General features: G+C 30.3%; 56 protein-coding genes and 4 pseudogenes (2 of these 60 running past the window's edge). 43 read left to right on the top strand and 17 right to left on the bottom strand.

Annotation, left to right across the window (positions count from 1 at the left end):
* The 4 genes from ACWJJ7_RS14135 to ACWJJ7_RS14150 all read left to right on the top strand — a co-directional run.
* Window positions 1-128, top strand: the 3' portion of a protein-coding gene (locus tag ACWJJ7_RS14135) for a hypothetical protein (protein WP_462962649.1). The gene continues 265 nt to the left of window position 1, outside the view; the window shows 128 of its 393 coding nt (coding positions 266-393); its start codon lies off the left edge, out of view; it ends in the stop codon at window positions 126-128.
* A 585-nt stretch (window positions 129-713) separates the two neighbouring features.
* Window positions 714-1,106 (top strand): Rpn family recombination-promoting nuclease/putative transposase, encoded by a 393-nt coding sequence (locus ACWJJ7_RS14140; protein ID WP_462962650.1) that lies wholly within the window; start codon window positions 714-716, stop codon window positions 1,104-1,106.
* Window positions 1,107-1,282: 176 nt separating this feature from the next.
* The gene (locus tag ACWJJ7_RS14145; protein WP_462962651.1) at window positions 1,283-1,468 is read left to right on the top strand and encodes a hypothetical protein; all 186 of its coding nucleotides are present in this window, start codon (window positions 1,283-1,285) and stop codon (window positions 1,466-1,468) included.
* Between the two features lie 122 nt (window positions 1,469-1,590).
* The gene (locus ACWJJ7_RS14150) at window positions 1,591-2,454 is read left to right on the top strand and encodes a sugar diacid recognition domain-containing protein (protein ID WP_462962652.1); all 864 of its coding nucleotides are present in this window, start codon (window positions 1,591-1,593) and stop codon (window positions 2,452-2,454) included.
* A 43-nt stretch (window positions 2,455-2,497) separates the two neighbouring features.
* On the opposite strand, the gene ACWJJ7_RS14155 is transcribed toward ACWJJ7_RS14150, so the two are convergent.
* Both ACWJJ7_RS14155 and ACWJJ7_RS14160 read right to left on the bottom strand, forming a co-directional pair.
* Window positions 2,498-2,917: a hypothetical protein gene (locus tag ACWJJ7_RS14155; protein ID WP_462962653.1), complete on the bottom strand. Its 420-nt coding sequence runs from the start codon at window positions 2,915-2,917 to the stop codon at window positions 2,498-2,500.
* A gap of 101 nt (window positions 2,918-3,018) precedes the next feature.
* Window positions 3,019-3,129 carry a DUF2922 family protein gene (locus tag ACWJJ7_RS14160; RefSeq protein WP_462962654.1) on the bottom strand — a complete coding sequence of 37 codons (111 nt, stop codon included), beginning with the start codon at window positions 3,127-3,129 and terminating at the stop codon, window positions 3,019-3,021.
* Window positions 3,130-3,411: 282 nt separating this feature from the next.
* Between ACWJJ7_RS14160 and ACWJJ7_RS14165 the strand changes: the two genes are divergently transcribed.
* Window positions 3,412-4,173 carry a dimethylarginine dimethylaminohydrolase family protein gene (locus ACWJJ7_RS14165; RefSeq protein ID WP_462962655.1) on the top strand — a complete coding sequence of 254 codons (762 nt, stop codon included), beginning with the start codon at window positions 3,412-3,414 and terminating at the stop codon, window positions 4,171-4,173.
* Window positions 4,174-4,254: 81 nt separating this feature from the next.
* Here ACWJJ7_RS14165 and ACWJJ7_RS14170 read toward each other — a convergent pair whose 3' ends face one another.
* Entirely contained in the window at window positions 4,255-4,779 is a 525-nt protein-coding gene (locus tag ACWJJ7_RS14170; RefSeq protein ID WP_462962656.1) for a hypothetical protein, read from the bottom strand.
* Between the two features lie 331 nt (window positions 4,780-5,110).
* On the opposite strand from ACWJJ7_RS14170, the gene ACWJJ7_RS14175 reads away from it, so the two are divergent.
* From ACWJJ7_RS14175 to ACWJJ7_RS14275, 21 genes and pseudogenes are all read left to right on the top strand, one after another.
* A complete protein-coding gene (locus tag ACWJJ7_RS14175) occupies window positions 5,111-5,269 on the top strand; it encodes a hypothetical protein (RefSeq protein WP_462962657.1) in 159 nt (52 codons plus the stop codon).
* A pseudogene (locus ACWJJ7_RS14180) lies at window positions 5,269-5,475 on the top strand (sigma factor); the annotation flags it as partial. The gene ACWJJ7_RS14175 and the pseudogene ACWJJ7_RS14180, both read left to right, overlap by 1 nt.
* Before the next feature lie 466 nt (window positions 5,476-5,941).
* Window positions 5,942-7,291: a hypothetical protein gene (locus ACWJJ7_RS14185; RefSeq protein ID WP_462962658.1), complete on the top strand. Its 1,350-nt coding sequence runs from the start codon at window positions 5,942-5,944 to the stop codon at window positions 7,289-7,291.
* A gap of 699 nt (window positions 7,292-7,990) precedes the next feature.
* Window positions 7,991-8,659 (top strand): sugar transferase, encoded by a 669-nt coding sequence (locus tag ACWJJ7_RS14190; RefSeq protein WP_462962659.1) that lies wholly within the window; start codon window positions 7,991-7,993, stop codon window positions 8,657-8,659.
* Window positions 8,660-8,745: 86 nt separating this feature from the next.
* Complete coding sequence (locus tag ACWJJ7_RS14195; protein ID WP_462962660.1) at window positions 8,746-9,792, top strand: mannose-1-phosphate guanylyltransferase; 1,047 nt, start codon at window positions 8,746-8,748, stop codon at window positions 9,790-9,792.
* Between the two features lie 14 nt (window positions 9,793-9,806).
* Window positions 9,807-10,694 carry a glucose-1-phosphate thymidylyltransferase RfbA gene (rfbA, locus tag ACWJJ7_RS14200; RefSeq protein ID WP_462962661.1) on the top strand — a complete coding sequence of 296 codons (888 nt, stop codon included), beginning with the start codon at window positions 9,807-9,809 and terminating at the stop codon, window positions 10,692-10,694.
* Window positions 10,695-10,764: 70 nt separating this feature from the next.
* A pseudogene (locus tag ACWJJ7_RS14205) lies at window positions 10,765-10,860 on the top strand (dTDP-4-dehydrorhamnose 3,5-epimerase); the annotation flags it as partial.
* Window positions 10,860-10,973: pseudogene (locus ACWJJ7_RS14210) on the top strand (dTDP-glucose 4,6-dehydratase); the annotation flags it as partial. The pseudogenes ACWJJ7_RS14205 and ACWJJ7_RS14210, both read left to right, overlap by 1 nt.
* An 84-nt stretch (window positions 10,974-11,057) precedes the next feature.
* Window positions 11,058-11,978: a glycosyltransferase gene (locus tag ACWJJ7_RS14215; protein ID WP_462962662.1), complete on the top strand. Its 921-nt coding sequence runs from the start codon at window positions 11,058-11,060 to the stop codon at window positions 11,976-11,978.
* Between the two features lie 119 nt (window positions 11,979-12,097).
* Window positions 12,098-13,198, top strand: coding sequence for a UDP-galactopyranose mutase (gene glf / locus ACWJJ7_RS14220; RefSeq protein WP_462962663.1), 1,101 nt, complete (start codon window positions 12,098-12,100; stop codon window positions 13,196-13,198).
* 2 nt (window positions 13,199-13,200) lie between these two features.
* Entirely contained in the window at window positions 13,201-14,646 is a 1,446-nt protein-coding gene (locus ACWJJ7_RS14225; protein ID WP_462962664.1) for a flippase, read from the top strand.
* Between the two features lie 71 nt (window positions 14,647-14,717).
* Window positions 14,718-15,668, top strand: a complete 951-nt coding sequence (locus ACWJJ7_RS14230) for a glycosyltransferase family 2 protein (protein ID WP_462962665.1) — start codon at window positions 14,718-14,720, stop codon at window positions 15,666-15,668.
* A complete protein-coding gene (locus ACWJJ7_RS14235; protein ID WP_462962666.1) occupies window positions 15,647-15,796 on the top strand; it encodes a hypothetical protein in 150 nt (49 codons plus the stop codon). Before ACWJJ7_RS14230 ends, ACWJJ7_RS14235 begins: the two co-directional genes overlap by 22 nt.
* Before the next feature lie 42 nt (window positions 15,797-15,838).
* Window positions 15,839-16,405 (top strand): dTDP-4-dehydrorhamnose 3,5-epimerase, encoded by a 567-nt coding sequence (rfbC, locus tag ACWJJ7_RS14240; protein ID WP_462962667.1) that lies wholly within the window; start codon window positions 15,839-15,841, stop codon window positions 16,403-16,405.
* 6 nt (window positions 16,406-16,411) lie between these two features.
* Window positions 16,412-17,464 carry a dTDP-glucose 4,6-dehydratase gene (rfbB, locus tag ACWJJ7_RS14245; RefSeq protein WP_462962668.1) on the top strand — a complete coding sequence of 351 codons (1,053 nt, stop codon included), beginning with the start codon at window positions 16,412-16,414 and terminating at the stop codon, window positions 17,462-17,464.
* Window positions 17,465-17,544: 80 nt separating this feature from the next.
* Window positions 17,545-18,378 (top strand): dTDP-4-dehydrorhamnose reductase, encoded by an 834-nt coding sequence (rfbD, locus tag ACWJJ7_RS14250; protein ID WP_462962669.1) that lies wholly within the window; start codon window positions 17,545-17,547, stop codon window positions 18,376-18,378.
* 253 nt (window positions 18,379-18,631) lie between these two features.
* Window positions 18,632-19,750 (top strand): glycosyltransferase family 4 protein, encoded by a 1,119-nt coding sequence (locus ACWJJ7_RS14255; RefSeq protein WP_462965000.1) that lies wholly within the window; start codon window positions 18,632-18,634, stop codon window positions 19,748-19,750.
* Window positions 19,751-19,772: 22 nt separating this feature from the next.
* A complete protein-coding gene (locus tag ACWJJ7_RS14260; protein WP_462962670.1) occupies window positions 19,773-20,897 on the top strand; it encodes a glycosyltransferase family 4 protein in 1,125 nt (374 codons plus the stop codon).
* 19 nt (window positions 20,898-20,916) lie between these two features.
* Window positions 20,917-22,389 (top strand): O-antigen ligase family protein, encoded by a 1,473-nt coding sequence (locus ACWJJ7_RS14265; protein WP_462962671.1) that lies wholly within the window; start codon window positions 20,917-20,919, stop codon window positions 22,387-22,389.
* A complete protein-coding gene (locus ACWJJ7_RS14270; RefSeq protein ID WP_462962672.1) occupies window positions 22,386-23,504 on the top strand; it encodes a glycosyltransferase family 4 protein in 1,119 nt (372 codons plus the stop codon). Before ACWJJ7_RS14265 ends, ACWJJ7_RS14270 begins: the two co-directional genes overlap by 4 nt.
* Window positions 23,505-23,609: 105 nt before the next feature.
* Window positions 23,610-24,998, top strand: a complete 1,389-nt coding sequence (locus ACWJJ7_RS14275) for an O-antigen ligase family protein (RefSeq protein WP_462962673.1) — start codon at window positions 23,610-23,612, stop codon at window positions 24,996-24,998.
* 53 nt (window positions 24,999-25,051) lie between these two features.
* On the opposite strand, the gene ACWJJ7_RS14280 is transcribed toward ACWJJ7_RS14275, so the two are convergent.
* Window positions 25,052-26,767, bottom strand: coding sequence for a DUF4214 domain-containing protein (locus ACWJJ7_RS14280; protein WP_462962674.1), 1,716 nt, complete (start codon window positions 26,765-26,767; stop codon window positions 25,052-25,054).
* Between the two features lie 62 nt (window positions 26,768-26,829).
* Window positions 26,830-27,546, bottom strand: a complete 717-nt coding sequence (locus ACWJJ7_RS14285; RefSeq protein ID WP_462962675.1) for a hypothetical protein — start codon at window positions 27,544-27,546, stop codon at window positions 26,830-26,832.
* A gap of 253 nt (window positions 27,547-27,799) precedes the next feature.
* Between ACWJJ7_RS14285 and ACWJJ7_RS14290 the strand changes: the two genes are divergently transcribed.
* From ACWJJ7_RS14290 to ACWJJ7_RS14330, 9 genes are all read left to right on the top strand, one after another.
* Window positions 27,800-28,927 (top strand): SGNH/GDSL hydrolase family protein, encoded by a 1,128-nt coding sequence (locus ACWJJ7_RS14290; RefSeq protein ID WP_462962676.1) that lies wholly within the window; start codon window positions 27,800-27,802, stop codon window positions 28,925-28,927.
* A 166-nt stretch (window positions 28,928-29,093) separates the two neighbouring features.
* Window positions 29,094-30,089 (top strand): LCP family protein, encoded by a 996-nt coding sequence (locus tag ACWJJ7_RS14295; protein ID WP_462962677.1) that lies wholly within the window; start codon window positions 29,094-29,096, stop codon window positions 30,087-30,089.
* A 116-nt stretch (window positions 30,090-30,205) separates the two neighbouring features.
* Window positions 30,206-30,622 carry a hypothetical protein gene (locus ACWJJ7_RS14300; protein ID WP_462962678.1) on the top strand — a complete coding sequence of 139 codons (417 nt, stop codon included), beginning with the start codon at window positions 30,206-30,208 and terminating at the stop codon, window positions 30,620-30,622.
* Between the two features lie 163 nt (window positions 30,623-30,785).
* Window positions 30,786-30,977 (top strand): hypothetical protein, encoded by a 192-nt coding sequence (locus ACWJJ7_RS14305; RefSeq protein ID WP_462962679.1) that lies wholly within the window; start codon window positions 30,786-30,788, stop codon window positions 30,975-30,977.
* A gap of 261 nt (window positions 30,978-31,238) precedes the next feature.
* Window positions 31,239-32,039, top strand: a complete 801-nt coding sequence (locus ACWJJ7_RS14310; protein ID WP_462962680.1) for an NlpC/P60 family protein — start codon at window positions 31,239-31,241, stop codon at window positions 32,037-32,039.
* Between the two features lie 363 nt (window positions 32,040-32,402).
* Window positions 32,403-32,639 carry a FeoA family protein gene (locus tag ACWJJ7_RS14315; RefSeq protein ID WP_462962681.1) on the top strand — a complete coding sequence of 79 codons (237 nt, stop codon included), beginning with the start codon at window positions 32,403-32,405 and terminating at the stop codon, window positions 32,637-32,639.
* A 29-nt stretch (window positions 32,640-32,668) separates the two neighbouring features.
* On the top strand, window positions 32,669-32,893 hold the full coding sequence (locus tag ACWJJ7_RS14320; protein WP_462962682.1) for a FeoA family protein: 225 nt from the start codon (window positions 32,669-32,671) through the stop codon (window positions 32,891-32,893).
* Window positions 32,894-32,942: 49 nt separating this feature from the next.
* The gene (feoB, locus tag ACWJJ7_RS14325; RefSeq protein ID WP_462962683.1) at window positions 32,943-35,009 is read left to right on the top strand and encodes a ferrous iron transport protein B; all 2,067 of its coding nucleotides are present in this window, start codon (window positions 32,943-32,945) and stop codon (window positions 35,007-35,009) included.
* Window positions 35,010-35,085: 76 nt separating this feature from the next.
* A complete protein-coding gene (locus ACWJJ7_RS14330; protein WP_462962684.1) occupies window positions 35,086-35,364 on the top strand; it encodes a FeoC-like transcriptional regulator in 279 nt (92 codons plus the stop codon).
* An 81-nt stretch (window positions 35,365-35,445) separates the two neighbouring features.
* On the opposite strand, the pseudogene ACWJJ7_RS14335 reads toward ACWJJ7_RS14330, so the two are convergent.
* A pseudogene (locus ACWJJ7_RS14335) lies at window positions 35,446-35,937 on the bottom strand (phosphodiester glycosidase family protein); the annotation flags it as partial.
* An 86-nt stretch (window positions 35,938-36,023) separates the two neighbouring features.
* Window positions 36,024-37,970: an ATP-binding protein gene (locus ACWJJ7_RS14340; protein ID WP_462962685.1), complete on the bottom strand. Its 1,947-nt coding sequence runs from the start codon at window positions 37,968-37,970 to the stop codon at window positions 36,024-36,026.
* A 419-nt stretch (window positions 37,971-38,389) separates the two neighbouring features.
* On the opposite strand from ACWJJ7_RS14340, the gene ACWJJ7_RS14345 reads away from it, so the two are divergent.
* Entirely contained in the window at window positions 38,390-38,920 is a 531-nt protein-coding gene (locus ACWJJ7_RS14345) for a DUF6241 domain-containing protein (protein WP_462962686.1), read from the top strand.
* A gap of 382 nt (window positions 38,921-39,302) precedes the next feature.
* Here the strand turns inward: ACWJJ7_RS14345 and ACWJJ7_RS14350 are convergent, their stop codons facing one another.
* The 4 genes from ACWJJ7_RS14350 to ACWJJ7_RS14365 form a co-directional block, all read right to left on the bottom strand.
* Window positions 39,303-40,880: an ABC transporter permease/substrate-binding protein gene (locus tag ACWJJ7_RS14350; protein ID WP_462962687.1), complete on the bottom strand. Its 1,578-nt coding sequence runs from the start codon at window positions 40,878-40,880 to the stop codon at window positions 39,303-39,305.
* The gene (locus tag ACWJJ7_RS14355) at window positions 40,873-42,018 is read right to left on the bottom strand and encodes an ABC transporter ATP-binding protein (RefSeq protein ID WP_462962688.1); all 1,146 of its coding nucleotides are present in this window, start codon (window positions 42,016-42,018) and stop codon (window positions 40,873-40,875) included. Before ACWJJ7_RS14355 ends, ACWJJ7_RS14350 begins: the two co-directional genes overlap by 8 nt.
* A 20-nt stretch (window positions 42,019-42,038) precedes the next feature.
* Window positions 42,039-43,619: an ABC transporter permease/substrate-binding protein gene (locus ACWJJ7_RS14360; RefSeq protein ID WP_462962689.1), complete on the bottom strand. Its 1,581-nt coding sequence runs from the start codon at window positions 43,617-43,619 to the stop codon at window positions 42,039-42,041.
* A 270-nt stretch (window positions 43,620-43,889) separates the two neighbouring features.
* Window positions 43,890-44,516, bottom strand: a complete 627-nt coding sequence (locus tag ACWJJ7_RS14365; RefSeq protein ID WP_462965001.1) for a TrkA C-terminal domain-containing protein — start codon at window positions 44,514-44,516, stop codon at window positions 43,890-43,892.
* A gap of 397 nt (window positions 44,517-44,913) precedes the next feature.
* On the opposite strand from ACWJJ7_RS14365, the gene ACWJJ7_RS14370 reads away from it, so the two are divergent.
* A complete protein-coding gene (locus ACWJJ7_RS14370; protein ID WP_462962690.1) occupies window positions 44,914-45,531 on the top strand; it encodes a LysE family translocator in 618 nt (205 codons plus the stop codon).
* 108 nt (window positions 45,532-45,639) lie between these two features.
* Here the strand turns inward: ACWJJ7_RS14370 and mgtE are convergent, their stop codons facing one another.
* Window positions 45,640-46,983: a magnesium transporter gene (gene mgtE / locus ACWJJ7_RS14375; RefSeq protein WP_462962691.1), complete on the bottom strand. Its 1,344-nt coding sequence runs from the start codon at window positions 46,981-46,983 to the stop codon at window positions 45,640-45,642.
* A 377-nt stretch (window positions 46,984-47,360) separates the two neighbouring features.
* Here mgtE and galE point away from each other — a divergent pair, with 377 nt between their 5' ends.
* Entirely contained in the window at window positions 47,361-48,347 is a 987-nt protein-coding gene (galE, locus tag ACWJJ7_RS14380; protein ID WP_462962692.1) for a UDP-glucose 4-epimerase GalE, read from the top strand.
* A 1,019-nt stretch (window positions 48,348-49,366) separates the two neighbouring features.
* On the opposite strand, the gene ACWJJ7_RS14385 is transcribed toward galE, so the two are convergent.
* Window positions 49,367-49,729: a hypothetical protein gene (locus tag ACWJJ7_RS14385; RefSeq protein ID WP_462962693.1), complete on the bottom strand. Its 363-nt coding sequence runs from the start codon at window positions 49,727-49,729 to the stop codon at window positions 49,367-49,369.
* A 576-nt stretch (window positions 49,730-50,305) separates the two neighbouring features.
* Window positions 50,306-52,129 (bottom strand): MutS family DNA mismatch repair protein, encoded by a 1,824-nt coding sequence (locus tag ACWJJ7_RS14390; protein ID WP_462962694.1) that lies wholly within the window; start codon window positions 52,127-52,129, stop codon window positions 50,306-50,308.
* A gap of 198 nt (window positions 52,130-52,327) precedes the next feature.
* Between ACWJJ7_RS14390 and ACWJJ7_RS14395 the strand changes: the two genes are divergently transcribed.
* From ACWJJ7_RS14395 to ACWJJ7_RS14410, 4 genes are all read left to right on the top strand, one after another.
* On the top strand, window positions 52,328-53,257 hold the full coding sequence (locus ACWJJ7_RS14395) for a hypothetical protein (protein WP_462962695.1): 930 nt from the start codon (window positions 52,328-52,330) through the stop codon (window positions 53,255-53,257).
* Between the two features lie 74 nt (window positions 53,258-53,331).
* Window positions 53,332-53,514, top strand: a complete 183-nt coding sequence (locus tag ACWJJ7_RS14400; RefSeq protein WP_462962696.1) for a hypothetical protein — start codon at window positions 53,332-53,334, stop codon at window positions 53,512-53,514.
* A gap of 209 nt (window positions 53,515-53,723) precedes the next feature.
* Window positions 53,724-54,536, top strand: a complete 813-nt coding sequence (locus ACWJJ7_RS14405; RefSeq protein WP_462962697.1) for a hypothetical protein — start codon at window positions 53,724-53,726, stop codon at window positions 54,534-54,536.
* Between the two features lie 136 nt (window positions 54,537-54,672).
* Window positions 54,673-55,554 carry a DMT family transporter gene (locus ACWJJ7_RS14410; RefSeq protein WP_462962698.1) on the top strand — a complete coding sequence of 294 codons (882 nt, stop codon included), beginning with the start codon at window positions 54,673-54,675 and terminating at the stop codon, window positions 55,552-55,554.
* A gap of 5 nt (window positions 55,555-55,559) precedes the next feature.
* Here ACWJJ7_RS14410 and ACWJJ7_RS14415 read toward each other — a convergent pair whose 3' ends face one another.
* Window positions 55,560-56,015 (bottom strand): ferritin-like domain-containing protein, encoded by a 456-nt coding sequence (locus ACWJJ7_RS14415; RefSeq protein ID WP_462962699.1) that lies wholly within the window; start codon window positions 56,013-56,015, stop codon window positions 55,560-55,562.
* A 197-nt stretch (window positions 56,016-56,212) separates the two neighbouring features.
* Between ACWJJ7_RS14415 and ACWJJ7_RS14420 the strand changes: the two genes are divergently transcribed.
* Window positions 56,213-56,338, top strand: coding sequence for a hypothetical protein (locus ACWJJ7_RS14420; protein ID WP_462962700.1), 126 nt, complete (start codon window positions 56,213-56,215; stop codon window positions 56,336-56,338).
* A 5-nt stretch (window positions 56,339-56,343) separates the two neighbouring features.
* Here ACWJJ7_RS14420 and ACWJJ7_RS14425 read toward each other — a convergent pair whose 3' ends face one another.
* Complete coding sequence (locus tag ACWJJ7_RS14425) at window positions 56,344-57,315, bottom strand: alpha/beta hydrolase (protein WP_462962701.1); 972 nt, start codon at window positions 57,313-57,315, stop codon at window positions 56,344-56,346.
* A 220-nt stretch (window positions 57,316-57,535) separates the two neighbouring features.
* On the bottom strand, window positions 57,536-57,671 hold the 3' portion of the coding sequence (locus ACWJJ7_RS14430) for a diguanylate cyclase (protein WP_462962702.1). The gene runs 2,162 nt beyond the window's last position; 136 of the gene's 2,298 nt are visible here — the last part of the coding sequence; the start codon falls outside the window, past its right edge — the gene reads right to left on this strand; its stop codon occupies window positions 57,536-57,538.

Here is a 57,671-nt window from a genome sequence, read left to right on the forward strand (position 1 = left end):
ACAATGAGGTGACAAAATCGCAAGATGAGTTATACAAAGATATGGTTATGGCAATGAGATGTGATTTATATGGGTCTAAGGTTAATAAAAATTATCCTGACAAATTATCATTAGTTATTTTTAAATAGCAGACAGAAATTGTTCGCTAAATTTTCAATCCTTTTAATGTGATCTGGACAGTAGCCTAAGAAATGAATAAAACAGTAGCAACAAAGTTAAGAATGAATTAGGCATGAAGTCTAAATATTAGCAAGTCGACCTGAAGGTCCGCCAAGTACCCCCGGGCGAAGTGAACAAACTACGCGTAGTCTAGGCGAAAATGGAACATTTGATGCAAGTGCGACCTTAATTACAGCATAATACCCTCGTAGTAGAGTGGACACTGCTGTAAACCTGTAATTGTTATTTGCAGGTAACTAATATTTTCAAGACCAGCATGAGAGCCTAATATCTTATGGATACTGAGTCTGACTAAGACTCCTGCCAGCTTTGCAGTAATGTAATGTTGCGAAGCATAGGTGAAGACGGAGACACTGGCAGTAATGCCACACTTCGGGTTCAGTCATATATGGTTATAATTTCCTTGTATTTAAATTTCGTAACAAATAAGCCCTATCCCTAGTTCAGATGGGAGGGTATAAAAAAATTTTTTACCTCAATGTATTTTCGTGTGTGCAGAAGGGGAACAACCTTATGGTGGTTGGAGAATACGTGTGAGACGTATCCAGGTAAGAACTGAAAAGAACGGAATGGTAAGATTAAAAGATAAAGGAAGCAAAATATTATTCATACATGTAGAAGTACAAAGCTATAGTAGTGAACGTGAAGTTTTTGGAGAAAGAATGTTTAGGTATTTTTATAGGATATGGGATAAATTTAGGTATAAAAATAACGATGAGTTAGAAATAGTGGCTGCAGCAATATATACTTACAAAGGTGAGCGAGGAAAAGATAAAAGATATGTTTATAACTTACCTGAGATAAAAAGTGAAATATTAATATATAACTTTAAAACTATTGATGTAGGAAAAATTAATGACAATAACCCATTGAAATTGGTTTTTAAAATGGCAAAAAGTTTATTAAAAACAGGTGTAAGAGATTAAGACATATATGAGGCAAAAATAAAATTAGCAGAAGAATTAAAAAGTTATGATAAAGTTAAAAATAATGATCAAATTAAGCATTAGTAGATTTTTTAGAATACTTATTTTTAATTAAAGATCCGGAGTTAGAAAAGAAATATGAAGAATATAAAAAGGAAAATGGAAGTGCATTTAAATTGAGTATAGATGAGATTAGAAAGTTACACTACAAGGAAGAGGGAAGAGAAGAAGTAGAAATGAAAAAAGCTATAGAAATAGCTAAGAAGCTTTTACGTAAAGGTGTATCTATCAATATAATTGTAGAGAGTACTGACTTAACAATAGAAGAAGTAGAAAATATTAAGAAAGAAGTAGATAATTAGCCTACTTATAGTAACAAGGCGTCTCCATAGCCATCTTGATGGTATAATATTAAGTATATTACAGATATAAGTATTTGAAATTTAAGATTAGGTTATACAAGATATAATTAGGAGGATAAAAAATGAGTGCATATGATAAGGATTTTGAAAAAGAATTTCCACTGGAAATAGCTAATAAGATTGTGTTAATGTTAAATAACGTTACAGGTGAAAATGTTAATTTTATGAGTGATGGTGGTGTAATTATAGCAACCATGCAACTTAATAGACTAGGTACAATTCATGAAGGTGCAAAGAAAATAATGGCAGGAGAAGTAGGCGAATTAGCAATTACTAGTGAAGATGCACAAAAGCTTAAGGGTGTATTGCCAGGCTATAATGGGGTTGTAATGTATAATGAAAAGAGATTGGGATGTATCGGCTTATCTGGGGATCCTTATAGTATGAAACCACTTCAAAAATTAGCAGAGATTATAACTAGAGAAGAGTATTTAAAATATTTAGATTCTATAACTAAAGAAAAAACTATTATAAAAATCACAGAAGAGATAGCTCAAATGACATCTACTATTGAAGCAATTTCCTCAAGTAGTATAGAAAGTTTAAATCATTCGAAAACTATTGAAAACATGGCTAATGAATCAGAAAAGTATTTAGAAGATATTAATAATGTTTTGAAAACTATTAATGATATTACAAAGCAAGTAAAACTTTTAGGGCTAAATGCTTCAATTGAATCAGCTAGAGTTGGGGAAGCTGGGAGAGGTTTTGGGGTTGTTGCTAAAGAGATGGGAAAATTGTCTGTGAGTTCATCTAATTCATTAAAAGATATGAACATTATTTTAAATGATGTTAAGAGTTCTATTATCAATATTGCAGAGGGAATAAGAAATAACACAAAAATTATAAATGAACAATCTACCGCTCTGCAGCATATTAGTAGTGGGATTTTAGGAATACAAGAAGAAATGGAAAGGCTATCTTAAACCAATATAAAAGCTTAGATCCATGCTAACTTGAATCTAAAAACTAATAATAGCTTAAATGTATAAGATCCTCAAAGTCCTTTCCATATAGAAAAACAAAAGTTTTAGGGACATATATGAACACTAATTTTCTATCATCTTTTACTTCGGGTGTAACAACTACGGACCACTTTGAAGCATCACCATGTTCTGAAACATTTGTATTAACTCCACTATCGGCATAAGGTGTAAAATGGGTAGCACTTTTAGGGACCCAAAAGAATACACGGTAATGGGGCCAGTGATCCTTTCCTATAATATAATCATAATGTTGTGTTCCTCGGTTCTCATTTGACGTTTCATTATCTAGTGTTATATTTGTAGCAATAGCATTTTGGATATTAGTTAGAGGTAGAAAACTATAAAATAACAATGTTATCAACGACAACATTATTATTAGTAATGAATTTTTTTTATAAGCCAATAGTAACATCTCCATAATTTCTCATAATCTATCTTTAGTATTCTACAAAAGTCATTCTTATATTCAGAAAAAAATATAGTGCCCTCACAGGCACTATATTTTTAAGCCACATCAAGTGTACTAGTATCAGTAGTAATTACTTTAGCATCTTTCTTGCCAGTTAAGCTACCACTCGCTGATGCAAAATTGTTCTTTGTAATAACTAAATCCATAATCAAAACATAATCTAGTCATTAACATAATCATCCTTATTTAACAACATTTCATTTTGTTTTCATTGAATATATATGCTTCTACTATACTTTGTGCGGAGTTATTAGATATAAAGCTTGAGAGAGAGTTATACATAGTAGTAGCGAGCATCTCGGGGTGTGAAATTTTCCAGCTGGAGGCTGCTGATATTCATATAACTACGAATATAAAGCATATAATTTTAATAGGTTATATAGAAAGGATTTCAATTCATTGTATAGATACAGAAGGGGGTTATAAAAATGTTTAAGAATGTAATAGTTAAGAAACCTTGCAGTAGTATAATCGATGGTATTTCTGGTGCTGATTTAGGTAGGCCTAATTTTAAAGTAGCTATGAAGCAACATGAAGTGTACATTGAAACATTAAAAAAATGTGGAGTAGAAGTTACAGTGCTTGAGGCTGATGAAAAGTATCCTGATTCTTGTTTTATAGAAGATGTGGCACTTTTAACAAAAAAATGCGCCATAATAACAAGACCTGGCGCACGTTCAAGAAGAGGTGAGATAGTAGGGTTAAGAGAAACACTAGAGAAATTTTATGAAAACATAGAAAAGATTGAAGAACCTGGAACTATAGAGGCTGGGGACATTATGATGGTGGGGAATCATTTTTATATTGGGTTATCTGCAAGGACTAATGAAGATGGAGCAAATCAAATGATTAATATACTAAAAAAATATGATTTAGAAGGATCTGTGGTGACCCTTGAAAAGGTATTACATTTAAAAACTGGACTTTCTTACCTCGAAAACAACAATTTATTAGTTGCAGGAGAGTTTGCTAATAGTCCAATTTTCAGTTCCTTTAATAAAATTAAAATAGATGAAAAGGAAAGTTATTCTGCAAATTGTATTTGGGTTAACGGCCATGTTCTTGTACCAGCAGGTTATGAAAATACAAGAAAAGCTATTGAAAATTTAGGTTACAATGTGCACGTAGTTGATACATCTGAGTTTAGAAAAATAGATGGTGGGCTTAGCTGTTTGTCTCTAAGATTTTAACAACATTTCAGAAGGAAGGTACTCTGCTTGGGGGATAAAGAATTCTAAATATAAAAAAACTCTCCGAATAGGAGAGTTTTTTTATATAATAAATTTATTTATAAAATCATCAACTACAAGAATAGTATCAAATTTATTAATATTCTTTATATTTATTTTAACTTTTTCATTGCTGAAAATTAAAGTTTTGTTTGTTTTGGAGTTTGTTTCTTCTTTAATTAAATAGCCTGTAATATAGTGGCTGTTTTTAATATAGCTATGGAGATATATGCTTTCTTCATATAAATCGATTACAATAATGTCGTGATTAATCACATCAATTGCTTTTTTTATTTCTCCATCAATAATAGTATATTTTCGTAAAGAGGTTAAACTTCCATTCGGCGTATATCCCTTATATAAGAAATAACTATTTTCTACCTCATTGGTAAATCCATCAGAGATTATTAAGCTTAATTTACTGTCAAGTTTTTTTAAATAATCATTGCTAAGTAAATATGATTCAATGTTTTTGCAATCTTTAAGTTGTTTGTTAACTTTAGAAGTAAAAAGAAATTTTTTTAAAAAATCAAATTTTGCATACTGATATACAGTTTGTTCACTCACATTAATTCGCCCCTATCATTCATATTATGCAAAATTATAAAAAAATTTTACTTTAAAATTGCATAAAATTCTATATATATTTATATATCAACTTATTTCTCATATAAAGATATATTTTCCAAGTATTATTATTATACAATTGACATAATTTTATGTCAATCAATTTTGCGACCCTTAAGGAGATAATTCGAATTTAATTACTTTCCATAACCTAAAAAAACTAGATTCATGTGTTTCGAGCTAAAAGGAGTCTAAAAGAACTACCTAAGAGCCGAACAATTGCTTTAACAAAGCTTTTGTACGGCTCTTATTTTTTTATTCAAAGTGCCGGATGATTGCTAAGGCTATAACAGGAATTGGAAGTGGAACTTATAACAATGAACGTAGAGAAACACATAGACACAATTCATTAGAGAAGAAGAAGGACAAGGGTTTCAATTTGAAGATAAGAGTGCTAAAAATAAAGAGAGTGGAGCAACAGAGGAAGTAATGGAAAAATTCAAATACCTTATATTCAAGGAAGCTTCAAGGTATCACGTTCCAGGTTACGAACTAGAAGATTTAGTACAGCATGGTTACCTTTCTGTTATAAAAGCCATAGCTATGTATAAGCTAGGCAGCAACAGTTTTAATGGTTATTGCATAAATGCTATAAAATTGAACTTCAAAGCCCTTCTAAAAGGGCAGATAAAACATCCCATATATATATAATAATCAAAATATTGTAGAAATTTTACAATATTTTATTGTTTTATATTAAAAAAATTATCCAACCAATGCCTAGTAGCAACTAGCAAGTAGGCCAATGGGCAACCCACCGAAGCAACTATGGCTACGTCAAGATGAGGAACAAATGAAAAACAGATTAGGTAATAGAGGTGATAACACTGCAGTATTTGTCGATATTTGCAATGCGAAAATTAAAGGATTACGACAAGTAGTAGGGAAGTAGATAAAATTGGTATATTAATAAGGGATAATTGTATATGAGTAATATGACAGTAGCGGTTACACATTATTAATAATTTCCTGCGGAGCTGTAGTCATTTCCAGCAGAACTGTCATCATCTCTTGCAGAGCTGTAACAAAAATAAGAATTACATAATTAGTCTTACAAGAGTACGAATTCGAATAAATTAACAAATTTAGGGGGATATGACAAGTGAAACAAAAAACTAGAACTGAAATGAGAAAGAAAACGAAAATGAGAACGAGAATAGTAGTAATAACAGCATTAACAGCGGTGTTAGGGTTAAGTACTAGTGCATGGGCAATTGCAAGTAAAGCGAAAGAACCAGTTAAAAGCGAGGTTTCTCTTTCAAGCCAAAAGAAAGTAAGCGAAGTAAAGCTTACAGCATCAGTTGCTAAGCCAACTAGTACAAAGGCAACAATTAGTAAGAAACAGTTGATATCTAAAGAGAAAATCGATGAACTAGTTATTGAAAAGGCTAAAAAGGACAAATTAGCCAAGGAAGCAGAGGTGCTAGCAGAGCAAGCAGAGATTGCTAGACTGGAAAAAATAGCAGTAGATAAAGCTGAAAAAGGAGAAGCAGATAAATCAAAAGCTAGCAAATTGGCGCAAGTAGCTGCAAATAAAGCTAAACAAGAAGAAATTGATAGGGTAGCCGCTGAGATGGCAGATCCGTCTAAACAAGCTAGAATAGCAGAAAATTACAAAATAGCGAAAGCATCATTTGATAGAGCAGAAAAAGTAAAGGCTGATAACTTAGCTAAAATAGAATTGGACAGGCTTGCTAAGGTAGAGACAGATAGAATAGCTAAAGTGAAAACCGATAGCATAGCCAAAGCAGAAACCGATAGGATAGCCAAAGTAAAGATAGATGAAATAGCTAAAAAAGCAGAAGGTAATATAACTAATGGAGGTAGTACAACTAAAGAAAAAGCGGATAAGATTGCTAAAATAGAGGCAGATAGAATAGCTAAAATAAAAGCAGATAAATTAACTAGAATAGAAGTAGATAGATTAAATAAAATAGAAGCAGACAGGTTGGCTAAAAAAGAAGCAGAAAGACTTGCTAAAATAGAAGCGGATAGAATTGAGGCAGCGAAAGGAACAAATCAAACAGCGCTTGAAGCTAGGTTTGCAAACTATTTAAACTCTTCAGCTAATGTTACTAATGTACTAAACAGGGCTGTGGCATTACATGGTGGAAATACTTTGAATAATTGCGTTTATTTCTCAAGCGAAGTAATGAGAAGAATGGGGATATCGGTTCCACTAGGAACATGTAATACAAGGCAGTATTTAAGTTACCTAAATGCAAATGGATGGGAGTCTAATTGGAATATTAAAAAGCTTAGACCGGGAAGTATTTGTTTTACAACTAATGACGGCACCGGATATCCAACACATACATTTGTATTTATGGGATGGGCTGATAGTAATTATACTTTGGCGTATGTTGCAGATAACCAAGGCAACCAGGTTCATGTACGAAATATGGGTGCAACTTATTCCACAGATAAGTTTGCCTACTTTATGCATAATTAATGAAATAATTTGAATAAGTAAAAGAGGAGAGAATAATTATAATTATTCTCTTCTCTTTTATTTAATTTTTAACGACATTTCAGAAGGAAAGTCTCCCACTTCTATAAGTAGAGGCACATACTATAACAAAATAAAAATCCAATAAAAGTGTAAACCTCCTTTTGAAGCCGTTAATATTGCAGCACTGCAGGTGATGATTTAAGAGCAATTATAGAAGAGCCACTATAGTATTTAGGTATTTAGTGCAAAAGCTAAGAAAAGAGGATATAATAGGGGGGTGATACAGCTTGGATATGATATAGAAAATGATGTAAATGTTATTGAATTTGTTATATAATAAAAAAAGGAAACATTTTGTAAATAATATGATATACTGAATTATAAATAAAAATAAATTAAAATGTATTAAATTGTATTAAATTGTATGTTGAATAAATTATTTAATTACATATGGAAAGTTAGAAAAAACAAACATATTCCACTACATATAGGCAATAAAGTTGTAAAAAATGTCGTATTTGCTTGACGAATGTACTGAATTATTAAATTTTAAATTTGATGTAAAAATTTTGAAATTATTTAATGAAATTGTGTAACTTTGTAGAAATTAGTAAAATAGAAATTTTAGATATTGTTATAAATTTGCGGAGGTAGTAAGTAATATGATTTTGCATGCTATAAAAAGGGGGGGCAATGTTAATGCAGCAATTAGAAAGAGATTCAACAGTTAAACAGGTTGAAATAGCTCGGGAGTATGAAAAAAATGCAGGATATTTTATAGTTAAAAGAATAATTGATATCATAGGTGCTTTATGTGGAATTTTATTGCTGAGTCCGGTGATGATTGTTGTTGCCATTTGGATTAAATTAGATTCTAAAGGACCTGTTTTTTTTGCGCAGAATAGAGTCGGACAAGATGGTAAGGGATTTAAGATGTATAAGTTTAGGTCTATGTGTTCAGATGCAGAAGGTCTTCTTGACAAGCTTCGCGAAAAAAATGAAATGTCAGGACCTATGTTTAAGATAAAAGAAGACCCAAGAATAACTAAAATAGGGAAATTCATAAGAAATACAAGTATAGATGAGTTACCCCAGCTTTTTAATATATTAAATGGCCAAATGTCAATCGTAGGACCAAGACCAAGTCTGCCTAAGGAAGTAGCACAGTTTAACTCATTTCAAAAACAACGATTAATTGCAAAACCAGGTTTAACTTGCTATTGGCAGGTTAGGGGTAGAAGTAATGTTAGTTTTCAAGAATGGATGGAAATGGATATTGAGTACTTAGAGAATAGGAATACATTAGTAGATATAGGTCTTATCTTCAAAACGGTGGGAGTGCTGTTTGGGGATGAGGGCGCGAGGTAGGATTGACTCTTAATTAAAAGTTGAGAGTTTTAGTGATATAACAAGGGGATTTTACTTTAATAAATTAGTAGGGAGAGGGAATAAATATGTTATGTGCGTTAATAATGGCAGGCGGGAAAGGAACTAGATTTTGGCCCTTGTCTACTGAAGAAAAACCAAAACAGTTTTTGAAACTTGTTGGTGAAGATACAATGATTCAAATGAGTGTGAAAAGATTAGAAAATCTTATTCCTATAGAAAGAATATTTGTAGTAACAGGCATTCGGTATATGGACTTAATTAAGGAGCAACTACCTAATTTGCCAAATAGAAACATTATAATTGAACCAGTAGGGAAAAACACAGCACCGTGTATAGCGCTTTCAGCTTTTCATATTAATAAAATATATGAAGATGCTACAATAGCTGTATTACCATCAGATCATATTATAAAAGATGAAGAAAGATTTTTGAAAATTTTAAATTCTGCTGATAAATTTGTGGATGAAAATAACGAAGCAATAGTTACAATAGGTATGAAACCAGATAGACCTGAAACGGGATATGGATATATAAATTACAGCCATATGCATTGTGAGATAAATGGATATGAAGTGCGATATGTAAAAAGATTTGTAGAAAAACCAGACTTGAATAAGGCTGTAGAGTATTTAAAAGATGGAAATTATCTTTGGAATGGTGGAATGTTTATTTGGAAGGCTGCCAATATTTTAAGACTTACAAGACAGTATTTGAAATATACTTTTGAAGTGCTAAGTGAAATAGCAGCTACCAGTGAAGAGGATTATAACAGAGTATTAGAAGAAAAATACAATGATGTAGAAAGTATATCTGTAGATTTTGGTATTATGGAGAAAGCAAAAGGTATATATGTTATTCCAGGAGATTTTGGATGGGATGATGTGGGAAGTTGGGAAGCTGTTGAAAGATATAGGGAGAAAGATTGCGATAATAATGTTTGCATGGGTAATGTACATAAATTTGATTGTAGCAATAACATTATTATAAGCAATGGTAAACCTATAGTTATATCAGGACTTCAAGACATATTTGTGGTTGAAAGTGATGATATGATATTTGTTGGTAAAAAAGATGGGATGGAGAGTATAAGAGAGTTAAAAGCGAGGATTTAATAAGGAGGAACATTATGAAAGGTATTATTTTGGCTGGGGGATCTGGAACAAGACTGTATCCAGTAACTAAATCGGTGTCGAAACAAATATTACCTGTATATGATAAACCGATGATATACTATCCATTATCGGTTTTAATGCTTGCGGGGATAAGAGATATATTAATAATATCAACTCTAAGAGACATTGGATGTTTTAAGGAATTATTGGGCAATGGAAGTGAAATAGGAATTAATATACAATATGCAATTCAAAAAGAACCAAGAGGACTTGCAGAAGCGTTTATAATTGGTGAAGAGTTTATTGGACAAGACAAAGTAGCTTTGGTACTTGGCGATAATATATTTTATGGATATGGCTTTTCAGAAAGACTTAAGAAAGCTGTTGAAAGAGAAGAAGCTACTATATTTGGATACCACGTTAGTAATCCGAAAGAATTTGGAGTAGTAGAATTTGATGAAAACAATAATGTTATGTCTATAGAGGAAAAACCAAAGAATCCAAAGTCAAATTATGCTGTGCCAGGGCTTTATTTTTATGATAATGATGTAGTAGAAATAGCTAAGAATGTTAAGCCATCTGGTAGAGGAGAAATTGAAATAACAGCTGTAAATAATGAATATTTAAAAAGAGGAAAATTAAAAGTGGAATTATTCGGAAGAGGAATGGCTTGGCTTGACACGGGAACGCATAGAGGATTACTAGATGCATCAAATTTTGTTGAAGCTATTCAAACAAGGCAAGGATTATATGTAGCTTGTATTGAAGAAATAGCCTACAGAAAAGGGTATATCAATGGAGAGCAATTAGAGAAGCTAGCGGAACCTCTTTTAAAAACAGAGTATGGACAATATCTACACAATACAATTCAGTTAGAAAAAAATATTATGCTACCTAAATAACTAGCAGCAACATTAGAGTAGGCATATGCTCTTTTATTTGTATAACTTGTTTAAAGTGGAGAAAATTATTATGTCTAAATTCAAATTTATAGAAACTAAAGTAAAAGATTTATATATAATTGAACCTCAGGTTTTTGGAGATCATAGAGGGTATTTTATGGAAAGTTTGAAGTAGGAATAAAGAAGACAATAAAATGGAATTTAGATAATAAGCAGTAGATGGATAATATCACTACAGGTGAGTACCAAAATTATTACAACAATATGTATGAAAAATAATTAATAAAAATAATACGCTTAGGATTCAATTCTAGGAGGTTTATACCTTATACAGATATATATATAAAGGAGAAAGTTGAGTATATGAAAATAAAAATAGCAGTTGTAGTAGTTACATATAATAGAAAAGAGTTGTTAATGGAGGCACTCAATAGCCTTATTAATCAAACATATAAGTTAGAAAAAATTATAATTATTGATAATTCATCAAATGATGGAACGGATAAGTATATATTAGAACAGGGATTTTTAGCTTTAGATAATATAAGTTATATAAAATTAAACGAAAACACGGGGGGATCGGGTGGATTTTATACAGGAATTAGCAATGCATTAAAAGAGGACGTCGATTGGATAGCCTTATCAGATGATGACGCAATTTACGAAAAAGATTTTTTTAGTATTATAGCAAAAAATATTGAAATACATAGAGATATAAAATCATTTACTGGTACTGTAATAACCGAAAACAAAATAGATGTAACTCATAGAAGAAGGATAATCAATAACATAAAATTAACACAAAAAAATATATCTAAAGAAGAGTATGGTGAAGAATATTTATATGTAGATACGTTTAGTTTTGTTGGATGTGTAATAAGTAAAGAAATAATTCAATCAATAGGGTTACCGGACAAAGAATATTTTATATGGTTTGATGATACTGAGTATAGTCTTAGAGTTAGAAATAAAACAAACATTTTAAATATAAATAAAGCTATTATTAACCACAAGACAAAATTAAGTTCAGATGATTTATCATACAAACCAAATTGGAAGGAATTTTACGGCCGTAGAAATCAATCTTTTATGATTTTAAAGCATAGTCAAAATAAAATTATTGCTTATATATATATAATATTTACAAGTTTCAAAAATATTGTAGGCACATTGCTAAAAGATAAATATAAAAGTTATAAAATATATAGGACAAAACTAATAATTGATGCTTTAAGTTCAGTTTTATTAAATAAAAAAGGTAAGAATACAAAATATTTACCGTGATAAATAGCATCAAATTTGACAAAATGTAAATTTCAATATATTTGAGTAAGAAAAAATTAATGTTAAATATTAAATTAATAATTATAAGTATTTAAATTTAAACTAGGAGGGATGCAAGTATGAAAAAATATGATTATTTAATAGTGGGTGCAGGTATTTTTGGATCAATATTTGCACATGAAGCTACTAAAAGAGGTAAAAGATGTTTAGTTATAGACAAAAGAAACCACATTGCAGGAAACATATATTGTAAACAGGTTGAAGGAATAAATGTACACGAATATGGCGCACACATATTCCATGCTAGTAATAAAGAAGTTTGGGACTATATAAATACTTTTGCTGAATTTAATAGATATACAAATTCACCAATTGCTATTTATAAGGATGAACTTTATAATCTCCCATTTAATATGAATACATTTAATAAGTTATGGGGTGTGAAAACTCCAACAGAAGCTAAAGCTAAGATACAAGAACAATTAGAACAAAGTGATATTGGACAACCTAAAAACTTAGAAGAGCAAGCAATAAAACTTGTAGGTAAAGATATTTATCAAAAGTTAATTAAAGGGTACACAGAAAAGCAATGGGGAACTAAAGCAACAGAGCTTCCAGCATTTATTATAAATAGACTTCCTGTAAGATTTACTTATGATAATAATTATTTTAATGATAAGTATCAAGGTATACCGATAGGCGGATATACTAAGATTATTGAAAAAATGCTGGAAGGTATTGAAGTAAGGCTTAATGCGAATTATTTCAAAAATAGAGAAGAGTTAGAAGGTCTTGCAGAAAAAACAGTGTTTACTGGTATGATAGATGAATTTTATGAATATAAATTTGGAACTTTAGAATATAGAAGTTTAAAATTTGAACATGAAATATTAGATGAAGAAAATCATCAGGGAAATGCAGTTGTCAATTATACAGAGTATGAAGTGCCATATACAAGAATAATAGAGCATAAGCATTTTGAATATGGTACTCAACCTAAAACTGTAATAACTAAAGAATATCCAGCAAAATGGAATAAAGGTGATGAACCTTATTATCCTATGAATAATGAAAGAAATAATGCTATATATAGTAAGTATAAAGAACTAGCGGATAAAGAAACTAATGTGATTTTTGGTGGAAGACTAGCTGAGTATAAGTATTATGATATGCATAATGTGATAGAACAGGCTTTAAAATATGTTGAAAAAGAGCTATAAAGATGAGTAAAAGTTTAGCAAAGAATGTTATGTATAATTTATTACTTCAAATAGTAACGTTATTTATGCCATTAATAACAGTTCCGTATGTATCGAGAATATTAGGTAAAGAAGGAATTGGAGTATATAGTTATACCTTTTCTATCGTTCAATATTTTATAATTCTAGGTACTCTTGGCGTTTCTATGTATGGAAATAGACAAATTGCATATGTAAGAGATGATAAAGAAAAAATGTCAAAGAACTTTTGGTCAATAACCTTTCTGAAAGTAATAACAACAAGTATTGCTTTTTTAGTTTACATAGCTGCTTTTGGGTTTAACAAGGAATATGGTAATATTTACTTGATACAAGCCATTAACATTATAGCAGCTATGGTTGATATATCCTGGTTATACATGGGATTAGAAGATTTTAAGAAAACTGTTACTAGAAATATTATAGTAAAGATAGTTGGAGTAGCATGTATTTTTATATTTGTAAAAAGCTATGATGATTTGAATAAATATATAATCATAAATGGTATTATGATGTTGCTTGGAAATTTAGTAATGTGGATGTATGTTCCTAGAATAGTTTTAAAGGTAAAAGTAAAGTTTTCAGATATTAGAGAACATATTATACCAGCATTACAATTATTTATACCTCAAATTGCTATACAAGTATATGCAGTATTAGATAAAACAATGCTTGGAACATTAGCTAATACTGGAGAGGTTGGACTTTATGAGCAATCTGAAAAAATAATTAAGTTGGTATTGGGATTAGTAACTTCACTGGGGGTGGTTATGCTTCCTAGAATGAGTAATACTTTTGCCAATGGTGACAATAAGAAAATGAATGTGTACCTAAATAAGAGCTTGCAAGGGGTCGCATATGTATCTATTCCAATGGCGGTTGGATTAGTAGGAATATCAAAGGAATTTGTTCCATGGTTTTTTGGACCGGACTTTGGAGCTGTTTCATATTTAATGATTATTTTAGCCCCAATTCTGTTCTTTATAGCAATTAGCAATGTTTTCGGAATTCAATATTTATTACCAACAAATAGGACTAAGGAGTTCACAGCATCTGTAACTATGGGGGCAATAATTAATGTGATATTAAACTTAATTTTGATTCCAAAATACAAAGCAGTTGGCACTTGTATAGCGACGGTAATTGCAGAAATTGGTGTTACCTTAGTTCAATATATGGCTTTAAGAAAGATCATTGAAAAGAAGACATTTTTTTTAAGTACAATAAAATATATTATAGCATCAACAATAATGTTTATTATAGTTAGAATTATAGGGAATTACATGGGTGCAAAAATTATAACAACAATAGTACAAGGTATAGTGGGTGCATTTATTTATGTGTTGACTTTAGGTGTTCTTAAAGAAAAAATCAATTTAATTATAGTGGAATTTTTAATGTTAAAAGTAAAAAAAGATAGAGAGTTATAGTAGTGAAAGTTTTTTAAATTTTTAAAGTATACATAAGGTAATTGTGTACTAGTATTAAAAGGAGTTTAATTGTGGGCACATTATATGATAAAGTTACAACAGAAGTAAATAAAATAGATGTTTCAATTATTTTGGTTAATTACAATACAAAGCAATTAACTATTAACGCGATAAATTCTATAATTGAAAAAACAGACAATTTATTATATGAAATAATAGTAGTTGATAATAATTCAAGTGATGGAAGTGTCAATTGTATAAATGCTACTTTGGGGAAAAACGTTCAAACAATAGAAGCTAAAGAAAATTTGGGGTTTGGAAGAGCTAATAATTTAGGAATAGAAATGGCTAAAGGTAAGTATACTTTTTTACTTAATACTGATACGGTTCTCATAAATAATGCAATAAAGATATTATATGATTTTATGGAGCATAATGAGAACATAGCAATCTGTGGCGGAAATTTATTTGATGAGAATAATAAACCGGCACATTCATTTTTAAAACAACTTCCATCAATTAAAACCATAATGCTAACTCCAATTATTAATAGAATCAGTAAAGTCCTTAGGAAAAAACAAAATCTGTATTTCAATTGTTATGGAAAAGAAATGGAAGTAGGCTATGTTACGGGCGCGGATATGATGATTAGAAAAAGTGTCCTAAATGAAGTCGGGTGTTTCGATCCAGAGTTTTTTATGTATTATGAGGAAACTGAATTGACGAGTAGAGTGAAGAAAAATGGATATAAAGTCTTTTCTGTGCCTCAGGCACAAATAAAACATTTAGAAGGTAAATCTTTTGCGCAAGAAAATAAAAATAGAATTAATACAAGGAAATACAAAGTGCAAATCTATAGTATGTTTCTATATTTTGAAAAAGTATATGGGAAGAAAACTGTAAAATGGGCATATTTATTTACTCAATTCTGGAACAGAGTTTCTTCTTCAATTAAAGGCCAAAGTGGATGTATAGCTATTGCGAAGGATGAATATAGACGATGGAAAATCAGAATCATGTAAGTAAAATCACCAAAGGTATATACTATCCATTATCCGTATTAATGCTTGCAGATGTATTTATTATAGTGGAAGAGTTCATAGGAAATGATAAGGTAGCATTAGTTTACAGGAACTTAAGAGGGATTTAAGAAGTAGTTGCTACAGTTGGATAGGCAGAGGAGGAGTTATAGGTGTTTAATTTTATAGAAACTAAGATAAGTGGTATATACATAATTGAACCTAAAGTTTTTGGTGACAATAGAGGATATTTTATGGAGACCTACAATAAGAATGATTTCTTTGAAGCAGGGCTTACAATGGAATTTGTTCAAGATAATGAGTCAAAATCTAAAAAAGGTGTTTTAAGAGGACTTCATTTTCAAACTAAACATACTCAAGGGAAATTAGTTCGTGTTACGCAGGGGAAAGTATTTGATGTAGCTGTAGATTTAAGAAAGGGTTCAACCACCTTTGGGAAATGGGAAGGAGTAATTCTTACAGATGAAAATAAGAAACAGTTTTATGTTCCAGAAGGATTTGCTCATGGGTTTTTAGTTATGTCAGATGTGGCTGTGTTCAATTATAAGTGTACAGATTATTATGCTCCTGAGTATGATAGTGGATTATTATGGAATGATGAAGATGTAGCTGTAGAATGGCCACTTGCTGGTATAGAGGAAATTCTACTGTCAGATAAAGATAAAATACAAAAGAGACTAAAAGATTTAGAAATACCATTTGAATATAAAGGAGTGTAATCAATTATGAAGACTTACTTAGTAACAGGTGGAGCTGGGTTTATAGGTGCAAATTTTGTGCATTACATGTTAAATAAATATTCAGACATAAAAATTATAAATTTAGACAAATTAACTTATGCAGGAAATTTAGAAAATTTAAAAGACATAGAAAAAAATAAAAACTATACTTTTGTTCAAGGCGATATATGTGACAAAGAGTTAGTAGAAAAATTATTTGCACAAAATGATATTGATTATGTTGTGAATTTCGCAGCAGAATCACATGTAGATAGGAGTATAAAAGAGCCAGAAATATTTGTTAAGACAAATGTTTTAGGTACAGTAAACCTTTTAAATATAACTAAGAATGCATGGGCAGTTGGAGATGGATTTAAAGAAGGTAAAAAGTTCATGCAAGTATCTACTGATGAAGTATATGGATCACTAGGCGCTACAGGGTTCTTCCTTGAAACTACACCACTAGATCCACACAGTCCATATTCAGCAAGTAAAACAGGTTCAGATTTAATGGTTAAAGCTTACTTTGATACATATAAAATGCCTGTAAATACAACTAGATGTTCAAATAATTATGGACCATACCAGTTTCCAGAAAAATTAATACCATTACTAATAAACAACTGCTTAAGTCATAAAGATTTACCAGTATACGGTGATGGAATGAATATAAGAGATTGGTTATACGTTGAAGACCACTGCAAAGCTATAGATATGGTTATAAATGATGGCAGGGTAGGCGAAGTTTATAATGTAGGTGGACATAACGAAAGAACTAATATGCAAATAGTTAAAACTGTTATAAGTTATTTAAATGAAAATGTGGATAGTGAAATAACAGAAAAACTAATAAGCTATGTTGAGGATAGAAAAGGTCATGACATGAGATACGGAATAGATCCAACTAAGATAAAAGATGAACTCGGTTGGTATCCTGAAACTACATTTGAAGTAGGAATAAAGAAGACAATAAAATGGAATTTAGACAATAAAAAGTGGATGGATAATATTACATCAGGTGAATACCAAAAATATTACAATAATATGTATGAAAAATAATTAACATAAGTAATACTCTTAGGGATTGTACTCTGAGAGTTTTATACCTTATATAGGGTACATATAAAGGAGACTAGGTCATGAAGATATTAATTACAGGAGCTAATGGTCAGCTAGGTCGCGAACTCGCTAATCAATATAAAGAGAAAAAAGGCATTAATTTAATACTTACTGATGTATCAGATTTGGATATAGCAAATATAAACGAAGTATATAGTTTTGTAAATGAAAATAAACCAGATGTAATTATTAACTGTGCTGCACTTACGGCTGTTGATAAGTGTGAGACTGAAATAGATATGGCATATAAGATAAATACAATAGGACCTAAAAACTTAGCAACAGCTGCAAATAAAATTGGAGCAGAAATTGTTCAAGTATCAACAGACTATGTTTTTGCTGGTGATGTTAATAAATCACTAACAGAGTTTGATTGCGTAAATCCACAAACTGTTTATGGGAAAACAAAGCTTGAGGGAGAAATACTAGTAAAGAATCACAACCCTAAGCACTATATAGTTAGAACTGCATGGCTTTATGGGGATGGAAATAATTTTGTAAAGACTATGATAAATTTAAGTAAAACTAATAAGACATTAAAAGTAGTTAATGACCAAAGAGGAACCCCTACAAGTACAGTTGATTTAGCTAGAGTTATAATAAAACTTGTCGAAGATAAGAATTATGGGCTTTTCCATTGTACATGTGAAGGCGAATGCACATGGTATGAATTTACTAAAGAAATATTTAGACTTAAAGGTATTGATACAGAAGTTTTGCCTTGCACAACTGATGAATTTAAAAGGCCAGCAAAAAGACCAGAATATTCAGTTCTTAGAAATTATATGATGGAATTAACTACCGGTGATATAACTAGAACTTGGCAGGAAGCAATTAGTGGATATTTAAAATAAATTATTTTTTATACTGTTTGATGGATTAGTAATAATGATGGAAAGACAATTAAACTTGGTCTGTGATAGAAAATAAAATTTTTTGTTAATATTATGATATACTAAATTGTAGGTTTGATAATTTTTCTAATGCTATAAAAGGGTTAGCAGTGACATAGATAAAGAAAAAAGCATATACGAACTAAGAGATAAAATTATTTAGTATTGCGGTAATAGAGCAATGACAAAAGAAAAAAATGCGGGGTGTAGATTAGTGAAAGTTGCATTGGTACATGATTGGTTAACAAATATGGGCGGAGCAGAGCGTGTTGTTATAAATCTCAAGGAAATATATACACAAGCCCCTATATATACAACGTTTTATGATCCAGATAATTTAGATGAGGAATTAAGAAACATAGATGTAAGAACATCATTTTTGCAGAAGAAAGATGGGGTTAAGTATGGTCACCAAAAATATTTTCCTCTTATGCCTATGGCATTTGAAAGTTTTAACTTGAACGAATATGATGTAGTATTAAGCAGTAGTTCATCATGTGCAAAGGGTATAATAACAAATCCGAAGTCTGTGCATGTATGTTATTGTCATTCACCTATGCGGTATGGATGGGAATTTTATTATGAATATTCCGAAAATACAGATATGGGTAAACTTAAAAAGTTTTTTCTCAAATATTTTATGAATTATATGAGAATGTGGGATAATGTTTCTTCTAATAGAGTAGATTATTTTATTGCTAATTCAGAAAATGTAGCTAGAAGAATATGGAAACATTATAAAAGGGAAAGTGTAGTAATTCATCCACCTGTTAGATGCAATTTGTTTTCACTTAGTGAGGAAAATGAAGAATATTATTTAATGGTTTCAAGGTTAGTAACCTATAAAAGAATTGATTTAGCTGTTGAGGCCTTTAATAAATTAAATATTCCATTAGTTATAATAGGAGATGGCGTTGAAAGGGAGAGGTTAGAAAAAATAGCTGGTCCTAATGTGAAGTTTTTAGGAAGACAACCTGACAATGTAATAAAAGAGCATTATTCCAAGTGCAAGGCTTTCGTTTTTCCAGGAGAAGAAGATTTCGGAATAACACCACTTGAAGCTCAAGCTAGTGGAAGGCCGGTAATAGCATATGGTAAGGGTGGAGCATTAGAAACTGTTATTGAAGGTAAAACTGGTGTGTTTTTTAAAGAGCAGAGCGTAGAATGCTTAATAGAAGCGATTACAAGATTCAAAACTATGGATTTTGATAAACTTGAAATTAGAAAACATGCGGAAACCTTTAGTGAGGAAATTTTCAAAAAGAAAATCAATGATTTTGTATTAGAAAAATACGATGAATTTAGTGGACAGAAAAAATGGACTGTTTTATAATTCGGAAGAATAAGGTGAAAAAATGATAATTTTTAATGCATTGCAGACATCCCTAAGTGGAGGGATAGGTAGATATAGCTATGAACTGGTTAAAGCTTTGCACGCTATTTATCCTGAGTCAATAAAAATTGTAATAAGGAAAGAAGATATTGATCTATTTGAATTTGTAGATAGCAGCTTACTTATTATTGCGAACAATATAAAAAATAGTAAGGATAGAAACATATATGAACAATTGGTTTTACCTCAAATTATTCATAAAAGTTATCCGGAAGCAATAATTCATTATCCAGATAGTATGGCGCCCATTTTTGCTAAAAATAAAGTTATAATTACTGTTCACGATCTAGCATTTTTAACTAGAAAAGCTGATGTTCCATTTAAAAAATATTTATGGAAAAGTGTAGCAACTAAAATATCTGTGAAAAAGGCAGAAAAGATTATTTGTATAACGAATTTTGTAAAAGATGAGGTAAATAAATATTATCCCAAGGCAAGTAATAAGGTTAATGTAGTATATAATGGGTTTAATGCTTTTTCTAATGAAAAAATAGATTTAAATAGTGTTAGTAAAAATATTAAAAACATTACAGAAAGTAAGTATCTTTTTACAATAAGTACTATATCACCACGTAAAAATATAGATGGGTTAATTAAAGCCTTTGACTTGATTAAAGATAAGATTGAAGAGAATCTTATAATTGCTGGTGCAAATGGCTGGTTATATAACTCAGTATATGAACTTGTTGTTAAATTAAATTTAAGTGATAGAGTTATTTTTGTAGGGAAAGTTAATGATGAAGAATTAAAATTCTTATACAAGAAGTCCACTTTGTTTGCTTATCCTTCGTTCTATGAAGGATTTGGGTTGCCACCATTAGAAGCTATGTCTTATGGTATTCCATGTGTTGTTTCCAATGTGACTTCAATACCGGAAGTGGTAGATTATGCAGCTTGTCTTATGAATCCCTATTCAATTGATGACATGTCATATAAATTGTTAAAGATAATTGATGACAAACAATATGCTACTGAACTAACAGAAAAAGGGTTTAAGAGAATAAAGAATTTTTCGTGGGAAACTTGTGCGAATGAAACAGTAAAAATATATAGGGATTTGAACTTATTAAAACAGTTTTTCCTATAGTATAAGAGAGGAGAGAAAAATGCAACTATTCATCGATAAAGTTAGAATTCATAAATATAAGGTATTTATTGTATCTATAATATTATTAATGTTAGCTTCAATATATTCTATTTGGCCAATTATATATATCTTTTTCATAGCAGCATTAATATTGTTTGTATATGATCCTAAATATTATATTTGGTTTATAGTATCTATATGGCCATTTACATTTCTTCATGGTCAATTCAATGAGATTATTAAGATAAGTGGTGTGATTTTATTTTTGATTCTTTTGATTAAAAAGAATAGACAAGTAAAATTATATAAATTTCAAGTGGCATTGTCTATATTTGTAATTATATCAACAATATCAGTTTTAGTATCTTTCATTTTTCCAGATGCGGTTGCTAACATAGTGGGAGTTAACAAAACTTATGGAATTAGCATTATTGCAATCCAAAATCTGTTCCAGTATTTTTATATCCTTAGTCTTGGTATGCTGGTTATAAATTATTTTGAAACTCAGCATGAAATTATAAGATTATTAAAACTTTTTATTATGATTGGAACGGTGGCAAGTTTATTTGGCATAGTATTATATTTTTTAGACAGCAAAGGGATTCATTTATCTATCCCTAACATGATTAGAAATTTCCCGGGAGGTAGAATGGGAGTTTGGGATAATAGATTGGCGGGAGTTGCATATGAACCACTTGCTTTTGGTAATCAGACTGGAATTTTAATACCATTAACACTTGCTTTTGTTTTTATTGAAGATAAAAGAAAAAAAACAATATATATGATTTTTTTACTAATTCAAGCTATAACGCTATTAATTACATTTTCAAGTGGAGCATGGATAAGTACTTTTGTGGCTATGTTTTTTATGGGAATGGTGCTATTGTATTTTTATGGAAGACAAAAAATTAACTTTAAAGTGATAGTTTATAGTATATCAACACTGATTATTTTTGGAATATGTGTAACAACTATACTAAATTACACAAATAATTCCGATTATGTGCGTTTTGTGTTGAAGGATAAATTTAAAAATTCGCAGAGTGTTAATGATAGAAGTGCAATGAATTTAATACTTATTGACATTTTTAAAGATCACCCAATTTTAGGAGTAGGAACAGGCAAATATGTTGCATATGTAGATAAATACGGCCCAGCAGATAATCCAAGATTTGGATTTATTCCAAGACCGGTACCATCAAGTTGGAGGGCAAATAATGATTATCTTACTATTTTAGCTGAGACCGGGATAATTGGGTTTTTAAGCTTTTTAGCTGCAGCTATTTTATTAGTAAAAGATTTTTTAATATCTATAATTAGAAATATAAAACATAAGAACAGCTTTATATTAATAGGTCTTTTAAGTTCAGTAGCAATTATTTTTATGCAAATGACGGTGGCGTTCTTAATATACAGCTATTATTTATGGGTGTTAGTTGGGAGTGCATATGTGATAATGAAAAATTTTGAAAGTAATGGTGATGTAATATGAATATAGGAATAGATGCTAGACCGTTAGGAAAATATAAAACAGGTATAGGATATTATTTGGAAAATTTTTTGTATAGTATATTAGAACAGGATAAAGAAAATTCATACTTTCTTTTTTCAGATCGAGATATTAATTTCCCTAGGGATAAATATAAAAATCTATACTTTATTGAGGATACTAATCCTAAGTTATTGAAAAAGACAGCTTGGTACATGATCAAGCTTCCATTTACTCTAAAAAAATATAATATAAATGTTTTCTGGGGGACTCAACATGTGTTGCCTTTAAACTTAGAAGGAATAAAAACAGTGCTAACGATACATGATTTAGTGGTGTATGAGATGCCTGAGACTATGCACTGGTACAATAAGCTTATAAATAAGATGCTTATTCCTGTCTCAATTAGGAGGGCTGATAGTATAGTAGCAGTTTCTAATTCAACTAAGGAAGGAATATACAAGTATTTCAACGCTGAGATAAGTAAAGCTAAAGTGAAGGTAATATATGAAGACGTTATACTAAGTGAAATTAATGAGTATGAGGAAAAAGAAATTTTATCTAAAAACAATTTTGCAAAATCTGGAGAATATTTGTTATATTTAGGCACATTAGAACCAAGAAAAAATATATTAACTTTGCTAAAGGCTTATGAGAAAATTGCAAAAAAAACAGAATTAAAGTTGATTTTATGTGGTAAAGTTGGCTGGAAGGCTGAAACTATATTAGATGCAATAAATAATCATGCCAATAAAGATAAAATCATTTATATGAAATATGTTTCAGATGTTGAAAAGCATGTATTAATGAAAAATTCTTTTGCATTTGTTTTTCCGTCATTGTATGAGGGTTTCGGTCTTCCGGTAGTAGAAGCAATAAAATCAAGTACTATTGTTATAGTTTCGAAATCTTCATCTTTAGAGGAACTTATTGAAATGGAAAGTTTAAAATTTAATAAATTAAATTCTAAGGAACTAAGTGATAAAGTATTGAATTTATATGAAGACAAGAATGAATATGCTAAGGCTAAAAGTTACTGCATGGAAAGAGCAAAAGATTTTAATTTGATGAAATTTGCAAGACAATATATTAATGAGTTTAATAATTTGCATAAGTGAAATTTAAAGTGGATTTGTTTTTAATATTATCGTCTAGGCATGCTATTTTATTCAAGGGATAATAGTAAAGATAATGAACATATAAAAATTGGGGGGGGGTATAATTTGTTTAATAATAATAAAATGATGCTAAAAACATCAACAATCAGTATAGTAGGAATAATATATTTTTTAAGTATATTTATTTTCAGTACTAATCTAAATGTGATAACCGTATTTTTGTTTTTTTTATTTTCACTTATATTTGTATTCTTATTTTTTAAAAGTCAAAAATTTGCATTAATTGCTCTAATATTTTCACTAGCATTGGATAAAATAGCTATTCCAATATTCAATTCAACATTTACTATTGGAACAATCATAGTGATATTAACAGTTATAAAACTTTTTTTTGACGGCACAATTTTTAAACTTAAAATATCTAAAAATACAATGTTTATTAAAATACTTTGTATAGAGTGTCTTCTGATTGTAAGTTTACTTATATCAGCTGTATTTTCTGTTAATCCTACAGCGTCAGTTAATAAAACGATGCAATTCACTATACTTATACTTCTACAAGTCATAATATACATATATAACAAGGAATTTGGTGCTAAAATAATAGTAAAATATTTAATTATCTCATCAGTATTAAATTTAATGTTCGGTTATCTACAGTACATATGCTATTATATGGACATAAATATTAATCTTATTCTTACATTTTTTGATAGAATGAGTGGTAAAGTATACTACGGAACACCTGAAATTGCTTTAAATGGGACCCAGTTTCCTAGAATGGATGGATTTTTTGCGGATCCTGCACCATTTGCTGGGTATATGATAACGATAGTATTATTAATTTTAATGTACAATATAGAGGAATTTAATGTTAAAAAAATATTATGTGTAAGTATATGTACAATAAGTGTTATATTAAGTTTTTCAAGGAGCGCCTGGGTATCATTGGGATTAATCCTTGTAATGCTAATAGTATATATTAATATTAGGTTTAAGAGAAAAGCAGTTAAAATAGATATAATTTTAGGAATATTTGTAGTCGTTTTTGCATTGGTATTTAGAGAAGGCCTATATTTAATAATATCTAGAGTTATGCAGACATTTGATTTGAAGGATGTATCTACTTCAGGACATAGGAAGTTGGCATTGTATGCTATAGAAGCATTTAAAAGTAGCCCTATAATTGGTGTTGGATTAAATAATTTTAGTGAGTTCGTTGGTTATAGAACTATGACACATAGCATGTATTTAACTTTTTTATGCGAAACAGGCGTTATAGGGTTCGTATTATATTTTTCTATATGGGCATTGATACTAAAACAATTGTGGAGGATAATAAAAAAACCACAATATAATGGAGTGGGCATATCAATTTTTTTCGTTTTGATATCAATACTTATTTGTAATATAACATATGATTATTATAATCAACTATTTATATGGGCGTATATAGGAATTGGTATATATATAATTGACCAAAATAGGAGTTGATAATAAAAAGAAGTCGAATTAAATTCGACTTCTTTTTATTATTATTTTGCATTCTATTTAGATTCATAGTTGTAAATTTTTAGTGCACCAGTTTTTTCATTAATGAATCTATTAATTAATGAATTGTGAAGAGTGGGTGATGATGGGAAATAAACATCTACTTTTGATCTTTCTGTATATATACTGCTTATAAATTGACTTATGTCAGTTACATTTTTAAATTTATTTACTATGTTGGTTGAACCACTAACCCCATGCTGCACAGCTGTAGACCAAAGCACATTTCTAACAGCAAAACTTCTTAATCTAGTTTCATAGTTTCCAGTGCCATTAAGGTTATTGACTAATATGTCATAAAATTTAGTTTTTATATAACTATGTTGTAACTCATAAAATTCATGGTAATTATCTTTTCCAAGTGTCCTCCAAGTACTATTAAAATTTGTTCCATAATTACCACCATCTAATTTACGAGCATTATTTAAAGAATTAAAGTAACTCGCATTATTTGAAGATAACCATAGTACAAAGGAGCTAAGAGATCCTAAGTTAGAAGATAATTGCCATACGCCATAAGACACTCCACCATAATCGCCTGTTCCGGAAGAAACCAACCCTGGATCTCCATTTGATTCATATTGACTAGATAAAACACCTAACATTGAATTGTTAACAGTATCAGTAACTACATACATATATGTAGCCGCCGAATATCCTTCTAATAATACCGGACCAGTGCTTGTATCTTTAATCCACTTTATCTGATAAAACTCTAAATGGCTTAGAGAATCATAAAATTTATTTGATATAATTACTTTCGAGCCATTTGGAATAGAACCAAGGCTATTTGATTGCGTTGACGGTGCTGCTCGAAGGCTTAGTGAAGCAGTATTTGTATATCCAACAATTACTCCATCACGGGGATAATCTAATGCGGACAATGAAATTGTACCCGGCGTTAAATCACTTTTGTTACATAAATCTTTAAACTCAGGTGAAGAAACAAAGGTGGAGAGTAGATAACGTCTGCTATGGCCATTCATTAAAACATTAAGCCACCAGTTAAATCCTTCTTTGTCAGGCGTTCTTAAGAGAATACCTTTATAGAGTCTTGTTATATATTCCTCTGAAGAAACTTGACTTTTAACAAATTCATCACTGCTTGTAAGTAGCTCAATTAGTTGAGCTGCTGTAATTTTTTTAGTTACAAGAAGATTTATATAATACTGTAATCCATCAGGATCAGCTCTCCTATTAAGGAAAGAATTGTATGATATGGATACAAAACCACTTACCTTTGGATATATATCTATAGGGTTAGTTAAAACTATTCGACCTTGCATAATATCATATCTGTTGCAGGTAGTTGTAAATTCAGGAGAAGCAATAATTTGGGTTAATATATTTAATCTAGAATGGTAATTATTAAGTAAGCCCGTCCAATATAATTTTCCTTCTGGGTCGGGTAACCTATTATGTATGGTTAGGTAGAGTATATTAATATACTCCTCATTAGATAAATTCTTTTGCGAAAATTCTGGACTTAGAAGGAACTCTTTTACTATATCCGCACCAGAAATTCCTCTAGACGTCAACATGTTTGTCCAATAGTTAAGCCCTTTAGTGTCTGGCTCCCTATCTTGCACACTTAAATAAAGAATTCTTACAAAATCACTGACGGAAGTTGATGCTTGTACATGTTTAGCTGGCAAAAACATACACAAAAAAATAATAAAGCAAATACTTAAAGTTAATTTTTTAAATTTCAATCTAAGAACACTCCCTCATTAGTATTTAATATAATAATAAATAAAATTACATTTAGATTTTACTAGTTAGTAGAGACCACCTCACGTTTCTTAATACCTGACTGTTGCTTATCGAAAATAACAGAGTACTTATAATTATTGGTTAATTTTTGTGATGTTCCACCTGGTAACAAATAATTTACCTTTTCTTCTACTATTATCGAGTACTCATTTGCATTATTTATAGATTCAATGGATTTTATTTTAAATGATAAGTCTTCTATTTTTGAATATTTAGATCTGTAGGCTTTTATTTCATTTTTAATATTAGTTTCAAAATCACTATTTTTAACTACTATGTCATTTATATAAGTAATATCAAGATCTTTATTGTTAATAAGGGTCTTATAAATGTCAATATAATTAAAAATAAGATCTTCAAGGTCTTTTCTATTTGCATCTACGTTTGTATAAGTAGGAGCAACATTTTTGCTTGGTTCTTTAACAGTTTCAGTTTTTGTTTCATTTTCTTTTACTGCTGTACTTTTAGGAACACCATTTTTGTCTGAGTTTTTAACAGTTTCAGTTTCATTTTCTTTTGCATTTGTACTTTTAGGAGTAGTGTTTTTACTTGATTCATTAGCAATTACGGGATTTTTTGTGGGCGTAGTAGAATTCGTTTTAATACTAGTAGAATCAGTTTTAATAGTATTTTTCTTATAAAAGTAAAATGATAGAGCTATACATAAAAACAAGATAAGAAAACCTGTTTTATATAGGGAACCTTTTTTTATCTTCATAGGTAAATTCATCCTTTCTTTTAAATATAAATTTTTAATTAATTATAGCACAAATAAAGTTATAAAAAACATTAGATACCATTATAATGTCTTATAATGGTATTTAAAAATAAAATTTGTTGAATTGTAGTATATACAGATATTTTAAATTAGTATAAAAAATATTATGCGTATATGGGAAGAATATAGTAAAATAGTAAATATTATAGTATAATTACGTTGTGGATATTTTATATTTAAGGGGTGACTTGACATGAAAAAAGCTTTATCAATTTTAACTATATTGTTAATTATAGTCGGAATTTGCGCAATTGGCGTTGGCGCTACTCGTAATAACAAAAATGAAAAAGCGCTTGTTGCTTCAGCACGACTAAGCCGCGAAGGAAGTTCAACTGAAGAAGAGAGAATCTCGAGTTTGAATTTGTATGAGAATCTTTCTGAAAAGCAGGATATAAATGCTTTGATAATAGGAGACAGTATAGGTCAAAGTAATGGTTCAGCTAATGACGATAAAAAGTGGTCTACCCTAATAGCAAAGTATGTTAAGCAAAAATATAAATCGACTATGACAACGGATTTTATTACGGGTGATAGTACAACAGGAGTACGTGCCTGGGTTGAATTGAATAATGCTAAACCCACAAAAAAATATGATGTAGCATTCATATGCTTTGGACAAAAGGATCAGTGGAATATAAAACCTGAACAATTTGGACTTTTCTATGAGAGTATTATAATTAAACTTAAAAAATCAAATCCCAATATAGAAATAATACCAATTATGGAAAGTTCATTTAGAGAATATAATAGTTATTCAAAAGTTATAAAAGATTTATCAAATCATTATAATCTTCAATATGCTGATACTATTAAGGGATTTGTTAGTTCTGGGGAAACATATGAAAATTTAACAACAGATATAGAAATTCCTAATGACAAAGGCTATAGTCAATATGCAACTACAATTGAAAAAGTTATTGAAGATAATTATAAAGCTAAGAAAAAAACAAACAGTAAGTATAGTGCTTTTTACAATGATACTAGTAAATTAAATAAATTTGTTTTTGATGATTCTCCTGATTTAAATACTGGATTTGATTTAGAAAGTGGCATGATTTCTAATAAAATTTCAGACACTTTAACTTTTAATACAACGAGTAGTGTTGCCATTATACATTTCTTGCGTAAGCCTAGTGGCGGGAAATTTAAAGTATTTATCGATGATAAGTTTGAATGCGAAGTAGATACTAAATCAAAGGTCGAGGTTAGTTATTCAAATTTAATAGCTGATGATTTAGAAGGCCCGCATAAGATTAAAATTGAAATCTCCTCTATAAATAAAGGAGAAACAGTGAAAATTTTAGGACTTGCTACAAACTAATTGCTTTATAAATTAGTGTTACATAGTGTTTAGATAAATATTGCATACCACAAGAAAAGAGGATATAATAATCAGAGTACTATATGTGGAAAGTTAGAGAAGGCAAAAATATAAAAATTTAGTATTTTCAGTAATGATTATGCAACATATGATGGAAGGGGAAAACATGAGGAAAAAGAAAAAATCAACAAAGATTATTTTAAGTTTATTTATTATTGGTGTATTAATTTTTGGAGGAGCTTTTGCTTATACTTATTATACACTTAGCAAAATAAATACTGTAAAAATATCAAAAACCGATGAGGATCTAGGTATTAAGACTGATGCATCGCCACAAGAAGAAAAGGATAACGGAATAACAAACATTGCTTTCTTCGGTTTAGATAGAAGAACCGCGGAGGAACCAAGTCGTTCAGATTCTATAATGGTACTTTCTGTGGATACGAAAAACAAGAAAATAAAAATGTCGTCTATTATGAGAGATACATATGTAGCAGTAAAAGGACATGATGAAACAAAGATTACCCATGCATATGCTTACGGTGGACCGCAGCTTGCCATAAGAACACTTAATGAAAATTTTGATTTAAATATTAGAAATTATGTTTCCGTTGATTTTTTCAATCTTGAAAAGATAATAGATAGTATTGATGGAGTAACTATAGATGTTGCTAAAGATGAGATTGATTTAATCAATACTTATATGAAGGAAACTGCTGAAATTCAAGGAAAATCAATAACTAGAATTACAAGCACAGGACCGCAGACTTTAAATGGACTTCAAGCTGTTGCATATTCGCGAATACGTTATACTACTGGAGGAGATTTTAAGAGAACTGAAAGACAAAGAACGGTATTAACAGGTATGCTTACAAAGATTCAGTCATTAGGGGCAACTGAGTTCCCATCTGTTGTTTCTAAGCTTCTACCTCTTACTGAGACAAGCATGAGTAGTATGGATGTAATGGCACTTGGTACAAAAGTGATTACTTCTAAGACAACTGATTTAGAGCAGGAGAGATTTCCAGTGGATGGCTACTGTAATGGAAAAACAATAGGTGGAGTTTGGTATTTGACTGCTGATCTTAAGGCTACTACAGATCAAATTCATAAATTTATTTACGAAAATATAAAGCCAGTGTCTAAAACACCACTCTTTTAGAGTTAGTTAAACTTTAGTTAACAAAAGATATCGAGGAAAACTACTGAAATATATTTCGGTAGTTTTCTTCGTAATATAAGATTAAATAATAAAAATAAATGATTAGGAGGTCGTATATGGTTGAAATGTTAAAAGTTATGGTTTCAATAATTAATGAATTACATGATTTAATTGAAAGTTTTTCTTCAGGTTTTAATAATCAGCTTGATGATAAGCAGCTTCATTTTATTGTAATAGCCATAATTGGTATGCTTATTTATTTTATAGTTAATATGGCATTCAAAGCTATGGCGAAATATAGCATTTCTATTTTATCTTTTATATATACATTTACTGTACTTTTGGTTATTGTTTTTGGTATCGAACTGGAGCAGAAGATTACAAATCGCGGCCAAATGGAATTTGCTGATATAGTGGCAGGAGTGTGGGGTTTCATAGCAGTTTTTGCTGTTTATATTATAATATATAATTTGATTTCCTTTATTAAAAAGAGTATAAAAAAAATGCATACTGGGAAACATATAGAAAGATAATATATCCCCCTAAGATTAATTATCTTTTTCAAAGTTATAACATAAAGATGCCACTCACATAGTGAGTGGCATCTTTATGTTATATAAGAAATCTTAATATCTTAAATCGCTATTCCAGAAATTACTACTTGAAGGATATTTAAAGCATCATCAAGCTCTGATTTTGTCGGCTACTATCTTAGCCCTTACTCCGCTTTTAAAAAACAATCTAATAGATCTAAAATCCATAATATCTGCTATAGATAATTTAATAAAAGGTGCCGCAGGTCAAGCTGTGAAAAACCTGAATATCATGTTCGACATCGATGAAAGTAAGGACTTAAAATTATTGCTATGGCATATTAAAAATGCATAATTATTCAATAAATGTTAATATGACGATATGCATAAACTTACAGTAATAATAGAATAATATGCATAAACTTATAGAAATAATACGATAATGGGGGGTAGATAAATGGAAAAAATGTTCTTTGAAGTTATAAATCAAACCGGATGATACTGCTTATCAGCATTGCATAATTTTAAAAAATTCATTTAAGATTTTTTATCTGGAATGTTTCACTTTTTATTGAATAGTATTAAGTATACTATATATTTAAAAAGTGGGTGAAATATGAGAATGACGTATAAAGGTGCCAAAATAGTAATAAATATATTTGCTGTAATAATCTTGTTTCTATTTATTTTTATTATATTTACCCCTACACATAACTTGGCTAAAAGTAGTACAAGCCTAAGTAGTATACCGAAAATCTCTCCATTTTCATTAAGAGATAATGATATAAGTTATAACGCCAAAGTCGATTCCAATATTCCTAAAGTAAAAGATAACGATGCAAGTAAGTCTGATGATTTAAAAATTGAGAGTCTTAACAAAGCAAAGGCGATGACTGAAGTAAAATGGATACCTAAGCGTAATATGGTTGATAAGAGTTGTTCTTATACTTTTATTAAAGGAAAAGTATATCAGGGGGTACCATATAGTATGGACCCATATCAAGTGTCATCTCCGAGTGATTTTCTAAATAAGATTAATAAAAATAAAGGTCTATATGGTAATGACTGTTCTGGTTTAGTTAGTGCAGCTTGGGGAATAAAAAGGCAGACTACTCTTACTCTTTATGATGAGGTAAAGAGAACTAGTAAAACAGGGAAAAAATTTGTCAGCCAAATATCCTGGGATGATTTGAAGCCTGCAGATGCTTTGCTTTTAGATAATGGCAGAGGAAAAGGACATATTATGTTATATATAGATTCTGATAAGAAAAACAGTGACAATTTAAATGTGTATGAACAAAACATACCAACAGTTGCACCCTACGAGCCGATTCCAGTAGCGAGAAAAGATGTAAGATCTAAAAGCAAATTAATGAAAAAAGGGTACATACCTATTAGGTTAATGGGACCTGCATAATGTAATTTTGAAAATACAAATAAATAAGCCCTCTATTAAATTAGAGGACTTATTTATTTTTTGTACTATTAGATGGAAAAGAAATGGATTGGTTAAGGTTGTGTATTTATACAATAATAGTTGGTGTGTATACAGTTTTAAAATTAATAAAATATAAAAATAGTAGATAAGCTAAATTAGATTACAGGAATTAATTCTAGTTAAAAATATAATATAGTTGTTTACAAATACACTGTATTACAGTATAATGATAATGAAAATCAAATGATTATGAGTATTAAATAGGAAATCAAATATATTTTTTTGCACAATAGTTGATAATGAATTTCAATATTAGTATTAAAGTTTAAGAGGAGTGATTTTATGACAAATCAAATATCGTTAATAGAAGTAGAATTGAAAACTAGGGTTAAAGTAGTAGAAATATCATTAGCAAGTAAAGTAAGAAGAAGAATAATGGATATGGGAATAGTTAAAGGTACGCAGCTTGTTGTAATAGGAAAAGCGCCTATGGGTGACCCTATAGAACTTCAGGTTAGAGGGTATACTTTAAGCCTCAGAAAAAGCGAAGCAAGAGATATTATGGTGGAATTAGTTTAGTATAAAAAATGATAATGGAGGTTGGAATGATGAATATGCCACTAAATTTTATTGGAATAGGAAAGTTTGCAGAGATCAATAGTGTACGAGGCTGCGAGAGTATGTGCAAGAAAATTATGGAGATGGGCATGAGCAAGGGTGTTATAGTAAAAATTATGAAAAATGATAATGGTCCTCTAATTGTAAAGGTTGGAGAAACGCGATTAGTTTTGGGACGTGGTATGGCACAAAAGGTTATGGTTCGTGAAGTTTAACGACAGTTCAGAATATGATTTAATAATAATATGAAATATGGGGGAGTACATGAGTGACATGAGTAGTAATAGTAAAGATTTAGTAATAGCGTTAGCTGGTAATCCTAATTGTGGGAAAACTAGTTTATTTAATTCACTAACTGGTTCCAAGCAACATGTTGGTAACTGGCCAGGAGTTACAGTTGAAAAAAAAGAGGGTAAATTTAAATTTGAAGGCAGAAACATAATTGTGGTTGATTTACCAGGAACTTATAGTCTTGGAGCATATTCAGATGATGAAGTAGTAGCTCGTGATTTTATATTGAAAAGTAAACCAGATGTAGTAATTAATGTGATTGACTCAAGTAATATTGAAAGAAATTTATATTTAACTATGCAGATTTTAGAAACTGGTGCAAAGATGGTTTTAGCACTTAATATGATGGATGAAGCAAAAAACAAAAACATAGAAATAAACGTTAATAAAGTATCAAAAGCTTTAAATACACCTGTGGTTGCCACAGTGGCAACTAGGAGTGAAGGTATAAAAGAACTTATAAGGGAAGCCATAAAAATAGGCGATTCAGAGCGACATAATGTCTTTAGAGTTAATTATGGTAGTGATATAGAAAAAGAAATTGAGTTACTTGCAGAAACTTTTTCAAAGGGGCCGGAAAATTTGGAATACCCAGTGAAGTGGGCATCGCTTAAGCTTTTAGAAGGTGATGAATATATAAAAAAATATGTAAATGAGAATGAAAATGCCGAAAAGATAAATACTACATTAGAAAAAAGTATAGAAAATTTAATTGAAAGAATAGGTTATGAACCAGATGCATTTATAATAGATAAAAGATACGAACTAATAAGTAAAGTAGCACAAGACAGTGTTAAAAAAGAAATATCAAATGTAGAAAGTACTTCTGATAAAATAGATAAATGGACTACTCACAAGTGGTTTGGAATACCGATATTTGCATTAGTAATGTTTCTTATGTATCAGCTATCAATGACTTTTGGGAATGAGTTTTTAGGGGGAATAGTAGATAGTGGATTTACTGCTCTAGGAGATTTTGTTGGCGGCATTTTAGCTAGTATGGGAACTCCTGAACTGTTACAATCATTTATAACTGATGGAATAATAGGAGGACTTGGAGCAGTACTTGTGTTTACACCTATGATTTTCACTATGTATTTTCTTATAGCTATTCTTGAAGATAGCGGATACATGGCAAGAGCAGCTTATATAATGGATAAATTTATGAATTCTATAGGGCTTCATGGTAAAACAGCAGTATCCCTTATAATTTCTAGTGGCTGTAACGTAGCAGGAATTATGTCTACAAGAACACTAGATAGTAGAAAAGATAGAATGGTAGCTATACTTATAAATCCTTTTGTATCTTGTAGTGCAAGACTTCCAGTTTATGCATTGTTTGCTGGTGCTTTCTTTGCAGGCAGAAAAATTTGGATTTTTGATGCAAGCGGAGTTATTGTATTTGGCCTTTACACGCTAGGCATTGCAGTTGCAATATTAATGGGTAAATTTTTAAGCGCGAAAGTATTTAAAGGAGAAGAATCTTATTTTGTAATGGAACTTCCACCTTATCGTATACCTACAGCTAAAAGTGTATTTATTCATATGTGGGAAAAATCATCTCATTTTCTAAAAAAGATGAGTACAATTATATTGGGCCTGGTTATAATTGTTTGGGTACTTTCAAACTTACCAGTGGGCGTTGAGCCAGGAACTAGAGAGAGTTTAATTGGATCAGTAGGGTCAGTTATTGCTCCAATATTTAAACTAGCAGGTTTTGGAACTTGGCAGGCAGGAGTGGCACTTATAACAGGTCTTGCTGCTAAAGAAGCAGTAGTTAGTACTTTGGGAACAGTTTATGCAGCATCAAATGATGCATCACTAACTGCGGCTATTCAACAGGCATTTACACCTCTTACATCTTTAGCGTTTATGGTAATGACTTTATTGTATTGTCCTTGTGCAGCTACAATAGGTGCAATAAGAAGAGAAACAAACTCGAGAAAATGGGCTATTGCAGCAGTAATATATACTTGCGTTATTGGTTGGATAGCAGCAGTTTTAGTATACCAAATAGGAAGGCTTTTAGGCTTTAGGTAGTATAAATTAAATAAGTATAGAATTTTATTGAGAATGAATATTAATATCAAAATTAAAATAGAAGGGAGGGTGTATTATGTTAATGAAAGTACTTGCAAGATTAGCTCAAGGCGGAAGGTATTCTAATAATATTATGGCCAAGGAATTAGGAATAGATGAAGGTATGGTTGAGCAAATGCTAGTACAACTTCAGAGGCTCGGATATATTGAAAAGGAAGATATGGCGACGTGCTCAGATGGGTGTGATTGTGGAAGTAGTTCTAAAAAAGCGAGCTGTTGTAGTAGCTCAAATGTGAATATAAATATGTGGAAGATTACAGAGAAAGGTAGGGAAACCGCATTAAAGGTAACATAATATAAACCAAAACCCTTGGTAAAGCAAAGGGAAAGAAACCGCTGAAATATATTTATTTCAGCGGTTTTTATTTGCGGTATCTTACTTTTCCATCTGTTGATCTATTTTCGTGTGCGTTATTGTTTTTCTTTTTACATATATAATTGAAGGTACTGATCTTTCGCCTAGGCTGTCGCAAGGAGTGTTTATGAGTTCATCATTATAATATAAGGTAGAAGAAGAACCCCCGTCTAAATTAGCAGCATTATAAGCTCCAAATTCATACAATTCGTTTTGTACTTCTCTTAAAGTAGCTCCTAAGCTATTTAGCTGCCTACCATCAATTACTATTAATATTATTGCACCATCTTTTCTTTGTGCAATAGCTGTTCTAGGTGCAATGCCCCAGCCTCCATCACCACTGTTTATAGTTTTCTTTCCGTTAACTATGATGGCGGGGCCAAAAGATACTGCTTCAGTTGCTCCAATCTTTTTCATATCTTTAATGGAATGAGGACCAACTAATAACTTTCCCGATTTAGTTAATCCTACAACATTTCCTTTCTCATTTTCATTTGTTATACCATTATAGAGCTGTGGTTTTTACCTTTTTAAACGGACCATAATAAATTAAAAACGGACCTGTAATTGTTGTATAATTATATTACTAAATATGGAGATTATGAATAAGCATCTGAAAGCTCAACTCGCACGGTTTCATTTGTACTTTTCATTTTGCTATTATATAGCATATTTTCATTAAGTACCTTTTTAGACGGAAGTTTAACTGTAAACGTACTTCCACTCCCAAATTCACTTTCAACAGATATACTACCACCATGTAATTCTACAATTGACTTAACTAAACTTAAGCCAATACCTGTACCTTCTGCATTTCTTGATAGTGATTTGTCTACTTGCTTAAATCTATCAAATATCATATTCAAGTACTTGTCTTCGATACCGACACCAGTATCTTTGACTGATATTTCAACAAATTCATTCTTATCTTTAACATTTACAAATATTTCATCGCCTTCATCTGAAAATTTTATTGCATTTGATATAAGATTCAATACTACTCTCTCTACTTTTTCTGGGTCACAAGCGATAACTTTTTCTTCTGTATCTGTATCAAAAATGATTTTTAATCCTTTGCTGTCAGTAAAATTTGTTACAGACATAGCTATTTCTTCTACAAATTCGACTATATTATTATTCGATAGGTTCAATTTAAAGAACCCTGCTTCAATTTTTGATAAATCAACTATGTTATTAATCATTTTAGATAATCTATAGGAATTTTGCTTAATTGATTCAATATATTTAATAATTGAATCCTTCTTTTCGTCCAGGGATTCACCAGTGCAATACATATTTAATAACTGAGTTGTTGCAAATATAACATTTAATGGAGTTTTAAGTTCATGGGATATGTTAACTAGAAATTCTCCCTGCAATTTTAATGCTTTTTCCATTACTATATTAGACTTTATTTCAGGGGTAACGTCTATTATTAAAATTAATATTTCCTCGATTTCTCCATTTAATTTAAACACTGGTTCAAATATAAGATTCCAATATATCTCGTCCCCATTTATCAAATATTTTTTTTTATTTAAGTACATAGTTTTCTTTTCTTTTAAAACCTCACTAATACATTTGTAATATTCAGTTGTTTTGAGAGTTCCTAGTAAACTTTCAGCCTTATTATTTCGTATAAGCTTAATTGATTTAAAATCAGGCCGTAGCAATTTAATAATATCAAATGCCTTTTTATTTATATCAATAATCTTTAAATCTGGACATGATAATCTAATAACAGGTAAATCAAAAGTATCTACCACTCTGTTCAACATTTCAAATCGGTATCGCACGGAGGCCAAGTCAGGTTGATTCTTAATTAGCTTGGGCGTCCTCTTTACAATTTGATTTTTAATAGCATTTTGCGTAACATTAATAGTAGTCTGAAATAGGTACTTCATCTTATTGTTCTCAAATATAGGTGATAGGGTAGAATCCCAATAAGTTATACCTCTCGCAAAGTTATCAAATTTGAAATCTTTTATATAGTTTGCCTTTTGTGACTCAAGAACAGTATTATAAATAACTTCAACTTGGCTTCCGGAAAATCCAGGTACAATTTCTCTAATAGGTCTACCTATACTATTTTTTTCTTTATTAAAATGAGAATCCGTAAAATCAAGGTATTTTTGATTCGCTTTAAGTAATATTAAATCAGGTACACTGTAAATAGCTACACCCGATATGTTATCTATAAATGATTGCTCAACAAACATGAGCTTGTCATTAAGTCTGGAATTTGGGTTCTCAATAAAAGTATACATTTTTTCATTCGTCCCTTTAATATGAGAAAGCGATATATTAACTTCTCTTGATTGACTGGATTTTGTAAATATATAGCCTGAATAGTTACTATCTATAGTATCAAGAAGTATTTGTGAGTTGATTTTTAGCATTTCTCCTATTTCTGTGAGTGATCTACCTAACAATTCATCTAACGTATACCCTGTAAAATCAAGAAAATCTTTATTAACCCCTGTTATAATATTATCACACGAATATAAAAATGGTTCTATTATTTTGCTACTAAAAGTAGTTTCCATCATATTTCCCCCAATTTTTTTAACATACTAAATATACTTATTCTTACATATTAGCATATAATACAATATATTGCCATATATAATCATGTAATTATGCGATTTTTACTCTAATTTTATGATATTTTATACAGTAATACATTATGTTACTTTTTTTAAATAATTATTGGAATAATATTACAAATGTGGTATAATTATAAATGTCTAACATACTAAAATATTACAGGGGATGTTATTTTATGATTGTAATAATGTGAATAGCTCCGAAGGAGATAAATAGCCCGAAGGAGATAAATAGCCCGAAGGAGATAAATAAGGTATAGAGAAAATAAGTAATATGAAATCGTATTCATAAAAACTGAAAAATGTAATAGCTTCAGGCTAGCTATAAAAAGCCTGTAAATATAAGGGGGTAAAATCGTATGAAACAGAATAAAGTAAGTGACAAATTCCATGCTATAAGCGGTAAAATCTTTCCCTTACATGGTAGATGGCTTGTGGTAAGTAGCATTGTATTGGTGGTTGCAATAATAGGTACAGGAAGTTACTATATTACACAACATAAATTAACTGAAACGGAAAGCCCTAAAACGGTACAAGCAGTTGAGTTAAATAAAGAGTTAGTTAATAAGGCGGTTGAGATAAAAGCAAATGATACCGTAGAAAAAATAAGTGATGATGAGTTATCACTTTATAGTACAATGCATAAAATGATAAACAGTAAAATTGTAGCAGAAGATGGGAAAATATGGGGTGAAATAGAAATAACCCCCGACAAATGCAACCAACTAATTGCGGAAGTTACAAAAAGTAAATATCCTGATAAAGCGACTTTGTTACAATTTCTTGAAAGGTGGAAAGACAATAATTTTAAAAGTGGGGTGAACGAACATAATTACCTATGGGATGGACTTGGGGGCACAATAGGAAAAGCAAGCGATATGAGACCTTAAGGTAAAAGGGATGCACTTTCTCCTGCGTGACTCCAAATGAGAGATTGAAACGTGAAATTCAATTAACAAATTCTAATCTTTTGTGAATATAAAATTCTCTAGCGCTCACACTCGACATCCTGTCTCGGGTTCGTTAGACTCCCGTCCTGGAAGTCTTACGAGGATTTTATATTCACAAAACAAGAATTTCTAAATGGAATTTCAATGTTTCTGCTCTTCTTATTTGGAGTCACTTCCGGAGAAAATTTATACTATTATACAGGAAACAGCTTGCGGAAAATAATGTAGATAACTTTTTTTATGAATTGGAGAGACTCATAACAATACAGGTAAGTTCTTAGCTAAGTGAATGCATTAATAGTGATATATACTTTTTTCTTTTTTAGTCTATCAATTTTTGGGACCTTAAAAAGTCTTCTGCAACTTTTCTAGGTTGTTCTTCATTATCTACTCTATAATTAAGAGTTCGCATATCTTCATCTGTGATTTTACCTTCGAGCATGAGTAATACATCCTTTAACTCAGGATGCTTTTTAAGTGTTTCTGCTCTTATTATTGGAACTGCGTAATAAGGTGGGAAGAAATTCTTATCATCTTTTAAAAGTTTAAGATGAAATTTTTCAAGTAATCCATCGGTAGCAAATGCATCTAAAACCTGTGTTTCGCCTTTTTCAAGTGCGGTATAGCGAAGTCCACCATCTATACTTTTTAAACCTTTGAAATTTAGATTATATAATTTTTTAACTCCAAGATAACCATCTTGTCTAGCTGCAAATTCCATAGTAAAACCAGCATTATATTTAGAACTTATCTTTGATAAATCAGAAATAGTAGTTAAATTATTTTTTTTAGCAAAATCATTTTTTACGGCGATTACATAAGTGTTATTAAATCCTAAAGGTTTCATTACATCTATACCATAATTTTTTGAGAAATCATTTTTCATCACATCATAAACTTTAAATGGATCGCTCATGGTAGGTTTTTTTAGAATATTTACAAGACCTGTTCCAGTATATTCTACATATACATCTACATCTTTTGACTTCATAGCATTAAATACTACATTAGTTCCACCTAAGTTTAATTTTCGTGTAACTTTAATGTCCGTCTTAGCCTCTATTAAAGAAGCTACCATATTTCCAAGTATTAATTGTTCACTAAAGTTTTTAGAGCCTACGACTATTGTGTCTTTACTTTTAACAAAACTTGAAGCGACTGTTGATACAATGATTATAACAACTAAGACAGAAGCCCAAAGTTGAGTTTTTTTGTTTTTAAAGAATCTAGTAGTTCGCGTTGGGGTTTTATGAGTATCTTTTATTCCTTCTGGAATTACTATGTTTTCTACCTTGCCTATAATGAAGTCTAGAAAAAGGGCAAGAAAACAAGCAGGAATAGCTCCGGCAAGGATCATATTATTGTTAACAGTTGAAACGCCTGTAAAGACTAAGGATCCTAAACCGCCAGCGCCTATAAAAGCGGCTATGGTCATAAGTCCTACAGCTGTAACTGAAGAGATTCTAATACCTGACATTATAATCGGCATAGCTAGTGGGAAACGAACTTTGAGTAGTACCTGAGTATTGGTAAGTCCCATACCATCAGCTGCTTCAATAAGTGCAGGGTTTATGTTAGTGAGTCCTGTAAATGTGTTCTTTACAATTGGTAGAAGAGAATACATAACGGCCATAATGATAGCTGGTGTGCTTCCAATACCAAGTATAGGTATTAAAAATCCAAGAAGTGCAAGACTGGGAATAGATTGAATTACGTTTGTAAACCCAATGATAGGACCTGTTAGTTTTCTATACCTAACTATAAGTATTCCAAGAGGCACTGCTATTAACACTGCCACCAAAATTGAAAATATAGTTAATTGTATATGTTGAATAAATAAATCTATTATTTCAGATTTTCTATCTATTACGAAATTCATAAAAGAATTAATGCTATTCATCTACATCTACCTCCATATCTATAAACTGATTACTTAATATAGATAAAAGGCTACTCTTAGTAAGAAGGCCTGATAGTTTATTGTTATCATCTACTACAGGAACAAAATTTATATCCTCTTTTTTTATAACTTCTAATATATTTATTATAGAATCTTCTTGATTTACTGTTATAAGTTCCTTTTGCATTATTTCTTTAATTTTTATAGTTTTATCTGGATTCGCTCTTAGAGTTGATCTAATATGTTTTAAGGTAACAAGTCCACATAGAATGTTGGCTTTATCTACAATAAGTAAACTATCTACATTTGCAGACTTCATTATTTCAATTGCTTGGAGTATTGTTCGCTCTGCAACTGATTTTATAGGTTTTTCTATCATAATATCTTTTGCCTTAATTAATTCAGGTTGATTCCATATTCTTTTCTTACCTACAAAGTCACGTACAAAGTCATTGATAGGATTTTTTAATATTTCTTCTGGAGTATCAAATTGAACAACGCAGCCAGCATCCATAATACAAATTTTATCTCCGAGTTTTAATGCTTCGTCCATATCATGAGTTACAAATATTATGGTTTTCTTGAAATTTTGTTGTATATTAAATACCTCATCTTGAAGTTGTGTTTTTGTTATAGGGTCTAGTGCACTAAAAGGCTCATCCATTAAGATTACCTCAGGATTCATTACAAATGCCCTTGCAACTCCAACTCTTTGTTGCTGGCCTCCACTTAACTGATTAGGGTATTTATCAATAAATTCATCAGGATCTAGCCCTACTAAATTTAAAAGCTCAATTACCTTTTTCTTTATTTCATCCTTTGGAATCTTTTCTATGGATGGTATTAAACCAATATTGTCACCTATAGTTAAGTGAGGAAGAAGACCCGCTTGCTGTATAACGTAACCCATATTACGCCTAAGTTTTATAGTGTTTTTATCTTGGATTTTATCTCCATCTAAAAAAATTTCACCCGTTGATGGGGTTAGTAATTTATTAATCATTTTAAGTGTGGTAGTTTTTCCACAACCACTAGGTCCAATAAAAACAACTAACTCTTCGTTTTGTATAGTAATATTTACATCCTTTAAAATATGTTTTCCATTTATAGTTTTATTTACGTTTTTAAATTCAATCAAAATATAGCCTCCTATTTAATTTAATCTATTAGTTTTTTAGATTTTAAAAAGTCTTCTGCAACTGTTCTAGGGTCCTCACCGTTGTCTACTCTATAATTTAGTTTTTGCATATCTTTAGCGGTAACTTTACCCTCTAAGGATAGTAGTACAGGTCTTATTTCAGGATATTTTTTTAGTGTGTCTTCCCGTACTATAGGAACTGCATAATAAGGTGGGAATAATTTTTTATCGTCTTTTAAAAGTTTTAGATCGAATCTTTGAAGCAAACCATCAGTAGTAAATGCATCTGTAACTTGAGTTTCATTATTTTGAAGTGCGGTATAGCGAAGTCCGCCATCTATACCTTTTACATTTTTAAACTCTAAATTGTATAGTTTTTGTAATCCAAGATAACCATCCATTCTGCTTGCAAATTCCATAGTGCATCCTAAATCAAAATTTTTGCTAACTTTTGCTAAATCTGAAATAGTATTTAAATTATATTTTTTAGCAAGATCTTGTTTAAGCGCTAACTCATATGTATTATTGAAACCTAATGGTTTTAACCATTCTACATTGTAATCCTTTTTAAAACCATCTTTAACTAGATTGTAAACTTTGTCAGGATCGCTTATAGAATCTTTTTTCATTATATTTACGAGGGCCACACCTGTGTATTCCACATAGATGTCTATAGCACCTGATTTTATAGCATTAAGTGTTACAATGGACCCACCTAAATTCATTTTTCTTTCAACTTTATAGTTTGTATTACTTTCTATTAAAGAGGCTACCATATTTCCAAGTATTAATTGTTCGCTATAGTTTTTAGAACCTACAACTATTGTATTTTTACTTTTAATAAAAGTTGTAGTTACTGATGAGATAATAATTATAAGAACTAATACCGCAGTTCCGATCTTAAATCTTTTGCTGTCAAAGATAGTATTAGTTTTTAGTGTTTTTGCGCCTTGAGAAACTTTTATTCCTTCCGGAATTACTATAGTTTCTACCTTGCCTATAATAAAGTCTAGAAAAATAGCAAGAAAACAAGCAGGAAGGGCCCCCGATAGGATCATATTATTGTTAACAGTTGAAACGCCTGTAAAGACTAAGGAGCCTAAACCGCCAGCTCCTACAAAAGCGGCTATTGTCATAAGTCCTACTGCTGTAACTGAAGATATTCTAATACCCGACATAATAATAGGCATAGCTAGTGGAAAACGAACCTTGAGTAGTACCTGAGTATTGGTAAGTCCCATACCGTCAGCTGCTTCGATAAGTGAAGGATTTATGTTAGTTAGTCCTGTAAATGTATTTTTTAGAATTGGTAGAAGAGAATACATAACTACCATAATAATTGCTGGTTTGCTGCCGATACCAATTATAGGTATTAAAAACCCGAGCAATGCGAGACTTGGTATTGATTGAACTAAATTTGTAAAACCAATGACAGGACCCGAGAGTTTTCTATACCTAACTATAAGTATTCCAAGGGGCACTGCTATTAACACAGCCATCAATATTGCAAATATAGTCAGTTGAATATGTTGTATAAATAAATTGAATATTTCAGCTTGTCTACTTATTACGAAATTTATAAAAGAATTTATACTATTCATTAACAGTTACCTCCATATCTATGAATTGATTTCTTAATGTATATAAAATTACATAATATCCTCTAATCAAATTAAAACCCCCCAATTTATTGCAAAAGCAACAACTTAATCATATCATTGGGTTGTTACTTTGTAAAGAATGGGCTAATATATAAAATTTGCTAGTATGTTCAAGTTACTAGTATACTATTAAAGATTATTTTTTTAATTCAATGAAAATTCAAGCAAAAATCAATCCCTTACATCTGCGATGTAAGGGATTTTTGAGTTTTATTTTTTATAGAGAAAGAGTTTAATCCTATAATAACTAGTTTCATCACAGATTACCACAAATATGTCATTATATTCAAATATAGTTTGTGGCCCGGGAGAAAGTATTAATTTTTCATCTCGTCTTATACCAATTATTGTAGCTCCTGTATTTTGCCAAAATTCAGCTTCAGATATAGTTTTACCTACGACACTCATTTCAGAATGTATTTCAAACTCAAAGGGTGTGAAAGGGTTACTATTCTGAAATCTACTAGAATAATCCATTAATTCATCAATAGAATATTCTATATTTTTATCTAATTCTTTTTTCTTTTCAAGTAAATCAATAACCTCTTTTTTTAGAGAACTCATAGAATCTATATCTTTGAATTTATTGATAAATTTCAAACAATTATCTACTGAGTTTACGACTATTCCACTGCCTTTTGTTACTTTAACTATATCCATGTCACTTAGAAGAGTTATTGATCTTCTTATAGTTTCTGGTGATACGTTATATTGGCTTGCAAGTGAAGAGCGACCGTATAGCTTATCGCCTATAGGAAGATCTCCAGATAGAATTCTATTAGCAATATCAATAGCTATTTTTTTATAAACAGGTTTTAAAACAGAGCCATTTGGCATTTTGGTTTTATCAAAAGTAATATTCAACTTTTGATAAATTCCCCCCTTCCAAGGTATAATATTTTGTTAAATAATGTACGTAAATATTATTGCTTTTCTTAACCAAGTATAAATTAATACATTAATAATGTAAATAGAGAATTACTTCTTCTTAGGAAAAGTTAATTCTTAAATTATAAAAATAAAGTAATTTATAGATACAAATGCTAAGGATTTTTATAACTTAATTTCTATAAAGTAGTTAGTGTACTATTATGTATATATATAGTATATAATTATTGGTAAGAAATATTATTAAGGAATGAGGGTGTGTTATGAAAGAGTTTGGTGAATTACAAATTGTTATGGATACAGTTTCTTGCTAATGTACAATTATGAGGAGTGATTTAATAAAGAGATGTTCTTATTAAAAGGAATTATTATAGGTATGTTTGTTTCTTTGCCCATTGGGCCACTTGGGCTATTATCCATACAAAGAGTTATAAATAAGGGGTGGAAAATAGGCTTTTTTTCAGCAGTTGGTGCAATTACATCAGATTTAGTTTATTCTTTGTTAGCAGTTTTAGGGGCAAGTTGTATAGACGATTTTGTAAACAAGCACAGATGTGTTATTAATGGGTTAGTCGGAATTTTATTTTTAATCGTTGGAATTAATATCCTTAGTAGCGGAGTAGAAAAAAGAAAAATGAAAGCCGATATTGAAGAAGAAAGAATACATCCATTTTTTGTTCATTTTTTTATGGGGTTATCCAATCCTATGACATTTTTAATTTTCTTTGCTATATTTACTAAAATAGGTATATATGTTGACGAAAAGACATGGTTATATCATGTATTTTTTGTTATATCAATCTTTGTAGGTTCTGCTATTCAATGGTTAATTACTACGAATTTAATAGAGAAATCTAAAAAAATATATAAATGTGAGAGCTTTATTTTTTTAGATAAAATAATTGGTACGGTTATTATTTTATTTGGTATGTGTAGTATTTTAAAAGGAATAACAAGATTCTAAGCTAATATATATAGTATAAAAAATATAGAATAAATAGTAAATATTTTTACTTTCTATCCTATACTTAGTATGTTATATCTAATAATACACTTTGGTAGTTTTTATTTATTATATTAGGTAAGGTAAAAATAACGTTGCAAGGCCTAGAAAGAAGAAGAAACCTAAAACGTCAGTTACTGTAGTAACAAATACAGCAGAAGCAAGTGCTGGGTCAATATGGATCTTTTTTAGTATAACTGGTACTGCAAAACCTGCTATGGTTGCTGCCATCATGTTTAACAACATAGAAAGACCAATAACTACTCCAAAAATAATATTTTTTTCCCAAAAGTAACCTAATAAAGCTACTGTAATACCCACTGCAACACCTGTACATAGACCTACACCGAATTCCTTTAATAGTATTTTCTTGGAATTTTTAGCGTCTATTTCGCCGAGAGCTATGCTACGAATAATAATAGTTAGAGTTTGGGTACCTACATTACCGCCCATACCTGCAACTATTGGCATGAAGACGGCCAAGGCTACAACCTTTTGAATGGTGCCTTCAAAAAAACTAACGGTTGCAGCTGCAAGGATTGCAGTTATTAGATTTACAAATAACCAGGGTAATCTACTACAGATGGAAGATTTAAGAGAACCAGTAACTTTTTCATCTTCTTTTAAACCCGCGAGACGATATAAATCCTCAGTATGCTCATCACTAAGAATTCCCATTATATCATCTGCAGTTATTATTCCTAAGATATGCATATCATCATCGACTACGGGCATAGTTAAAAATCCATATTTTTCGAAAATGTGCCCAACTTCTTCTTGATCCATATTAACAGGTACGCTCATGGCATTACTGTTCATGATATCTGCGATTTTTACATCAAAGTTGCTTAGTACTATGTCTTTTAAAGATATAACTCCTTTTAAAAGAGCATTTTCGCCTATTACATATATATAATAAGAAGTTTCTGCTTCTGTAGCTTCCTTTTGAAGATAATGTAAGGTCTCACCTATAGTCATATTTTCTCGTACACTGATAAATTCAGTGGCCATAATTCCTCCCGCACTGTCTGGAGGATAAGTTAGCAATTCGTTTACTTCGTCAACATCTTCTTTATTTATTTTTATCATGATACTTTTAGCTTCATCTTCTGAAACAGCTTCTAATAAATCTACTAATTCATCTGATGACATCTCGTGTATAATTTTCTTTTGTGTGATACTTGAATGAATGGATAAGAGGTCATATTTCTCATCAGCTTCTGCATCATCAATAATGTCTGCAATCACATTTGGAGATAGTTTTTGAAATAAATTGATCTTATCTCCATCATATTGCCTAATAGCTACTAAAATATCGGTAGGATGAATGAACTGAATAAGTTTATTTATTTCTTCTATAGTTTCAGTTAGCAAAAATTCAGTTAGTTCTTTTTCATTTAATCTATGCGACATGCTATTCCCCCTAATTTCTATTTAGAGGAAGAAGGTTGCTAAAAAATAAGACATGTAAAAAAGCGTATAGTTAGTTCAAATCCTTAGTATAAATGAATTCTTCCTCTATAATAATATTAAATTTTATATAGTAATTACTAAGTATGGGTCCAGAATCCATTGATAGAACCTCCAATAAAAAATAGCTTTTTAGTACAATGCTGAAAAGCTTATATATTTGTTCAATGTATTATATGATAGCAGTACTGCATTGTCAACTATATAGAAATAATTTGGCTAAATAACAAATTTATGAATAATACAAATAATGTGTTAAAATAAATATGGATATATGATTTTTTTATTAAATAAGTTTTTATGAGAGGAGAATTTAGTTAATGGCTATTTTAGTATGTGGTGGAGCGGGTTACATTGGAAGTCATATGGTAGCTGAGCTCTTAGAAAAAGGGGAAGAGGTAGTTGTTTTAGACAATTTCCAAAAGGGACATAATGATGCATTGCTTGGTGGAAAGCTTTACTGTGGAGATTTAAGAGACGATGAAATACTTAATAAGATTTTTACGGAGAATACTATAGATGCAGTTATAGATTTTGCGGCAGATTCATTGGTAGGGGAAAGTGTTACAGAGCCTCTAAAGTATTTTGAAAATAACATAGGATCTACTATAAATTTACTTAAGGCTATGAGAGATCATAAGGTTAAATATATAGTTTTCTCATCAACTGCAGCAACCTACGGGGAGCCAGATAATACTCCTATACTTGAAGATGATAAGACTTTTCCTACTAATCCTTATGGAGAATCAAAGCTTTGTGTGGAGAAAATCTTAAAATGGTGTGATAATGCTTATGGTATAAAATATACTGCACTAAGATATTTTAATGCAGCAGGTGCACATATAAGCTCAAATATAGGAGAAGACCATAGACCAGAATCACATTTAATTCCTATTATTCTTCAGGTAGCACTCGGACAAAGAGAAAAGATTATGGTATTTGGAGATGATTACGACACAGAGGATGGTACTTGTGTTAGAGATTATGTCCATGTAACTGATCTTGCTAGTGCTCATTTACTAGCAGTGAAAAGGCTACGATGCGGCGAAGACAGCATAACTTGTAATCTTGGAAATGGGCAAGGATTTTCTGTTCAGCAGGTAATCGACGTAACAAGAAAAGTTACTGGAAAAGAAATAAAAGCTGAAATGGCTCCTAGACGTTCCGGAGATCCTGCAGTGCTTATAGCTTCTAGTGAAAAGGCTAAAAAAATTCTCGGATGGGAGCCTAAATATGCCTCTCTTGAAACTATTATAGAAACTGCGTGGAAATGGCATGAAAGTCATCCAGAGGGATATAAAAAATAAGTGCATTCATATGAACTTTCTCCTGCGTGTCTTGAAATAAGAGCTTGAAACGTGAAATTCCATTAAGGAATCCTAATCTTTTGCGAATATGAAATTCTCTAGCGCTCACACTCGACATCCTGTATCGGGTTCGCTAGCCTGCCGTCCTGGCAGGCTTACGGGAATTTTATATTGGCAAAAGAAGAATTTCTAAATGGGATTTCAATGTTTCTGTACTTCTTATTTTAAGTCACTTACGGAGAAAGTTCATATTATCATTACTAAGATGTATCTAAGAGAGGCAGTAAACAAAAAAAGATTAAGAAATCTCAATAATTCCTGCCAAAGGTCTTTTATAGGCTTGCGGGTTTGTTATCATAGTTGTTAATTTTAAATTTTGAATATGTTTAAAATTAATGTTGATTTCGAATATAACAAAAGACTGCATGCTAACTTACTTCAACGTCCTTATGTTGGTTTCATTTTAGAGATTAAGGGGATATCATCTTAAGTTGGTATAACTAATTAATAAAATTATAAAAAAATACACAAAAAAAGTTGTATAAGGATTAATTAGATATCTTATCCTTTAGTTAGCTTATACAACTTTTTTTGATTTAATGTATTTTATTGAATCATTCAGCTAAGACTAGATAGACACCATATCTATCTTCATAGTCTTTGCTTTTGCTAACAAAATCGGCGAAGAAGGAACCTTTTAAAAAAGTGATTATAAAAAGTAGTATAATAAAATTTTTAAATTTTAAATTAATTTTCATAAGATTTCTCCTTTCACAATGTTACTATGATATTATTTTGCTCTAAAATAAAATTAAAAACCTATTGAAACATAGGGAAATTGCTAAAATTTATACATGCTTAAATTGCTAATTTTAAATATAAGATGCATCAGTATGAAGCTAAACTAAGATGTATCTAAGAGAGACGGAAAACAAAAAAGAATGAGAAATCTCAATAATCCTTATCTAAAAATCTTTGAATTTTGATTATAATAAAAGGCTGCATTATCAAATACAGTCTTAATTTTCTTTATTAATATTATAATTTTTTTCTTTTTTGGTTAACATTGAGTCCTTATAAATAAATATGATAGTAATAACACAACCTAATATAGGAAATCCCATTAAAATAGCTTCATTTTCTATAAATTTCTCCACAATAGGTATTCCTACTAAAAAATAAATTATAATTAAAGGATATACTACTTTTCGCAGTTTTCGAGTTTTTATAAAGTCGAAGGAACTACAAATAATTAAAAGCGTTGTACTTATTGTTACCATTATTGTTGGTAATTTTATTCCCATAAATATCATCATACATCCAGTTAGACCAACAATAAATAAAAGTATTTCTAGTATCATTGTTATTGATTTCAATTTCACAAATATCATCTCCATCCTAAAGTATTATTTAATATATATGATGGAATGATTGACCTTATGATTAACCTAATTATTAAATGATGTTACGCTTTCTTATGGATGTATTTAAAAGAAATAGTAAACAAAAAAAATCACAAAAAAAGTTGTATAAGCCTTCATTGGATATTTTATCCTTTGGTTAATCTTATACAACTTTTTTTAATTTTTTAATATATAGGAAACAGCTTGTGGAAAATAATATTGATAACTTTTTTCGGGAGCCGTGCTTATCTGCACTTCGATTCGGTTACACGGGAGTGCAAGATTTCCTCCTTGGATGATAGATATACATATTGGGATAACCGCATAGTAGTATGACTTTCTCCGGAAGTGACTTCAAATAAGAAGAGCAGAAACTCTTAATGAAATCAAGTTTCTAACAAATGTTTTTATGCACAAAAAAAAGTATATATTACGTATAGTGCATTGAAGCGAGCTTTAGAACTTCTAATTTTATTTTTAGCAGATTAATTAAAAAAAAATTAGTAGTTCATAGTGAAGTGAATGCATTGATAGTAATATATACTTTTTTTATTTTTATTTTGGAATTTCAATGTCAGGTGGAATATCAAGGCCGGCCATTTTCATTAAGTATAATGCATTTCTAGTGGTAGATACTCCGGGTCTGAGTTTATAGTCAAAGTATAATTTATCATCTTTATAATATTCTTTAAGATGATAATTTTTAACTTTTTTATTGGTATTCTCTATGTCACCTAGTTCTAAGTCGTGGGTAGATACAAAGCCTAGTGCATTCTCAGTGCTTAGTTTGGCGACTAGTATCTTAGCGCCGGTATGTCTATCTATAGAATTAGTTCCTTTAAAGATTTCATCTAATAAGAAGAAAATTGGAGTTTTGTTTTTCGTAGCATTTACAAGCTTTTTTATTCTTAAAAGTTCTGCATAGAAGGAAGAAATATTTTTTTCTAAGTTATCACTTGTTCTCATGCAAGTATAAATGTCCATTATAGAGCAGCTAAAACTTTGCGCACATACAGGAGCACCGGCATAGGCTAAAACCAAGTTAATACCTGTAGTTCTAAGAAGTGTGCTTTTACCGGACATATTGGAACCTGTTATTAAAAGAACATTTTGTGATCTTTCTATGCGGATATCATTATATACTCGGTTACTTCCAAGTAGTGGATGGCCAAGATTTTTAGCATCAAAGATAGGGGATCCGTCCTTAAATTTTGGAATTGCCCAGTCTGGGTGTTCATAGGATATAATTGATAAACTATTTAAGGATTCGATTTCACCTATAACATCTATCCAAGTTGCTAAAGAAGAACCACTCTTTTTCTTAAATTTCTGAAGATTAATTAAACATTGATAATCCCACAGGAGGAGGATATTTATAGGCAAATAATACATATTCCTTCTGTCAGATATTACTGTTACTAAATTTACTAGTTTTTTAATTTGAAAAGAAGCGTTCATTCTATCCTTATTAACAAGTTTTTCTTTTAATTTGATCAAGTAGCCTGAGGTAAAAGTCTTCTTTTCTATATGCATAAGGAGTTTATTATATATATAAATTGAATCCTTATATTTATATACAGTGTCCAAATTTCTACTTACTTCTTTATATCCAACTAAAAGAAGTATTATCTGAATGACAATTGCTAAAAGGGGTATTCTGTAAGACACTTTAGAAAAAACAAATGATGATACCATAAGGGATAGAGTTATTATTGGTAATATCCTTATTATAGTTATTACTAGGGGTTTTAGGAAAAACTCATTTTTATCCTTTACCCATTCAAACAATTCCCCTGGGTTATGGTTTTTATTCTCACTAAGTATTGCTTCCGCTTCAAATCTCTGTGTCCATCCAATATTCCCTGCGAGCTCTTTTATGGCTTCCTGCCTTTTATGTATTTCATCAATATTATAAATAGGGGCGGAAAGAGAATCTTTCAATTTTTGTCTACCAAGATAAGTTATGCAGGTGTTTATCCATTGAAAAAGGGAGTTATCAGAAAATATATCTAGGTCTTTCGAGTAACTGTGATTTTCATCGCTGAAATCATCACCATTATCAGAAAAATCTTTCCAATTGTTATTTATGCGTTTTAGACAATTTTCATTAATTTTACATAAAATCGAACATCTAATTTTGTTGCGTTTTATCTTACTATGTTTAATTGCCAAAGTTATAAATGTGATGATAGTGGTAACTAATATTAAAAGGCTTAAATAGTAAGTAGTTCGCATGTAAAAGAAAATTGTAAAGCCCAATCCAGATACGAAAACTATTAATCTTAATAAGCTTATAAAACCTATGGTTTGTTTTTGCTTTTTTAATAGAGTATCGTAATGGTTTTTCCGATTAACATAAGGTGTTTTTTGTGTACCCATAATATCCTCCTAATATGTTTTGTTTATTAGATATATAATATCATACAAAAGGCTTGTACCGCAATTTTTCTAGATAAGTATAATATGACCAATTTTATTTACAGTTAGAGAAAAATTTTTTGTGAACTATGTGAATTAGAGTTAAAAATTATGTTAAATGTGGTAACATATAAATATTAATGAAAAAAGGGGGCGAATATGTCGGAAAATAAAACAATAAAGGAAAATATACTTATAGGGATACTGATTATTTTATTAGGAGCACTAGTAGTTTTTGCATACTTAATATTATACAATGATGGATTAGTATTTAAAAAAACGGCTTCCTCAGAGATTATAAATAAACTTAAAAATATACAGGGAAAAGGTGGAAAATTTGAATTAACTCAAAATGACATAGATGAGTTAAGCAAATTATTAAGGCCTGAAATTAAGGGAAATATAACTCTTAAGGGAGTTAATATAGAGATTGTAAATGATGAACTTGTAATTAAGGCTCCTGTCAGTTATAAGAAGGTTAATTTATTATTTTCGTCCAAGGGAAAGATAAATTTTACTAAAGAAAAATTTACATATACTGCTTATAATTTTAAAATTGGCAAGCTCACAATACCTAAAAAAATAGTGTTGTCACAAATTTCAAAGACTAATAATAAGACTGTTTATGCTGAGGACAATTTAATAAAAATTAATCCAAGCGTGATTCCTTTTAAGATAAATAGTTTGAAAGTAAAAGATAATAAAATATTAGGAACAGCTGCGAAACAGATCGCCAAAATTCCACTTGAAGATATTGATACAAAGAATGTGGAAGAGATAGATAAGCAACTAGCTACAGTGAAACAAAAAATACAAAGTGCCACCGCACTTATAAATAATGAAGAAAAATCAAAAGCAACACAAATTCTAAATACCATAGATAAAGCGGATGGTAAATCTATAGAAGAAAAGAAAAATGTAATAAATAATATTAGCAATACTGTGAATGAATTTAAAAATAAATCTTCAAGTAGTAAGAAAGAGAAAGAATTAGAAAAAATAAGTACAGAGGTTAATAAGGTTAAAAAGGTTACAGTGGAAAAGGAAAAAAAATCTAGGAACAAAAAGAAACTAAGCGCGCTTCATTAACAAAAGCGCAGGATGACTTAAAGGGTGCATATTCTCAGGTAAAGACTTCAAAAGAGCAAAAGGTAATATTGAAGATGCAGTCAACTGTGGGCAAAATGAAATCTAATCCTTCCTATGATGCTACACATGACCAAGCTTCTGTTAAGGCGAGTTATAGTATTTTGGATGATGCTAGCAAGGATAGAGTTAAGGATGCATTATTTAAGAATATAAATCGAGGCAACGCTGAACAATTAAGAAAAGCTTCTGGATTATAAGGAAGAAATAAATAGGAAACTATCAAAATACATTAGAGATATTTTGGTAGTTTCATTTTTTTAGAGTCCGTAACCCCCTCTTATAGAAGAGGGAGACTTTCCTTCTAAAATGTCGTTAAATAGAGAATATTTGTTAATTATTTAATTTAAAGTTACGAATTATAGTAATTGTGGTAACATATATAAGTAAAGGGACTAAGGAGGAGAATATGGCTAGAAATAAGAGATCAAAGAGAAGCAAACTAATATGGGTGCCAATTATTTTACTCATGTCACTGGCAATTTTTGCAAGCATGATTTTATATAATGGTGAAGTAGTGGTTGAAAAAACGGCTTCCACAAATGTTATACAGGAACTTGAAAAAGACATACTGTTAAAAAGTGGGCAGTTTACAATAACTCAAGAGAATATGAATGCGTTGATTAATCTATATTTTAAAGAGCCTATAAGTAAGGGTGATATAACTGTTAAAGAAATTAATACAAAAATTGAAAATGATAAAATTTTAATTGAGGCTCCTTTCAGTTATAAAAAGCTTAATTTATTATTATCGTCCACGGGAAAGCTAAATGTTTCTAATGGTGAAATTACATACGTTGCTGATAATTTTAAAGTTGGAAAGCTAACATTACCTAAAGAACTTATAATGTCTCAAATTGCTAAGCAGAGTAATGATGTCTTTTATGTTGAGGACAATCTAATAAAAATTAAAACAGATATACTTCCTATTAAGATAAAGAGCTTTGTAATTAGAAATGATAAAATAATAGGAACTGTTGGATTTAAGGAAACAAAAACGCAATCTGAAGATCTAGACATGACAAGCGATGAAGATACAGATAACCAATTAGCAGTAGCAAAACAAAAAATACAAAGTGCCACTGAATATATGAATAAAACGCAAAAAGAACAAGCAAACAAAATTCTGAGTACAATAGAAGAAGTAAAAGGTAAATCTATAGAACAAAAGAAAGAAGTACTAAATTATATTAATAGTATAATTAATGAAGTTACAAATTAAATCACCTTCTGGAAGGCTACAACATATTCGCAGCTAGAGACTTAACTACCAAAATACATTAGAGGTATTTTGGTAGTTTTATTTTTTTTGTTTGTGATAGAATGATATATGAACATAAAGAAAAGGACGTGAATAAATGAAAAAGATAGATGGAATAATATATACGGTAGTATCTTCAGCAGCTTTTGGAGTTATGCCAATTCTCGCAAAAATAGCTTATAAGGGTGGCGCAAATGCAACAACAGTGTTATTTCTTAGGTTCTTTTTAGCTGCTTTAATACTACTACTTTACATAGTTGTTACAAAAAAAGATTTTAAATTAAACAAGTCACAGCTAATACACATTATTTTTTTAGCGATTATAGGATATACGGGCACATCTTATGCGCTATTTTTATCATATAATTATATATCTGTGGGCCTCGCTACTATTCTACATTTCGTTTACCCTGTGATAGTAACAGCTTTTTCAGTGATTTTGTACAAAGAAAAATTACATTTAAGTAAGATCTTAGCGCTAATTTTATCGGTACTCGGAATATATCTTTTAGTGGACAGTGGCAGCGCTTCATTAAATTTTAAAGGAGTATGGCTCGCTCTTATTTCAGGTTTTTTCTATGCGTATTATATTGTTGGAGTTGCACATAGTGAAGTTAATAAAATTGATACGTTTGTACTAACTTTCTATTTAGCTTTTATAGCTGCGCTGTCAATTTTCATAATAGGCATGATTAATGGACAATTAGATTTTAATATAAAACCATATAGTTTTTTAGCTTCTGGTAGTATTTCTCTAGTATCTACAGTTTTAGCTCTTACCTTTTTTTTAAAAGGCATAAAAATTATAGGCCCTTCTAGTGCTGCAATATTAAGCACTTTAGAGCCTATAGTGAGCATTATACTTGGAGTTATAATTCTAAGTGAAAAGCTATCATTTACTATTGTAATTGGATGCGTATTAATTTTATTCTCAGTAATAATCCTTACATTGGGTCAAGGGGCGAGGGATAGCATGTGAATGTTTCAGCACCGCAGGTGATGATTTAAGGTAAATAAGTAATTGTATTTTACACTATGCTTTATTTCGTCAGTTATAATGTTGAAAAGTATATCTCTGTACATTGTAGATGGAAGCCCTCTTCTGATTTCTCGATATCTTTCCACAGCACCTAGCTCTCCAAATAATGCCTTTTTAATGCCATCAAGGTAAGAAATAGGTTTCACAAATTCCTCATCGCCTTTAAGTAGTACATCTATTCCAGTGATGTTATTATATATTTGCCTAAACATTTTATTATGTCCACGTTCATCATCTCTTATAGATGCAATAATTCTTTTTTCATCGTCTGTAGGAGCAACGCTTATTAAGTAGTCATAGAATAATTCATCTTCTTTTTCACCTTGAACTGCTGCTCTAATACCTTCTAAGGAACTTGCTAATAAATTTGGATCATACGTCATATATGGATTTCCGTACATTTTAAACCTCCTTGTAGTGAGTTAGTTGTAGATAACAACTATTAATTGTTAAACCACTATTATGCATAATATGAAGAACGTATGATAGTTGTTACTTGGTAATTTTATAATTGATTCATTTAAAATATATTTAAAAATAGATGTTGATGTTGCAGTAGAACGGGCTATGAAGAATGAGAGAGGGGAATCTGAGAAGTATGATTCTAAAAAAGAATACCTATAATGTTTTGGAGAAAGAGGATACTAAGTTATGGTATGAAGGTGTGATCTACCTTTATATGGGACATGAAATGAAAAAAAACGGAGAAAAGGTTATTCCTTAGTATATTCATTTTCCTTCTATAACTTTGTTTATAAATTTTTTGCTTTGTGATGCAATTGTTTCATATTCGTAATCATGAACATAGTGACCGCAATCTAATAAAATATTTTGACCTTTAGGCACTTTTGAAATATACTCCTTTAAATATTTTTGCCATTGATTTTTATCAAAGCCTGAACCAGTGCCATTTGAAATGAAAAACAACATAGGGACTTGTGGTGAACCCATTCTATTAACTTTTTTTGCGCTTTTTTTAATGCATTCCAATTCACTTAACATCGGTTTTGTAGCTGTTCTTCTATAGAATATTGCTCTATATATTTCTTTTTCATTATTAGTTAAAGAACCCTCTTGAATTGCCGCAGAGCTATTTACAATAGATGGAATAAATCGTGTAAATCCAATCCTGGATGCAAATGCAGACAAGTTTAAAATGATTTTATTTGGAATGGGATAGTTTTCATATGCAGCTGGAACTGCGGGGTCTAATCCTACAATTGCTGCAACTTCATCTGGATACTTTTGTGCCCAATATAGTGATTCTATTCCAGATATTGAATGAGGGAATAGAACATAAGGGGCTTTTTCTCCAGCTAGGGTTAATGCTCTTCTTGTTTCTTCTAGAACTGCATCTATATCTCTTGGTGTATCTACAATTTCACTAAAACCATATCCAGATTTCTCTACGACTGCTATACGATAATCATCACTTAACTGAGAATATAGGCTTCTGAAATCCAAGGTTGGAGAGCAAGTTCCTCCTCCTGACATGAATACTAAAGTAGTTTTACCTGCGCCTTCAGTATAAACATGCATACGATGTTGATTTACTGTAACCATTGTGCCCAATGGGTGAAATAATTTAGACTCTCCATCCAACTTAATTTTGTGATTAATAAAGCTAATTAAAACGATTATTAATAAAAAAGCAACAATTATCACGATACCTATACCTGTTTTTTTTACCAGCACTTTCATTAGTTTCTCCTTTTCGCTACATTTTTTTATCTGCCATTTCTCTTAAATACATATTAAGAGAAATGCCTAAGGGACATTCAAGTAAAGAACAAGTCAGTATGACTTGTTCCGGAAGTGATTTGCAATAAGAAGAGCAGAAACACTAGAATTCCTTAATGAAATTCCACATTTCAATATCTTATTGCAACGCACCTAGGTGCGAAGTCACTTCAGGAGAAATTTATACTGATGTACTAGAGTCCAAATTTATTGATACAACTTTATTTTTACCAAGAGCCTTTGCTCGGTACATGGCTTTATCCGCTGCTATGCATAAGTAATCCAAGTCTTGAACAGTAGGAGTAAGTGTAGCAACT

Source organism: Clostridium sp. CM042 (assembly GCF_055080995.1).

What these genes read in the sequence shown, in the direction of transcription:
- ACWJJ7_RS14150 (WP_462962652.1), top strand. Translation starts at nt 1,591, where the DNA reads ATGAGTGCATATGATAAGGATTTTGAAAAAGAATTTCCACTGGAAATA.
- ACWJJ7_RS14160 (WP_462962654.1), bottom strand. Translation starts at nt 3,129, where the DNA reads ATGGATTTAGTTATTACAAAGAACAATTTTGCATCAGCGAGTGGTAGC.
- ACWJJ7_RS14165 (WP_462962655.1), top strand. Translation starts at nt 3,412, where the DNA reads ATGTTTAAGAATGTAATAGTTAAGAAACCTTGCAGTAGTATAATCGAT.
- ACWJJ7_RS14175 (WP_462962657.1), top strand. Translation starts at nt 5,111, where the DNA reads ATGATTGCTAAGGCTATAACAGGAATTGGAAGTGGAACTTATAACAAT.
- ACWJJ7_RS14190 (WP_462962659.1), top strand. Translation starts at nt 7,991, where the DNA reads ATGCAGCAATTAGAAAGAGATTCAACAGTTAAACAGGTTGAAATAGCT.
- ACWJJ7_RS14195 (WP_462962660.1), top strand. Translation starts at nt 8,746, where the DNA reads ATGTTATGTGCGTTAATAATGGCAGGCGGGAAAGGAACTAGATTTTGG.
- rfbA (WP_462962661.1), top strand. Translation starts at nt 9,807, where the DNA reads ATGAAAGGTATTATTTTGGCTGGGGGATCTGGAACAAGACTGTATCCA.
- ACWJJ7_RS14215 (WP_462962662.1), top strand. Translation starts at nt 11,058, where the DNA reads ATGAAAATAAAAATAGCAGTTGTAGTAGTTACATATAATAGAAAAGAG.
- glf (WP_462962663.1), top strand. Translation starts at nt 12,098, where the DNA reads ATGAAAAAATATGATTATTTAATAGTGGGTGCAGGTATTTTTGGATCA.
- ACWJJ7_RS14225 (WP_462962664.1), top strand. Translation starts at nt 13,201, where the DNA reads ATGAGTAAAAGTTTAGCAAAGAATGTTATGTATAATTTATTACTTCAA.
- ACWJJ7_RS14235 (WP_462962666.1), top strand. Translation starts at nt 15,647, where the DNA reads ATGGAAAATCAGAATCATGTAAGTAAAATCACCAAAGGTATATACTAT.
- rfbB (WP_462962668.1), top strand. Translation starts at nt 16,412, where the DNA reads ATGAAGACTTACTTAGTAACAGGTGGAGCTGGGTTTATAGGTGCAAAT.
- rfbD (WP_462962669.1), top strand. Translation starts at nt 17,545, where the DNA reads ATGAAGATATTAATTACAGGAGCTAATGGTCAGCTAGGTCGCGAACTC.
- ACWJJ7_RS14260 (WP_462962670.1), top strand. Translation starts at nt 19,773, where the DNA reads ATGATAATTTTTAATGCATTGCAGACATCCCTAAGTGGAGGGATAGGT.
- ACWJJ7_RS14265 (WP_462962671.1), top strand. Translation starts at nt 20,917, where the DNA reads ATGCAACTATTCATCGATAAAGTTAGAATTCATAAATATAAGGTATTT.
- ACWJJ7_RS14270 (WP_462962672.1), top strand. Translation starts at nt 22,386, where the DNA reads ATGAATATAGGAATAGATGCTAGACCGTTAGGAAAATATAAAACAGGT.
- ACWJJ7_RS14285 (WP_462962675.1), bottom strand. Translation starts at nt 27,546, where the DNA reads ATGAAGATAAAAAAAGGTTCCCTATATAAAACAGGTTTTCTTATCTTG.
- ACWJJ7_RS14290 (WP_462962676.1), top strand. Translation starts at nt 27,800, where the DNA reads ATGAAAAAAGCTTTATCAATTTTAACTATATTGTTAATTATAGTCGGA.
- ACWJJ7_RS14295 (WP_462962677.1), top strand. Translation starts at nt 29,094, where the DNA reads ATGAGGAAAAAGAAAAAATCAACAAAGATTATTTTAAGTTTATTTATT.
- ACWJJ7_RS14300 (WP_462962678.1), top strand. Translation starts at nt 30,206, where the DNA reads ATGGTTGAAATGTTAAAAGTTATGGTTTCAATAATTAATGAATTACAT.
- ACWJJ7_RS14310 (WP_462962680.1), top strand. Translation starts at nt 31,239, where the DNA reads ATGAGAATGACGTATAAAGGTGCCAAAATAGTAATAAATATATTTGCT.
- ACWJJ7_RS14315 (WP_462962681.1), top strand. Translation starts at nt 32,403, where the DNA reads ATGACAAATCAAATATCGTTAATAGAAGTAGAATTGAAAACTAGGGTT.
- ACWJJ7_RS14320 (WP_462962682.1), top strand. Translation starts at nt 32,669, where the DNA reads ATGAATATGCCACTAAATTTTATTGGAATAGGAAAGTTTGCAGAGATC.
- feoB (WP_462962683.1), top strand. Translation starts at nt 32,943, where the DNA reads ATGAGTGACATGAGTAGTAATAGTAAAGATTTAGTAATAGCGTTAGCT.
- ACWJJ7_RS14330 (WP_462962684.1), top strand. Translation starts at nt 35,086, where the DNA reads ATGTTAATGAAAGTACTTGCAAGATTAGCTCAAGGCGGAAGGTATTCT.
- ACWJJ7_RS14340 (WP_462962685.1), bottom strand. Translation starts at nt 37,970, where the DNA reads ATGGAAACTACTTTTAGTAGCAAAATAATAGAACCATTTTTATATTCG.
- ACWJJ7_RS14345 (WP_462962686.1), top strand. Translation starts at nt 38,390, where the DNA reads ATGAAACAGAATAAAGTAAGTGACAAATTCCATGCTATAAGCGGTAAA.
- ACWJJ7_RS14350 (WP_462962687.1), bottom strand. Translation starts at nt 40,880, where the DNA reads ATGAATAGCATTAATTCTTTTATGAATTTCGTAATAGATAGAAAATCT.
- ACWJJ7_RS14360 (WP_462962689.1), bottom strand. Translation starts at nt 43,619, where the DNA reads ATGAATAGTATAAATTCTTTTATAAATTTCGTAATAAGTAGACAAGCT.
- ACWJJ7_RS14365 (WP_462965001.1), bottom strand. Translation starts at nt 44,516, where the DNA reads ATGCCAAATGGCTCTGTTTTAAAACCTGTTTATAAAAAAATAGCTATT.
- ACWJJ7_RS14370 (WP_462962690.1), top strand. Translation starts at nt 44,914, where the DNA reads ATGTTCTTATTAAAAGGAATTATTATAGGTATGTTTGTTTCTTTGCCC.
- mgtE (WP_462962691.1), bottom strand. Translation starts at nt 46,983, where the DNA reads ATGTCGCATAGATTAAATGAAAAAGAACTAACTGAATTTTTGCTAACT.
- galE (WP_462962692.1), top strand. Translation starts at nt 47,361, where the DNA reads ATGGCTATTTTAGTATGTGGTGGAGCGGGTTACATTGGAAGTCATATG.
- ACWJJ7_RS14390 (WP_462962694.1), bottom strand. Translation starts at nt 52,129, where the DNA reads ATGGGTACACAAAAAACACCTTATGTTAATCGGAAAAACCATTACGAT.
- ACWJJ7_RS14395 (WP_462962695.1), top strand. Translation starts at nt 52,328, where the DNA reads ATGTCGGAAAATAAAACAATAAAGGAAAATATACTTATAGGGATACTG.
- ACWJJ7_RS14400 (WP_462962696.1), top strand. Translation starts at nt 53,332, where the DNA reads ATGCAGTCAACTGTGGGCAAAATGAAATCTAATCCTTCCTATGATGCT.
- ACWJJ7_RS14405 (WP_462962697.1), top strand. Translation starts at nt 53,724, where the DNA reads ATGGCTAGAAATAAGAGATCAAAGAGAAGCAAACTAATATGGGTGCCA.
- ACWJJ7_RS14410 (WP_462962698.1), top strand. Translation starts at nt 54,673, where the DNA reads ATGAAAAAGATAGATGGAATAATATATACGGTAGTATCTTCAGCAGCT.
- ACWJJ7_RS14415 (WP_462962699.1), bottom strand. Translation starts at nt 56,015, where the DNA reads ATGTACGGAAATCCATATATGACGTATGATCCAAATTTATTAGCAAGT.
- ACWJJ7_RS14420 (WP_462962700.1), top strand. Translation starts at nt 56,213, where the DNA reads ATGATTCTAAAAAAGAATACCTATAATGTTTTGGAGAAAGAGGATACT.
- ACWJJ7_RS14425 (WP_462962701.1), bottom strand. Translation starts at nt 57,315, where the DNA reads ATGAAAGTGCTGGTAAAAAAAACAGGTATAGGTATCGTGATAATTGTT.